This window comes from Peribacillus phoenicis (assembly GCF_047238085.1).
In the GTDB taxonomy this organism is placed as follows: Bacteria; Bacillota; Bacilli; order Bacillales; family DSM-1321; genus Peribacillus.
The window spans coordinates 1,511,057-1,568,727 of record NZ_JBDFMF010000001.1; the positions used below are offsets into that span (position 1 = coordinate 1,511,057).

The 57,671-nt window shown below is 38.1% G+C and carries 53 protein-coding genes and 2 pseudogenes; 41 read left to right on the plus strand and 14 right to left on the minus strand.

Annotation, left to right across the window (positions count from 1 at the left end; all coding sequences use genetic code 11):
* Positions 1-306: 306 nt before the first annotated feature.
* A complete protein-coding gene (locus tag ABC374_RS07325; RefSeq protein WP_350302057.1) occupies positions 307-1,191 on the minus strand; it encodes a LysR family transcriptional regulator in 885 nt (294 codons plus the stop codon).
* A 164-nt stretch (positions 1,192-1,355) separates the two neighbouring features.
* Here ABC374_RS07325 and ABC374_RS07330 point away from each other — a divergent pair, with 164 nt between their 5' ends.
* Genes ABC374_RS07330 through ABC374_RS07340 form a run of 3 tightly spaced genes read left to right on the plus strand, consistent with a single transcriptional unit; the run spans position 1,356 to position 4,083 of the window.
* Positions 1,356-1,745 (plus strand): tautomerase family protein, encoded by a 390-nt coding sequence (locus ABC374_RS07330; protein ID WP_413016698.1) that lies wholly within the window; start codon positions 1,356-1,358, stop codon positions 1,743-1,745.
* An 18-nt stretch (positions 1,746-1,763) separates the two neighbouring features.
* Positions 1,764-2,972 (plus strand): YbfB/YjiJ family MFS transporter, encoded by a 1,209-nt coding sequence (locus ABC374_RS07335; RefSeq protein WP_413016700.1) that lies wholly within the window; start codon positions 1,764-1,766, stop codon positions 2,970-2,972.
* Between the two features lie 34 nt (positions 2,973-3,006).
* Positions 3,007-4,083: an NAD(P)H-dependent flavin oxidoreductase gene (locus tag ABC374_RS07340; protein ID WP_413016702.1), complete on the plus strand. Its 1,077-nt coding sequence runs from the start codon at positions 3,007-3,009 to the stop codon at positions 4,081-4,083.
* 517 nt (positions 4,084-4,600) lie between these two features.
* On the opposite strand, the gene ABC374_RS07345 is transcribed toward ABC374_RS07340, so the two are convergent.
* Positions 4,601-5,062: an SMI1/KNR4 family protein gene (locus ABC374_RS07345; RefSeq protein ID WP_413016704.1), complete on the minus strand. Its 462-nt coding sequence runs from the start codon at positions 5,060-5,062 to the stop codon at positions 4,601-4,603.
* Positions 5,063-5,383: 321 nt separating this feature from the next.
* Here ABC374_RS07345 and ABC374_RS07350 point away from each other — a divergent pair, with 321 nt between their 5' ends.
* Together ABC374_RS07350 and ABC374_RS07355 are read left to right on the plus strand one after the other, a co-directional pair.
* A complete protein-coding gene (locus tag ABC374_RS07350; protein ID WP_350302832.1) occupies positions 5,384-5,455 on the plus strand; it encodes an HNH endonuclease in 72 nt (23 codons plus the stop codon).
* Between the two features lie 320 nt (positions 5,456-5,775).
* Complete coding sequence (locus tag ABC374_RS07355; RefSeq protein WP_413016706.1) at positions 5,776-7,464, plus strand: hypothetical protein; 1,689 nt, start codon at positions 5,776-5,778, stop codon at positions 7,462-7,464.
* A 570-nt stretch (positions 7,465-8,034) separates the two neighbouring features.
* Here ABC374_RS07355 and ABC374_RS07360 read toward each other — a convergent pair.
* The gene (locus tag ABC374_RS07360; protein ID WP_350302062.1) at positions 8,035-8,685 is read right to left on the minus strand and encodes a cupin domain-containing protein; all 651 of its coding nucleotides are present in this window, start codon (positions 8,683-8,685) and stop codon (positions 8,035-8,037) included.
* A 342-nt stretch (positions 8,686-9,027) separates the two neighbouring features.
* Between ABC374_RS07360 and ABC374_RS07365 the strand changes: the two genes are divergently transcribed.
* The 4 genes from ABC374_RS07365 (at position 9,028) to ABC374_RS07380 (ending at position 13,026) form a co-directional block, all read left to right on the plus strand.
* Entirely contained in the window at positions 9,028-10,920 is a 1,893-nt protein-coding gene (locus ABC374_RS07365; RefSeq protein WP_230177458.1) for an OPT family oligopeptide transporter, read from the plus strand.
* Positions 10,910-11,275, plus strand: a complete 366-nt coding sequence (locus ABC374_RS07370) for a hypothetical protein (RefSeq protein ID WP_350302063.1) — start codon at positions 10,910-10,912, stop codon at positions 11,273-11,275. The genes ABC374_RS07365 and ABC374_RS07370 overlap by 11 nt, the downstream gene beginning before the upstream one ends.
* A 223-nt stretch (positions 11,276-11,498) precedes the next feature.
* A complete protein-coding gene (locus ABC374_RS07375; protein WP_413016709.1) occupies positions 11,499-12,308 on the plus strand; it encodes an SDR family NAD(P)-dependent oxidoreductase in 810 nt (269 codons plus the stop codon).
* A 109-nt stretch (positions 12,309-12,417) separates the two neighbouring features.
* On the plus strand, positions 12,418-13,026 hold the full coding sequence (locus ABC374_RS07380) for an SAM-dependent methyltransferase (RefSeq protein WP_413020288.1): 609 nt from the start codon (positions 12,418-12,420) through the stop codon (positions 13,024-13,026).
* 205 nt (positions 13,027-13,231) lie between these two features.
* On the opposite strand, the gene ABC374_RS07385 is transcribed toward ABC374_RS07380, so the two are convergent.
* Positions 13,232-13,897, minus strand: a complete 666-nt coding sequence (locus tag ABC374_RS07385; protein WP_413016711.1) for a hypothetical protein — start codon at positions 13,895-13,897, stop codon at positions 13,232-13,234.
* A 650-nt stretch (positions 13,898-14,547) separates the two neighbouring features.
* Here ABC374_RS07385 and ABC374_RS07390 point away from each other — a divergent pair.
* Positions 14,548-15,282: an alpha/beta fold hydrolase gene (locus ABC374_RS07390; protein ID WP_413016713.1), complete on the plus strand. Its 735-nt coding sequence runs from the start codon at positions 14,548-14,550 to the stop codon at positions 15,280-15,282.
* A 594-nt stretch (positions 15,283-15,876) separates the two neighbouring features.
* On the opposite strand, the gene ABC374_RS07395 is transcribed toward ABC374_RS07390, so the two are convergent.
* Complete coding sequence (locus ABC374_RS07395; RefSeq protein WP_350302834.1) at positions 15,877-16,593, minus strand: GntR family transcriptional regulator; 717 nt, start codon at positions 16,591-16,593, stop codon at positions 15,877-15,879.
* Positions 16,594-16,873: 280 nt separating this feature from the next.
* Here ABC374_RS07395 and ABC374_RS07400 point away from each other — a divergent pair, with 280 nt between their 5' ends.
* Genes ABC374_RS07400 through chbG form a run of 5 tightly spaced genes read left to right on the plus strand, consistent with a single transcriptional unit; the run spans position 16,874 to position 20,968 of the window.
* Positions 16,874-17,182, plus strand: coding sequence for a PTS sugar transporter subunit IIB (locus ABC374_RS07400; protein ID WP_048684685.1), 309 nt, complete (start codon positions 16,874-16,876; stop codon positions 17,180-17,182).
* Positions 17,183-17,186: 4 nt separating this feature from the next.
* Positions 17,187-18,536 carry a PTS sugar transporter subunit IIC gene (locus tag ABC374_RS07405; RefSeq protein WP_413016715.1) on the plus strand — a complete coding sequence of 450 codons (1,350 nt, stop codon included), beginning with the start codon at positions 17,187-17,189 and terminating at the stop codon, positions 18,534-18,536.
* 16 nt (positions 18,537-18,552) lie between these two features.
* The gene (locus ABC374_RS07410) at positions 18,553-18,900 is read left to right on the plus strand and encodes a PTS sugar transporter subunit IIA (protein WP_289317078.1); all 348 of its coding nucleotides are present in this window, start codon (positions 18,553-18,555) and stop codon (positions 18,898-18,900) included.
* The gene (locus ABC374_RS07415) at positions 18,897-20,240 is read left to right on the plus strand and encodes a 6-phospho-beta-glucosidase (RefSeq protein ID WP_413016717.1); all 1,344 of its coding nucleotides are present in this window, start codon (positions 18,897-18,899) and stop codon (positions 20,238-20,240) included. Before ABC374_RS07410 ends, ABC374_RS07415 begins: the two co-directional genes overlap by 4 nt.
* On the plus strand, positions 20,237-20,968 hold the full coding sequence (gene chbG, locus ABC374_RS07420; protein ID WP_413016719.1) for a chitin disaccharide deacetylase: 732 nt from the start codon (positions 20,237-20,239) through the stop codon (positions 20,966-20,968). The genes ABC374_RS07415 and chbG overlap by 4 nt, the downstream gene beginning before the upstream one ends.
* A 94-nt stretch (positions 20,969-21,062) precedes the next feature.
* On the opposite strand, the gene ABC374_RS07425 is transcribed toward chbG, so the two are convergent.
* Positions 21,063-22,244: an NAD(P)/FAD-dependent oxidoreductase gene (locus tag ABC374_RS07425; RefSeq protein WP_413016721.1), complete on the minus strand. Its 1,182-nt coding sequence runs from the start codon at positions 22,242-22,244 to the stop codon at positions 21,063-21,065.
* A gap of 39 nt (positions 22,245-22,283) precedes the next feature.
* A complete protein-coding gene (locus ABC374_RS07430; RefSeq protein ID WP_413016723.1) occupies positions 22,284-22,721 on the minus strand; it encodes a helical membrane plugin domain-containing protein in 438 nt (145 codons plus the stop codon).
* 953 nt (positions 22,722-23,674) lie between these two features.
* Between ABC374_RS07430 and ABC374_RS07435 the strand changes: the two genes are divergently transcribed.
* From ABC374_RS07435 to spoVK, 8 genes and pseudogenes are all read left to right on the plus strand, one after another.
* A complete protein-coding gene (locus ABC374_RS07435; protein ID WP_350302070.1) occupies positions 23,675-24,130 on the plus strand; it encodes an SMI1/KNR4 family protein in 456 nt (151 codons plus the stop codon).
* A 72-nt stretch (positions 24,131-24,202) separates the two neighbouring features.
* Positions 24,203-24,577: pseudogene (locus ABC374_RS07440) on the plus strand (response regulator); the annotation flags it as partial.
* Between the two features lie 41 nt (positions 24,578-24,618).
* Positions 24,619-24,924 carry a hypothetical protein gene (locus tag ABC374_RS07445; protein ID WP_413016725.1) on the plus strand — a complete coding sequence of 102 codons (306 nt, stop codon included), beginning with the start codon at positions 24,619-24,621 and terminating at the stop codon, positions 24,922-24,924.
* Complete coding sequence (locus tag ABC374_RS07450; protein WP_413016727.1) at positions 24,888-25,343, plus strand: hypothetical protein; 456 nt, start codon at positions 24,888-24,890, stop codon at positions 25,341-25,343. Before ABC374_RS07445 ends, ABC374_RS07450 begins: the two co-directional genes overlap by 37 nt.
* 560 nt (positions 25,344-25,903) lie before the next feature.
* On the plus strand, positions 25,904-27,226 hold the full coding sequence (locus ABC374_RS07455) for a sensor histidine kinase (RefSeq protein WP_413016729.1): 1,323 nt from the start codon (positions 25,904-25,906) through the stop codon (positions 27,224-27,226).
* A gap of 365 nt (positions 27,227-27,591) precedes the next feature.
* Positions 27,592-28,512 (plus strand): tRNA (adenosine(37)-N6)-dimethylallyltransferase MiaA, encoded by a 921-nt coding sequence (miaA, locus tag ABC374_RS07460; protein ID WP_413020289.1) that lies wholly within the window; start codon positions 27,592-27,594, stop codon positions 28,510-28,512.
* A 3-nt stretch (positions 28,513-28,515) separates the two neighbouring features.
* Positions 28,516-28,749: an RNA chaperone Hfq gene (gene hfq / locus ABC374_RS07465; protein ID WP_034313436.1), complete on the plus strand. Its 234-nt coding sequence runs from the start codon at positions 28,516-28,518 to the stop codon at positions 28,747-28,749.
* A 362-nt stretch (positions 28,750-29,111) separates the two neighbouring features.
* Positions 29,112-30,068, plus strand: a complete 957-nt coding sequence (gene spoVK, locus ABC374_RS07470; RefSeq protein ID WP_241592858.1) for a stage V sporulation protein K — start codon at positions 29,112-29,114, stop codon at positions 30,066-30,068.
* A 37-nt stretch (positions 30,069-30,105) separates the two neighbouring features.
* Here spoVK and ABC374_RS07475 read toward each other — a convergent pair whose 3' ends face one another.
* Complete coding sequence (locus ABC374_RS07475) at positions 30,106-30,714, minus strand: trimeric intracellular cation channel family protein (RefSeq protein WP_350302074.1); 609 nt, start codon at positions 30,712-30,714, stop codon at positions 30,106-30,108.
* A 168-nt stretch (positions 30,715-30,882) separates the two neighbouring features.
* Here ABC374_RS07475 and hflX point away from each other — a divergent pair, with 168 nt between their 5' ends.
* The 6 genes from hflX (at position 30,883) to ABC374_RS07505 (ending at position 38,201) form a co-directional block, all read left to right on the plus strand.
* On the plus strand, positions 30,883-32,136 hold the full coding sequence (gene hflX, locus ABC374_RS07480) for a GTPase HflX (RefSeq protein WP_413016732.1): 1,254 nt from the start codon (positions 30,883-30,885) through the stop codon (positions 32,134-32,136).
* A 12-nt stretch (positions 32,137-32,148) separates the two neighbouring features.
* Entirely contained in the window at positions 32,149-33,417 is a 1,269-nt protein-coding gene (locus ABC374_RS07485) for a methionine gamma-lyase family protein (RefSeq protein WP_413016734.1), read from the plus strand.
* 195 nt (positions 33,418-33,612) lie between these two features.
* Positions 33,613-34,017, plus strand: coding sequence for a MerR family transcriptional regulator (locus ABC374_RS07490; protein WP_048680941.1), 405 nt, complete (start codon positions 33,613-33,615; stop codon positions 34,015-34,017).
* Positions 34,018-34,053: 36 nt separating this feature from the next.
* On the plus strand, positions 34,054-35,388 hold the full coding sequence (gene glnA, locus ABC374_RS07495; protein ID WP_053534438.1) for a type I glutamate--ammonia ligase: 1,335 nt from the start codon (positions 34,054-34,056) through the stop codon (positions 35,386-35,388).
* Positions 35,389-35,832: 444 nt separating this feature from the next.
* A complete protein-coding gene (locus ABC374_RS07500; protein WP_413016736.1) occupies positions 35,833-37,617 on the plus strand; it encodes a hypothetical protein in 1,785 nt (594 codons plus the stop codon).
* A 239-nt stretch (positions 37,618-37,856) separates the two neighbouring features.
* Complete coding sequence (locus ABC374_RS07505) at positions 37,857-38,201, plus strand: YolD-like family protein (protein ID WP_413016738.1); 345 nt, start codon at positions 37,857-37,859, stop codon at positions 38,199-38,201.
* A 211-nt stretch (positions 38,202-38,412) separates the two neighbouring features.
* On the opposite strand, the gene ABC374_RS07510 is transcribed toward ABC374_RS07505, so the two are convergent.
* Positions 38,413-39,942 carry a multicopper oxidase family protein gene (locus tag ABC374_RS07510; RefSeq protein ID WP_413016740.1) on the minus strand — a complete coding sequence of 510 codons (1,530 nt, stop codon included), beginning with the start codon at positions 39,940-39,942 and terminating at the stop codon, positions 38,413-38,415.
* A gap of 211 nt (positions 39,943-40,153) precedes the next feature.
* Between ABC374_RS07510 and ABC374_RS07515 the strand changes: the two genes are divergently transcribed.
* On the plus strand, positions 40,154-40,312 hold the full coding sequence (locus tag ABC374_RS07515) for a hypothetical protein (protein ID WP_413016742.1): 159 nt from the start codon (positions 40,154-40,156) through the stop codon (positions 40,310-40,312).
* A 66-nt stretch (positions 40,313-40,378) separates the two neighbouring features.
* Here ABC374_RS07515 and ABC374_RS07520 read toward each other — a convergent pair whose 3' ends face one another.
* The gene (locus ABC374_RS07520) at positions 40,379-40,627 is read right to left on the minus strand and encodes a hypothetical protein (protein ID WP_413016744.1); all 249 of its coding nucleotides are present in this window, start codon (positions 40,625-40,627) and stop codon (positions 40,379-40,381) included.
* A gap of 1,556 nt (positions 40,628-42,183) precedes the next feature.
* Between ABC374_RS07520 and ppsA the strand changes: the two genes are divergently transcribed.
* The 5 genes from ppsA to ABC374_RS07545 all read left to right on the plus strand — a co-directional run bounded on the left by ppsA (position 42,184) and on the right by ABC374_RS07545 (position 47,576).
* On the plus strand, positions 42,184-44,799 hold the full coding sequence (gene ppsA, locus ABC374_RS07525; RefSeq protein ID WP_413016746.1) for a phosphoenolpyruvate synthase: 2,616 nt from the start codon (positions 42,184-42,186) through the stop codon (positions 44,797-44,799).
* A gap of 444 nt (positions 44,800-45,243) precedes the next feature.
* The gene (locus tag ABC374_RS07530; RefSeq protein WP_413020290.1) at positions 45,244-45,522 is read left to right on the plus strand and encodes an ArsR/SmtB family transcription factor; all 279 of its coding nucleotides are present in this window, start codon (positions 45,244-45,246) and stop codon (positions 45,520-45,522) included.
* Between the two features lie 102 nt (positions 45,523-45,624).
* Positions 45,625-46,008 carry a VOC family protein gene (locus tag ABC374_RS07535; protein WP_413016748.1) on the plus strand — a complete coding sequence of 128 codons (384 nt, stop codon included), beginning with the start codon at positions 45,625-45,627 and terminating at the stop codon, positions 46,006-46,008.
* Positions 46,009-46,407: 399 nt separating this feature from the next.
* On the plus strand, positions 46,408-47,034 hold the full coding sequence (locus ABC374_RS07540) for a GyrI-like domain-containing protein (RefSeq protein ID WP_413016750.1): 627 nt from the start codon (positions 46,408-46,410) through the stop codon (positions 47,032-47,034).
* Between the two features lie 311 nt (positions 47,035-47,345).
* Positions 47,346-47,576 (plus strand): hypothetical protein, encoded by a 231-nt coding sequence (locus ABC374_RS07545; protein ID WP_413016752.1) that lies wholly within the window; start codon positions 47,346-47,348, stop codon positions 47,574-47,576.
* 222 nt (positions 47,577-47,798) lie between these two features.
* On the opposite strand, the pseudogene ABC374_RS07550 reads toward ABC374_RS07545, so the two are convergent.
* Together ABC374_RS07550 and ABC374_RS07555 are read right to left on the minus strand one after the other, a co-directional pair.
* A pseudogene (locus tag ABC374_RS07550) lies at positions 47,799-48,405 on the minus strand (FMN-binding negative transcriptional regulator).
* Between the two features lie 40 nt (positions 48,406-48,445).
* Positions 48,446-49,348 (minus strand): DMT family transporter, encoded by a 903-nt coding sequence (locus tag ABC374_RS07555; RefSeq protein ID WP_413016754.1) that lies wholly within the window; start codon positions 49,346-49,348, stop codon positions 48,446-48,448.
* A 161-nt stretch (positions 49,349-49,509) separates the two neighbouring features.
* On the opposite strand from ABC374_RS07555, the gene ABC374_RS07560 reads away from it, so the two are divergent.
* The 6 genes from ABC374_RS07560 to ABC374_RS07585 all read left to right on the plus strand — a co-directional run bounded on the left by ABC374_RS07560 (position 49,510) and on the right by ABC374_RS07585 (position 55,314).
* Positions 49,510-50,886 (plus strand): aminotransferase-like domain-containing protein, encoded by a 1,377-nt coding sequence (locus tag ABC374_RS07560; protein WP_413016756.1) that lies wholly within the window; start codon positions 49,510-49,512, stop codon positions 50,884-50,886.
* Between the two features lie 321 nt (positions 50,887-51,207).
* The gene (locus ABC374_RS07565) at positions 51,208-51,783 is read left to right on the plus strand and encodes a LysE family translocator (protein WP_413016758.1); all 576 of its coding nucleotides are present in this window, start codon (positions 51,208-51,210) and stop codon (positions 51,781-51,783) included.
* Positions 51,784-51,799: 16 nt separating this feature from the next.
* A complete protein-coding gene (locus ABC374_RS07570; RefSeq protein WP_413016760.1) occupies positions 51,800-52,576 on the plus strand; it encodes an AraC family transcriptional regulator in 777 nt (258 codons plus the stop codon).
* 187 nt (positions 52,577-52,763) lie between these two features.
* Positions 52,764-53,141, plus strand: coding sequence for a hotdog family protein (locus ABC374_RS07575; RefSeq protein ID WP_413016762.1), 378 nt, complete (start codon positions 52,764-52,766; stop codon positions 53,139-53,141).
* 368 nt (positions 53,142-53,509) lie between these two features.
* The gene (locus ABC374_RS07580) at positions 53,510-54,679 is read left to right on the plus strand and encodes an MFS transporter (protein ID WP_413016764.1); all 1,170 of its coding nucleotides are present in this window, start codon (positions 53,510-53,512) and stop codon (positions 54,677-54,679) included.
* Positions 54,680-54,999: 320 nt separating this feature from the next.
* On the plus strand, positions 55,000-55,314 hold the full coding sequence (locus ABC374_RS07585; RefSeq protein WP_207440008.1) for an MTH1187 family thiamine-binding protein: 315 nt from the start codon (positions 55,000-55,002) through the stop codon (positions 55,312-55,314).
* A gap of 652 nt (positions 55,315-55,966) precedes the next feature.
* On the opposite strand, the gene ABC374_RS07590 is transcribed toward ABC374_RS07585, so the two are convergent.
* Positions 55,967-56,419, minus strand: a complete 453-nt coding sequence (locus ABC374_RS07590) for a hypothetical protein (protein WP_413016767.1) — start codon at positions 56,417-56,419, stop codon at positions 55,967-55,969.
* Positions 56,420-57,072: 653 nt separating this feature from the next.
* Complete coding sequence (locus tag ABC374_RS07595; RefSeq protein WP_350302093.1) at positions 57,073-57,471, minus strand: winged helix-turn-helix transcriptional regulator; 399 nt, start codon at positions 57,469-57,471, stop codon at positions 57,073-57,075.
* Positions 57,472-57,671: the final 200 nt, after the last annotated feature.

Below are 57,671 nucleotides of genomic sequence, written 5' to 3' on the forward strand. Positions count from 1 at the left end.
GCGTGGGGCTTGATCCCGTGAACTAAACTGTCCGCCCCCTACTTGTAGAAACAAGTTTGAGGCTGGTTGGGATGCAGATCTCACGTAGTGGTTTTTAATCTCTGAAACAACTCGTATGCCGCAATGGCAGCTGACAATCTGAATCCTTTTTAAAATCTGAATTAGGAACAGGGAAGCTGCCACTTTGTATGAACTTTGTTTCCTTCGAATGTAAGTAAGCTTTGATAATAATGTTCAACTTCCAACACCTCAATGACACATTAAACGAAATTATTTTATTCTTCCTTATCGAAAATATAATCTAGGTTACCCCTCTATTTTATTAATTAGTTCCTCCTCTTCACTCAACAAATTTATAAATTTTTCTAAGGATGCAGGTACATACTTATCTTTTCGATAAATGAAAACTGTCCTAACTTTTCCATTCGGAATTGAGTGTTGTCGAATGATTCCTTCTTGTACCTGTTTTGAAACAACACTTTGCGGAAGCATACTTATACCTAGACCAGCTGCTACACAACCGATGATCCCATCTATAGTGCCAAATTCCATTATCTTATTGGGTATCATCTTCTCTTGTTGTAGCCATAGTTCAAACTTTTCCCGATAAGCACATCCTGCATGAAATACAAGCAGCGTCCTTGTTTGAATATCTTTGATAGAAGATATAGGAGGATGAACTGTATCTGTAATGAGCATTAGTTCTTCTTCGAATACTTCTTTCTGAATGAGATCTGGATGATTAATGGGTCCAGCCACAAATGCTCCATCAAGTTCATTCTGAAGGACTGCTTGAATATTTTGTTCAGTGGAGCCTGTTTTTAAAGTTAAATCAACCTCTGGAAAATCTTTGTGATACTTTGAAAACAAGACTGGTAAGCGAACTGCTGCGGTTGTTTCCATTGAACCAATAATTAACGGACCTCTGGGTGTTTGATCATCATTCATCATATTTTTGGTCTCTTCTATAAGATCGAATATTTTTTCTGTATATGTTAGCAACATGCTTCCTTTGTCAGTTAATGCAGTGCCACGATTATGTCTATAAAAAAGAGTTGTTTGAAGATCCGATTCCAACTGCTGTATTTTCATCGTGATATTTGACTGTGCATATTGAAGTTCTCTTGCTGCTTGAGAAATGCTTCCCATCTTAGCAACACTGTGGAAAATTTTTAATGAGTGCAAATCCAAAATAATCTCTCCTTAGTTGATATATCTTTTAGCCATCATTATGAGTGATACCAAATATCGATTTTAAGTATTATACCATATAGCAAAAAGAAGATATGCTTATAATATCCTACATTTCAGTTGGACACTCTAAAATCATTATTTATTTTGAGGGGAGATACAAGATGCCATTATTACGTTTTGATTTAGTAGAAGGAAGAAACGAAGAAACTTTAAAGAAATTATTGGATTCGGCTCACCATGCGATGGTGGAAGCTTTCCAAGTGCCTGAAAGTGATCGTTATCAAATAGTTCATCAACACCCGCCGCATGAGCTAATAATCGAGGATACCGGACTGGGGTTTAAAAGAAGCAGAGACCTAGTAATCATTAGTATTGTAAGTAAAAAAAGAACTGTAAAACAGAAAGAAACCTTATACTCACTTCTTGCTCATAAACTTGAATCGGACTGTGGGATTTCTCCACAGGACTTGATGGTTTCTATAGCAGAAAACAGCGATGCTGACTGGAGTTTTGGACGAGGGGAAGCACAGTTTCTAACAGGTTCATTATAGTTAATTGGAGGAGAATCTTTGAAGAATCAAACTTATCATTTTTTAATAGGGGGAATATTTTCTTTAATCATTGCTATGGGGATTGGAAGATTTGCATATACTCCCATTCTTCCCCTTATGCAAAAAGAACTTTCTTTATCAAATACAGCTGCTGGTTATATAGCAACCAGTAATTACGCAGGATATTTGCTTGGAGCAATTTTAGCAAGTGCCATTCCTTTTAAGAAGTATAGAACCATTTTGTTAAGAATAAGTCTAATCATCAGTATCTTAACCACGGCCCTAATGGGTCTCACATACTCTAATTCACTTTGGAATGGAATTCGCTTCCTATCAGGATTTGCCAGTGCTTTTGTATTGGTCTTAGCCTCCGGTATCGTGTTAGATAAACTTGCAACTATAAGAAAAACCAGTTGGTCGGGGATGTTTTATGGGGGAGTAGGTTTGGGAATCTTTTTATCAAGTCTAATGATTCCGAGTTTAAACCATTTATTTCGGTGGGAAGGAACATGGATAGGACTAGCTATTGTGAGTGGAATTCTTGCTATCTTTGTATGGATCTGGCTCGATGAAACCCCCAACGTCGTCGAGAAGAAAAATAAACGAGATATGATTGGAAAAGTACCCCCCGCTAAATGGCTTATATGGTTGATTATTGCGTATGGTTTAGAAGGATTGGGTTACATTGTTACAGGAACGTTTATCGTAGCTATCGCTGAAAAGACCTCATCCTTTCATAATGGTGCCACCTTAGTTTGGATGATGGTGGGATTGGCTGCGATTCCGTCCTGTCTCATCTGGTCTTTACTAGCTAAAAAATGGGGATTCATTAAATCTTTAGTGCTTGCAATGGCTCTGCAATCCTTCGGTATTGCGATGCCAGCCTTTTGGATGTCAAAAACTAGTTTTGTCATTAGTGCTTTATTATTTGGAGCCACCTTTATGGGTATCACCACCCTGGCTACAACATTGGGACGAGAAATGAATCCATCTGATAGCAGTCGGACTATTGGCATTCTCTCTGCTATTTATGCTATTGGACAGTTGATAGGACCAGCCCTTGCTGGAGTCTTATCATCATTCACACATGATTTTAATGCTGCTTTTATTGGCGCAGCGTGTGTTGTCTTCTTTGGGGCAATTTTGCTTTCAAGTGGGATTCATTTCGAGAACAACCCTAACATAATAAATTCAATTATCCAATACAAAAAAACAGAAGAGAAATAATAGGGATTAAAATACAAAATCGGGGGAGTAATTGATGTTAAATAATGAAATGATGAAGCATTTGAAGATTAAGAATCCTATTATACAAGCTCCTATGGCTGGCGGGATCACCACTTCGAATTTAGTGGCCGAGGTATCCAATGCTGGGGGACTTGGAATGATCGGAGCAGGCTATCAGACACCAATACAATCAAGAGAGCAGATTAGAGAAATCAAGCAGTTAACGTCAAACCCTTTTGGCATCAATCTATTCGTGCCAAACGAGTTTAACGTAACGTCAGACGCAGTCCAATCAGCTAACCAGCTTTTACACACTGTTCGTAAGCAATTAAATTTAGAACAAACAGACAGCTTTGACATTCCTGAGTATAAAAAAATTTTTGAAAGCTTTATTGAACAGGTTAAGGTTGTCATTGAAGAGAATGTATCTATTTGTTCCTTTACATTTGGTATTCCTCCCAAGGAAGTGATGGATGAATTAAAACAGCATAAAATCACTCTTATAGGAACAGCTACAACGGTTAGGGAAGCCGTTGAAAATGAAAAAGCAGGAATGGATATGGTTGTTATTCAGGGCAGTGAAGCTGGCGGGCACCGCGGGAACTTTATTGGTGGTCATAAGGAGAGCCTGGTAGGTTTAATGTCACTTATTCCGCAGGTTGTTGACAATGTAAGCATACCTGTTATTGCTGCGGGCGGAATTATGGATGGAAGAGGATTAATGGCTTCACTCTGCTTAGGAGCACAAGGTGTACAAATGGGTACAGCTTTCTTGACATGTATCGAAAGTGGAGCACATAAGGTACATAAAGAAGCCATTTTGAATGCTGATGAAGACCAGACAACCTTTACCCGCGCCTTTTCTGGTAAATGGGCAAGAGGTATTAAAAACAAATTTATTGCAGATATGTCGGAACATGAATTGCTTGTACCCGATTTTCCTGTTCAAAACCTATTAACTCAAGAAATTAGAAAAACGTGCAGTGGACAGAATAATCAAGACTTCATGTCACTCTGGTCTGGCCAGAGCCCAAGATTAGCTAAAAATCAATCTGTTGTATCATTAATGAAAAATATTATTACAGAAGCAAAAAAAATAAATCTATTATGAGATGTTACGAGGTTAAAAGAATTCAGCTTTTCAAGCGGATCATGTAATTAAAAGCAATGGAGAACCCTTATGTAATGGGGTTCTCCATTGCTTTTTTAGTTAAATGACAACATTTATTGGTCCATACTCTTTTTTTCTAGAGCTCTTGAAAAGTTTTCTGCAGTGGAGTCCTGTATATCATGAGTAACTGAGTTAGTTCCTGTTTATAAAGTCAAGTAATAACTTGTGTGAATACTTTATATCACTATTTATTTCACTATCTTCTACAGAGCCTAAAATACGCAACGCTTTTCTTATTATGATTTCATCAGTTACAAACTCATCGGTAATTAATTCAACTAAATTTTGAGATGCGCTTTCTTGAATATATATATCTGAGTTAGTTTAAAGGAACATAATCAGTGTAGATGCGAGTTCTGTCAAATCTTTATAACTACTTACCCATATGCTTATACCATCTAAAATGTCCTCAGTATCTATACTTTTACACAACTCTTTTGCACGTTCAACGGATAACTCATATCCACCAATGTATTTGGACAAATTCTTTAAAAGTCTTAAAGATAACGGAAATTTTGTTCTCTTCAGTGTCAATAAATGTTATTTCTGGTTCATCTTTATTTTTTCTATAATCTAATACAAGCCACGTATGTTCATCTCCGGAAATTGTTACAAAATCTTTTTTTTTAATTCCCCATTCATTAAGAAGGTATTTTGATTTATAAATTCCTTCATTCTCTTTAATTCCAAACAGAAAGTCTACAGCAATATGATCATCAGCGTAGGAATTTTTAAAACTCACTGGTAATGCCTTGTATTTTAAATATCGCCCATTTTGAATTTTTAATAGTTCAATATATTCTTTTGGGAGATTAATGTTTAAATTTATTTCAGCATCAAGGATATCTCCTGCTGTTAATTCATTTAGTTTATATTCATCAAAATCCATATCTTCGAATTCTTCAAAAATAGATTCCAAGTATCGCACTCTCCTTTATTGTTTTCACTTAAACATAATATAAATAATACTAGCAGCGACGTTGCGAGATATGTTTAACATACACTAGTCAAGACTTTTAAAAGGATCTATATGGGCATTTAGCTAGTAAATCTCAATCTATTACAAAAGTCCCGTTTGATAAATATGGTTTTCCGGAATTTAAGGAATATGCACAGGTAAGGTATAAGAGGAATATTGGAAATTTACTAGTTAAACCCAAGATAGGCATTGTAATATTAATTTAGCATTGGCAGCGGAAGTAAATCCATCATTAAAGTATCTTATGAAAAATAGGAAATAATCCTTAAGGGCTTTGTTTGGCACCATCATCAACAAAGAGGGCTAATGCAATTATTCGATAAGTCAATTTGAGCTATTAATAGCAAAATTTCTTATCCTAAGCTTTTTTAGTGAAATAAGTATCATCGATTAATAGCGAGAATAATTTATAAACTTGCTATTGAGATTTATAAAAACGAGAGTAATAAACTTTAAAAAGGGGTCTATAAACAATCTGTTAAGTGAATTCCTAATAATAGTGAAGAACATTTTTCCCGCGTTAGTAATAGGCAACGTAAGTACAAAAAGTATCCAATCTAAATAATTCCATTAGATAAAAAAGATGGGAAATAAGTTGTGAAACATGGTAGAATTATAAAATGTGAGTAGAATGTCATAGGAGGAATGTATCAATGAAAAAATACTTAATGGTAGCAAGTGCATTATTTACCGTTCTAAGTCTAATCCTGATTAACGGAGGCATGAACGTTTCTGCAAACGTTGGACTTGATTCAATGCAAGCAGCAAAGCCAATCAATGTAAATGCTGTTAACCATGCCATCCTTAATGGAAATGGAGATTATGAAGATTATTGGAAATTCACGTTGACTAAACCGGGACAAGTCACCTTTAACATGAATAACTATCCGGGATATGCATGGGAATTTGAAATCTTAGATGGTAGTGGAAATGAGTTTACAGGTGGAACAACTGATTACAGCAATAAAGCGATGGGTGTGTCGGCAAGGAAAGTAGGATTGCCTGCTGGTACTTATTACATACATATTGAAGATTATACTGATTCTATTAATAAAACATATTATTTTACTGTTAATTTTTCAGAAAATGCAAATGTGGAATACGAATTCAACAACAGTTCGAGTGTAGCAAACCGAATTAATTTGAATACTCCTTATGTTGGTGAGATACAAAATTATAGCGATGAGGATTATTTTAGATTCACCCTCCCTGAAGATGGGGCAGTTACTCTCAATATGAGTCAAAAAGCTGATGTCGGATGGGAAGCGAGCATATTAAATAAAGAAGGGGAAGTGCTTAGTGAGCTGACGACTGAATATTCTTCAAACGTCACAAAACCGACGGAACGGACGGTCGGGCTACCTAAAGGAGAGTATTTAATTCATATTGAAGATTATTTCGATTCAATTCACCAGCCCTATGCCTTTACCGTGAAGTTTGCAAAGTCAACTACCTATGAAAAAGAATTCAATAACAACGCCCAGCAGGCAAACAGTATTGGGTTGGGCAAAAACTATTACGGGCACCTCCAAAGTTACGGTGACGCCGATTATTTTACTTTTTTCCTATCAAAACCATCAAGTGTATCTCTAGAGATGGGAAGGAAGCCATCTGTCAGTTGGAATATGAGCCTTTATAATTCAAACGGTGATGAAGTGGGATCGTTTCATACGAAGTATGACCAGTTTGCAAACGGTATAGAATCGAAGAGGTACTCTCTTCCGGCAGGGCGGTATTATATATCGGTGGACGATTATTCAGACGCTCTTAATTATAGATACCAACTGGCTGTAAAAGTCCCAACGCCGTCAATCAGCAGTAAGTCGGTACAAATAACAAATTATGTAGGCAAATCAGATAGCGTGAAAGTGAGTACCCTGGCTAAAGGCGATGTAGTGAAGTTGTTCGATTCGAAAGGAAAGCTATTTGCTACATCTAAACCTGTTTCAGGTTCCACTACAACTTTTAACATCAAACAATTAGGAAAAAATGCCGGTTTTATTTATGTGTCAAACATCCGGAGTGGTATGCTTGAGAGTTCAAGAGTAAAGGTATCGTTTAAAGCTGAACCGAAGACACCTAAGCCAAGCGTTTCCAACATTACGGTTAAGAATAATAAAGGAAAGTCAGATTCAGTAATAGTCAAAGGATTGAAAAAAAGCGATGTTGTAAAACTATATTCATCCTCCGGGAAGTATCTATCAAAAAAAACATCAACTTCTTCCTCTGCAACCATTACGGTTAAGCAGTTAGGTAAGGGCTCAGGATCAGTTTATGTAACCGTGACACGCCCTGGAATGAATGAAAGCGACAAAGTGAAAAAAACATTTAAAGCAGAATAGCATATTAGAAGAGTAGAGTGTATTATCAAAAAGGATTAGCGGCTTACAAAGCAAGGGGAGAAAATTTGGTATTAAAAATTTATATCATGGGGAATAAAGAAAAAGGGAGACACTCAAATAGGGAGTGTCTCTTTTTAGGCGATGAAGAAGATTGTTCAGAGCTGTATTCTTCATGAAATGTTAATGATATAAGGATATCGACTGAAAGCCTCTTAGGATACAAAGGGAATGGAGACAACCGCAAAAATGAAGTGAATAATCTGTTGCTGTATTAGGGAGAGCAATTTAGAATTTCTTATATTATAAGAAGAAACTCGATAGAATATATATAAAATGTATAATGACCAATTGTATCTAAGTGTGTATAGGAGTGATAATGCTCATAAACCATGCACCAAGATGTAAGTTATTGGAGTAAATGAATTCGGCTTTTTAAGCGGATTATGAAAAAAGCAATGGAGAACCCTAATGTAATAGGTTTCTCCATTGCTTTTTTCGATTTATAGACGTCATCCATGACATGAAGGGGGAAAGGCCTTGATCAGGGTAAACGGCTTCCCCACGTTATCTTCAATAATAATATGGGGGATTTGGCTGGTAATGATAATTGTATGCCGGGGCAGTATACATTTGATTACCATAGGAATTATTATATTGCGGATATTGCTGCATGTCTTCTTCGGCCGCTCGATGGCAGTTGGCTGGCGGACCGATGAATGTTGATGGCTGAACCGGTGCAATTGCTTTTTTCCATTGGTTTTCATCCATGCAATAAGTATGTGCCATAATATTTGCAGGCGTCAATTTCAAGATATCGGAACCGAGGATCACCTCAGGTGTTGGTGCATTAAAAATGGCGAGCAAATGAGTATTATCCGTATTAGCCACTTCATAATGCCACCAACCTTGTGGGACGTTGGCTACTTGACCGGGTTTAATGGGATAATTTTGTATTTGCTTTGTAAAAGGATTCAGTAATGAAACGGTTGCCGCTCCAGAAATGCAATACACGAGCTCTGCTGCATTTTGGTGATAATGCGGTTCTACGACATTGTCTGTACTAAGGTAAATATCTAATAATGAAACATTTTCGAGTGTGTTCAATTGTTTGATACCTAATACATTTATATAGTTTTGATTGTCTTTTTTCATTAAATTGCTTTTATTAATATCGAAAAAGTATTGTGTGGATGGTGAAGTATAGTCCATATAGGAGACCATGAATTTATCATTCCTTTTTTTAAGACTTGATTTTTCAGGATATGTTAGATCTCATTTTAATGTGCAATAACCCAGTGGGTTATTTGCCTATGGAGCTAATAAGGAGTATTGAAGATACTGTCATTGAATGAATGATAGGCAGTGACTTCGTGTAACGAATAGCCAAAAACCGATGGTTATTAGAATAATATTATTTTTATATATTTTAAAACCGAATCTACTAAACTGAATTTTTGATATAATCAAACTTTTGCTAAGCGTAATTTTCCCATTGCATGACTTTAAATTACAGTGATATAATGTTCTCTGTGATTTTAAAGTTTAACATAGGAAGTGGCTAAATTGTCGAACAATTCAAAAGAGAGTAAATTCGTCCCGTACGTCTCTGCATCTAAATCTCTACCGGAATTGACTGCAACTGCAATCATTCTAGGGATCATTCTTGCAATCGTATTCGGGGCGGCAAATGCATACTTAGGCCTACTTATTGGTTTAACTGTCTCTGCTTCAATACCCGCGGCGGTAATTTCAATGGCTATTTTAAGAGGGGTTTTTCGCAGGGATTCAATATTAGAAAACAATATTGTGCAAACGATGACCACGGCAGGTGAGGCTATTGGTGCCGGTGCTGTATTTACCATTCCAGCATTATTTATGTGGGACATGGACGTCAGTCAAGCATTCATCATTTTCGTTGTTTTAACTGGGGGATTTTTAGGGGTCTTCATGATGGTTCCCCTTCGCCAGCTTTTAATTGTAAGGGAACATGAAACATTACCTTATCCTGAAGGTACAGCATGTGCCGAGGTCCTGAAGTCAGGAGAAAAGGGTGGTACAAGCGCGAAACTAATCGGAGCCGGTTTGGTTATCGGCGGTGTGGTTAAAGGGCTTGGTGATGGGTTTAAGCTTTTCAAGACAGAGGTTGAAACAGGAATCACGAATTTTAAAAATGCGGTGGTTGGTCTTGATGCCTTTCCTTCCCTTTTGGGTGTAGGTTATATTATTGGACCTCGTGTTGCAGGACAAATGCTAGGTGGGGGTTTATTAGCCTGGGTTGTTCTAATACCGGCCATCAGCTTTTTTGGCGGAAGCAATGGAACAGCCATTTTCCCTTCTGAAGTACCGATCGGTGAATTGGATGCATGGGGAATTTGGGATAATTATATACGCTACATTGGTGCTGGTGCCGTTGCAACTGGCGGATTGATCACATTGATCAAAACATTACCAATACTTTTCAGTTCAGTTTTCGATACTCTTAAAGGTGTAAAAGCCAATAAAGGGCAACTAAAATCAGGTTCGATCCGTACAGAACAAGACATACCGGCTAAATACGTTTGGCTGGGAACGATCATCGTTATTTTAATCATTGCTTTCACACCTATCACGGATGTAGGAATCATCGGTGCGATTGCAATTGCGATTTTTGGGTTTTTATTCGTGACAGTAGCTTCAAGGGTTGTTGGGATCGTCGGAAGTTCTTCTTCCCCAGTCTCAGGAATGACGATAGCCACACTATTGATTGTAGCGATTGTCTATAAAGCTACTGGTTTTACTGGTACGACGGGGATGGTAGCCGCTTTAACCGTCGCTGCGATCATTTGTACGGCACTTGCGGTTTCAGGTGATGTTTCTCAAGATCTAAAAACAGGATATATCGTCGGCGGAACACCATGGAAACAACAAGTTGCCATGATGATCGGTGTTGTTGCATCAGCTTCTGTCATTGGTTTTATCCTGGTTCTGATGGATAACGCATATACGATGGGATCTGCAGAACTGCCTGCACCTAAAGCGGCACTAATGAAAATACTTGCTGAAGGTGTTCTTGGAGGAGACTTACCTTGGACACTCATCTTTATCGGTGCGGCTATTTCGATCACATTAGAATTTTTCGGTCTAAATTCACTTGTTGTTGCTGTCGGCATATACTTGCCGGTTCATACTAGTGCCCCAATCATGATCGGTGGATTTATTCGTTTCTTCGTTGAGTTCTTCTCGAAAACAAAAGAAGCGCTTAAAGCACGGGTTGATAGAGGAGTATTATTTGCATCTGGTTTAATAGCGGGTGAATCATTGATTGGTGTACTTATTGCCATATTGATAGCAGCAGGTGTCCAAGTTCCGGCTGCGGCTAAATTAGCCAGCAATTTGCTACCTTTCCTACTATTCCTTGCTCTAGCTGGATTGCTATGGTTCGTATCCAGCAAAGGGAAAAAAGAAGATGCTTCGTAAACGCCAATCAAAAAAGAGGAACCTGTTAACCATGGTTCCCCTTTTGGAAAAACGCGTCACTATGGTACAAGAATCTTCGGAAGCAACTTTTTTAGTCATTCAAAGGACCAATTTTGTGGAACGAATTACAATTCGTTTCTTTAAACAACCATCAGTCCGTAAAATCAAGCTTGATAAGTTTGGGGCATATGCCATTAAACAGATGGAGTTCCAAAGAAATGTAAATCAGATTTCTGAAGCGATGAGTGAACATTTTGGAGAGGAAGCAGAACCAACCTTACCGAGGTTGATGAAATTCCTGGAAATTCTTGAGGTTCATGATTGGATCATATGGGATGATGAAGAAGAAAAATGAAAAAAAGCTGAAGCTCTTTTGGATGCTTCAGCTTTTTTCTGTTTTAAATTTGATAAAAATCAAAAATTTTCATAGTTTACGACATTCTAATAATCTGTATTTTTACGAAAATGAACTCTGAGTATAATTATTTGTAATAACTTTATATACGTTGTATTCTTGTACTATTAGTCATGATTAATAGTACAAGAATATTCATATTATGAAGAGCAGGTGGGTTATTATGGGAAGAGTACAAGGTAAAGTAGCATTAGTGACAGGTGGAGCTTCAGGTATAGGGTTATCCATATCCACACTAATGGCTAAAGAAGGCGCAAAAGTCGTGATTGCTGATTTTAACGAAGCAGGAGCGAAAGAAGCGGCTGAAAACATTAAAAAACAAGGTGGGGAAGCGGCTGGAGTATTCTTGGATGCTGGACAAGCAGCTTCCATCCAGGCAGCAGTCGACTTTACAATTGAACAATATGGAACGGTTACGGTACTTGTTAATAATGTGGGTTTAACTAACTTGCATAAAGATCTGGATGTCGTGAATTTAGATTTGGAAGAATGGGACCGACTCATGGATGTGAATTTAAAAAGTGTGCTATTAGGAAGCAGGTTTGCGATTCCTTATATGATTAAAGCGGGAGGAGGGTCGATAATCAATACGGCCTCCATGGCTGGATTTACAGGTGACTCCGTACGATCTGCATATGGTGCGTCCAAAGCGGGGGTAGTGAATTTGACCCGTTATATCGCTGCACAGTATGGTAAAGATCATATTCGTTGTAATGGAGTGGCACCGGGCCTTATTTTAACTCCTGCAGCGAAAAATAATATGCCTCCTGCCGTACTCGATATTTTTGCCAAATTTAATGCATTGCCATATCATGGTGAAGCGGATGATATCGGTTATACCGTTCTATTCCTTGCATCTAATGAGTCCAAATTCATTACAGGTCAGACGATCCAAGTGGAAGGCGGTCATTATATGGCCAACCCAAGCATCTCTGATTTTAATGATTATGTAACTAAAGCAAAATCCAATTAATTGTCTGGACATACCTACAACAAAACCTTACCCTGGATAAGATCAACCTTTCCGGGGTTTTTAGTTAGGAAGCCCTTTATTGAAAAACCATAAAGCAGGTGCATTAACAATGGAAGAAACGAATTATGACGAAATGCTGAACATCAAAACAGAAGGTGAACAAAAAAAATTCAATGATTCCTTGCATTATCACCGATACGAACCTACGCCTTACAGCGCATTAGAACATTTATTCAAAAAATATGCACTGAAAAGAAATGATCGCATTGTGGATTTTGGATGCGGTAAAGGCCGCTTGAATTTTTTCATCCATCATTTATATCAATCATCTGTGGTTGGCGTGGAGATGAATGAAAATTTCTATAAAGAAGCGATCGAGAATCTGAATGACTACGTGAAGAAAAGGAAAAACATCGATGGCAATATAGAATTCCACTGTTGCTTGGCAGAAGAATATGATATTGATACGAAAGACAATCGTTTTTATTTCTTTAATCCGTTCTCGGTACAGATTTTCATGAAAATCACCAATAACATTTTGCTTTCCTTTGAAAAAGAACCGCGCCAAATCGAACTGATATTATATTATGCTTCACAGGATTATATTTTTTTCCTCGAAAATCAAACCGCCTTCGAGCTGAAAAACGAAGTGATGTTACCTGGCTTGACAGAATCTAATCCATTTGAGAAATTCGTCATATACCAATTGTTAATTTGAATGGATACTCGTTTTTTGGTGATAATCAAGCAAATATTAGAAGCACCCAAGCGATATTTATTGATGCTTGGGTGCAAAGAGTGAAGTCAATAAAGGTGCTTAATTTAAAGCATATTGTAAAATCCTTATTACTTTTTTTCTTTTTGCATGCTCCTATTCCATTTTCTATCTTTTAGTTTTATGCTCTTCTATTTCTAAGGATGAATCACTTTGTTTGTGGGGAGCGAGGTTCTAGTTTATAGTTTGTAAGCCATAGTAAACATAAAAAAATTAATTCAAATGCATTGGTAACAGCCGAACTTTCTATGGGAATAGGGATGGCACTTCCAACTATCATGACTATAACTCCTAAAAGCATCCAAATCCAACGTGTTCTTATAAATATGTAGATGCTAATCACCAATAATATAAAGGTTACAATAAGCACCATTAAAGGCGGGCCTGAAGATTCCTCACTAACATATCTTAAAACACCATACTCGTAGATTGGTACAAATATCTTATGCATATTTTCAATAAATTCATAGAGGATAAGCCCAGCTGTAAGGAAAAGGAAAAAGTAGGGTGCTATCATTTTTTTTGTAAAAGGAATATGTATCCTTTTCGCCATTCCCCATCCAAACAAGATCAATGTGGGAGTGATAAATCCATGACTCCAGAAACGTAATGCATTTAATGACTCTAACAAAGGGCCATCACCAATGAACTTTCCAGAGGCAATAATTAAGTTATCCACGATAAGCCCGAAAGTAACTAGAAGAAGAAAGCTTGAATACGAAAAGAGTTTACGGTCCTGTCGAAGTAACATCATTCCCATGATAAAAAGAATAATATAAATGATTGAATAACAAAAATATAAAATAGTATCCAACTAATTCACCCCCTATTTTGTTTTTTTCATACTATAAAAGAACAAAACATATCACAAGAAATTACTTTAAATAAAAGTGCCCTTTAAATATAATTTTAGTTTAATGTGAAATTCATATTCAGGTAAGATTGTAAATACCTATATCGGAGAATATAATGGGTTGGCTTTATATGTGGTTTTTATAAGTATTAAAGGTCTACATAAGAAACTTTATATTTAAACAAGGATGGGAGCATTGCATGAAAAATGCACATAAATAGTGATATTACTGATAAGCAGCCATTGAAATACGTGCACAGATTGTGTAATAACTCCCAATGTGGACTTGACGAACTACGTGTCCGAAAAACTTGTGGCAATGATCGATAGCTGGCATCCAAACAAAGAAAGAGAAGATTCGTACAGCGTGGTTACACCCAATAAGGTGAGACATAGCACAGCAAGTAAATATGTGATAATCCAAACGAGACCAGCCTAAATATCCGTCTACATGAGGAAGATGTCATTAAATATTCAAAAGAGAAGGAAGTTAGATGTAAAGTTCGTTTTATATAGCCCATAAGGACAGGGTGAATGAAAAGCAACACTAGTAGCTGTGTGTGTTCGTAACATCACCTAGAAATAAATATTAGGAACAGTGAGGTATAAAAATGAAAAAAGTTATTAAATATATTCTCGTTAGTATAATTGCATTAATGATTATCGCTTTTGGCGGCTTTTACATATGGTCAGAACAAACATACAAGCCATCAGATGAATTGTATGCGTTAGTTGGAAAGGGGAATATAACAAAGGAAAATGGGTTTGTCACATTCGAACCAACAAAAACTAAGAAAGTGGGCATTGTCCTGTATCCAGGTGCCAAGGTTGAGCCGGAAGCATACGGATATTATGCAAAAGAATTATCGAAAGATGGATATACAGTCGTTATCCCAGATGTGAGGTTCAATTTCGCTTTGTTTGATAAAAATAAAGCGGTGGAAGCTAAAGATGCATATCCAGCTGTGGAGAAATGGTACGTTGCTGGACACTCGTTAGGAGGAGTAGCCGCCTCCGCATATGCTTATGAAAATCCAAAAGAGGTGGAAGGGATTATCCTCCTCGGTTCATATCCCAGTAACTCAAATGACTTTTCAAAAATGAAAGTTCCTATGCTATCGTTATATGCAGAACATGATGGGCTATCTACATTAGAGAAGATTGAGGAGACAAAGCACTTACTATCTAAAGAGGCAAACATGCATAAGATAGCAGGGGGAAACCACGGTCAATTTGGAGTATACGGAAAGCAAAAGGGAGATAATGAAGCGACTATCTCAGCTAAGAAACAACAAGAAGAAATGATAGTTGTCACAAAAAAATGGCTTAATCAGAATGGGGAGTAAGTAAAATTCAGCTTGAGCCATGAGAAAAAGGACCCGTTATTCTAAGATGATGTAGAAATGCCCTCAATGAATTAATTGGGGGCATTTTCATACTGAAGTTTATTTGGACTTGGAAACAATGAGCCAAAGGGATCCGGTATGCAGAAAAAGGGTGGGGATGTAGACTTAACGACAAGCACCACACCTCAAAATTCCTTGAGGAAGGTGAAGTGAAATGCAGTAGCGGATTCCGATTTTCTCTTTTAATCTTGGTTTTGCCTCGATTTCATTCACGAACTTCAACTTATGCGATAGAAAAAGGCTTACTATTACTTAATTTACCGTGCCCTGTCCGCCGACTGTCTGCAAGGCCTCATCAATGCAAGCGGCTGTGGGGTGTCGGCTAGCCAGTTATTCGGCAGGAGTGTCGCAAATTTCTTCAATCCAATGAGGGCTTTATCCATAAAAAGGTAAAGCGTAAAGGATAAAAAAGTCTCTTTTAAAATCATGGTTCGGTGTGAGAGCATACTGAATTAGAATCAAAGTGCCGTAGTACACAAAAAAAATGGCTGCCTTAATCAATAAGGCAGCCGTCTTATTTTTATATAATAATATTCAATAGTTTCGCTCGATGACAAAGTGCGCACGATCGGCTCTAAAGAGAGTTTTTGAGAATTCAATGACCGATCCGTCATTCTCATATGTGTAAGTTTCCAATGAAAAACAAGGTGAGCCGTTCGGTACGTCCAATTTGTCAGAAATGGAATCGTCGGCAAGTGAAAACTCCAAGTGTTCGACCGTTTTTTTTACTTTTAAATTGAATTGTGTCTCAAGTACTTTAAAGAGTGATTTTTCGCAGGCTTCGATATTAAGCCCGGGTGTTTTATACCAAGGGAGAAAAGCAATTTCATATTGAAGGGGGATGTCGTTTACGTAACGTATCCGTTCCAGTTTATTTACGGGGTCTCCAATATTTTGTTTGAAAAGCTTGGCAAGGGTAGCATTTGCTTCAATCACCTTTAAGCTAATGACCTTTGTAGAAGGGTTTTTTCCTTGCATCGTGACTTGCTCAGAAAACTTTTCAACCGTGCTTGAAAGAAATTGCTTCACTTTATTTTCCGAAACGAAAGTCCCTTTGCCCTGAACACGGTAGATGTAGCCTTCGACGTTCAATTGCTGTAAGGCCGTGCGAACTGTTGTCCTGCTTACTCCGTATATTTTACAAAATTCGGCCTCAGTCGGTAATTTTGTATTTGTTTGATATTCGCCATTTTTTATGAGATCGATAATCGATTCCTTAACTATGGAATGCAATGCCGCTTCTTTATTCATGGTCTCCACAGTGATTCCTCCTATGTTCATTCCCAATATATACATATAGATTATCTCGGATAAGTTCAATAATCAACTTTAATTCACAAATTTGTAGTAACAAATTAAAAATTGTGTTGATATTTTTTCAATTTGTAACTACAATGTATGTATGGAGGCAATAATACCCATTTCATTCCAAGGGAAGTGATAAAAAAGTAACATCGATTATTATAAAAATGCGATTTAGTCTTACTTAAAAATACTGAATAATCAATTATTAAAAAGGGGGGTAATTTCAATGAATATCTTATTATGTTGTTCTGCAGGGATGTCTACTAGTTTATTAGTTACCAAGATGGAGGAAAGTGCTAAAAAACAAGGGGTAGAGTGTCATATATGGGCGGTTGGTTCTACAGAAGTGAACAATGAAATAGATAAGGCCGATGTGATTTTATTAGGTCCGCAGGTTAGATATCTTCTTTCCAAGCTACAGGAAGCGGGGAAAGAAAAGGGTATTCCAGTCGCAACCATCAATCCAATGTTCTATGGACTATGTAATGGTGAAGAAGTGCTAAAACAAGCCACTACTTTAATAAAAGGAGAATAAGGATATGATGACTTTTATTGATAAGTATATTATGCCTGGGGCGGTAAAGGTAGGAAATAACCGGCATTTGCTTGCAATTCGTGATGCATTGATTGGAATGATAGCGATTACAATGATCGGGTCATTCGCCGTCCTGTTTAATAATCTAGGGCAAGTCATCAAGCCTTATGGAAGAATGATGGAGGCCATCTTCGGTCCTGCATGGAATACACTTGGCGGTGATATTTGGTTTGGAACCTTTGCATTCATGACGGTATTCGCTGTATTCGGCATTTCTTATAAATTGGCACGATCATACGGTGACGATGGTTTTGAAGCGATGCTGGTATCTGCAGCCTGTTTCTTCTTACTATTGCCTCAAATCGGAAATGTCACTTTAACCATCGATGATAAGGATGTTACTGGAGGGGCCTGGGGTTTTGTAAGCGTGAACTATTTTAATGCTACAGCCCTCTTTACAGGAATTGTCGTTGCCTTGATAGCCACTGAAATATTTGTGAGACTTTCCCGAGTGAAGTTTTTAGTCATCAAGCTTCCTGATGGGGTACCTCCTGCGGTTGCCCGTTCATTTGCAAAGTTAGTGCCGGGTATGGCAACGATCTTTATCGCTGGTATATTCGGACTGCTATTCCGTAAAGCTACGGATGGGCAGGTATTGAATGACTGGTTGAGTAAAGTGATTGTATCTCCATTACAAAGTGCAGTAGATTCATTGCCATTCGCTATTTTACTAGTATTTCTTGTTCATTTATTATGGATGATCGGTTTGCATGGACCCAATATCCTTGGTGGGATAACGACACCGCTTTTTGAAAGTTCGGGAGTGAAAAATATCGATTTATATGCAAAAGGCGTCAAAGACATGGACCAATATGGGGTATTGGCTGGTTCTTTCCTAGATGCATTTGTTTATTTAGGCGGATCTGGTGCAACATTGGGCCTCATCATTGCAATGATCATTGCCGGCCGGAAACGGTATAAACAGATGATTGCACTCGGAGGGGCACCAGGAGTGTTCCAGATTAACGAACCCATTCTTTTCGGATTGCCTATCGTTCTGAATCCAATGTGGTTCATCCCATTTGTTCTCGGCCCGGTAATTACAACGGTGATCTCTTATATCGCGGTAAGCAGCGGAATGGTTTTCCCGATCGTCGCTAAGATTCCATGGGTTACCCCACCGATTGTGGGTGGATTTCTGGCCACGGGCGGACATGTATCTGGAGCGGTTTTGGCTGCAATCAATCTAGTAATTTCAACCGCTATTTATTTACCATTCGTTTATGCTCAAGTGAAGATAGACACCAAAAATGAAACAAAGCTTACAAAAGATTCAGAAACGCTAAGCGTTTAAGAAAGTAGTGATGAAAATGGAAAAAGAAGAATTATACCAACTATCCTTTCAATTGATTTTATATAGTGGGAATGCGAGAAGCTTTGCAATGGAAGCATTGCAGGAAGCAAAGAAAAAGAATTTTGATTCTGCCCGTTTGAAAATCGCCGAGGCGGAAACGGAATTACTGCAGGCCCATAAATACCAAACCCAATTAATCCATGCTGAAGCGGGCGGGGACCATTTTGATCTTCCCATCATCCTAGTGCATGCACAAGATCATTTAATGACGGCGATGACAGTAAAGGATCTTGCAATGGAAATGATCGATCTACGCGAAGAATTCTTACATGCAAATGTTGTGAAGGAGAGGACTGCCGAATGAGCAAGGGGCTGAAGGTTGTCACGATTGGCGGAGGATCGAGCTATACGCCAGAACTGATCGAAGGTTTCATCAAATATCATGAAGAACTTCCCGTGAGTGAAATTTGGCTTGTGGACATCGAAGCGGGAAAGGAAAAGCTTGAAATTGTCGGGAATTTGGCAAGAAGGATGATTGAAAAGGCTGGTGTGAATATTGATATCCACCTCACACTAGATAGAAAGAAAGCGCTTAAAGGCGCTGATTATGTAACAACCCAGCTGCGGGTTGGCCAGCTCGCTGCAAGGGCACTTGATGAAAAGATTCCATTGAAACATGGAGTGATCGGACAGGAGACGAATGGACCAGGCGGGCTTTTCAAGGCTTTTAGAACGATTCCCGTCATTCTGGATATTGCTCATGAAATGGAGGAATTATGTCCGGAAGCATGGCTGATTAACTTCACGAATCCTGCTGGAATGGTAACGGAAGCAGTTCTGCGTCACAGTAATATTTCCCAAATCATCGGACTTTGCAATGTGCCGATTGGTATGGAACGAGGTGTTGCGGATTTGATGGATGTAGAGCCATCAAGAGTCCGGATCGACTTTGCCGGCTTGAACCATATGGTTTACGGATTGGATGTATTCGTTGATGGCGAGAGTGTCAAAGATCAAATCATCAATTTAATTACGGATCCAGCTAAAGCTGTCACGATGAAGAATATCCATGCAATGGGCTGGGAGCCGGAATTCCTTAGGGCGTTAAACCTGTTTCCGTGTCCATACCACAACTACTATTACAAAACGGGAGATGTGCTGGCCCAAGAATTGAAGGATGCAGAAAAAGGGGAAACACGTGCAGAGGTCGTTCAAAGACTTGAAGCAGGTTTATTCGAGCTATACAAAGACCAGGATCTGGCTATCAAGCCGCCGCAGCTTGAAGAGCGCGGAGGTGCGTACTACAGCGATGCGGCTGTCCGGTTGATTTGCTCGATGCATACGGATAAGCGAGATATTCAAGCGGTAAATACGGTCAACCATGGTGCGATTGAAGGAATTCCTTACGGCTCGGCGATCGAAACCAGTTGCGTGATAACTAAGGATGGTCCTAAGCCGATCAATGTAGGAGAGCTTCCTGTCGCTGTCCGCGGATTAATCCAGCAAATCAAATCCTTTGAAAGGGTAGCCATCGAAGCTGCAATTTCGGGGGACTATGATACTGCGTTGCTTGCCATGACGATCAATCCACTCGTTCCAAGTGACCGGGTTGCAAAACTTATCTTAGACGAAATGCTGGAGGCACATAAAGATTATCTGCCGCAGTTTTTTGAAAAAAAGGAGTTGCAGGATAATTTATCATGATTGAAGTCCTTGTAAATGCAGATGATTTCGGGTTAACTAAAGCGGTGAATTATGGGATTTTGGATAGCCACAAATATGGAATTGTCAATTCAGCAACGATCATGATGAATGCCAAAGCAACGGAGCATGCGATTGAAATCGCCAAGAAGACACCATCGTTGAAGGTAGGTATACACTTAGTGCTGACATGGGGGAAACCTTTGTTGAGTGATGTTCCGAGTTTGGTTGATGAATCTGGTTTCTTTAAGAAGCAAGGGTTGGTATATGGGGATCCTGCCGGTATTTCCTTGAGCGAATTGGAGAGGGAGTGGTCAGCACAAATCGAAAGATTCTTGGAATTTGGTCTATTCCCGACTCATTTTGACAGCCATCATCATGTACATGGGATCACAGCATTTCTACCGGTTATTAAAAAGCTGTCAGATAAATATGGATTGCCAGTGCGAAATGCCGGAAAGCACCTTGCTGGGATTCAAACCGTTACAGATGTATTCCTGGATGATTTTTATGGAGAAATGGTGGTTGAAGATTACTTTCAAAACTTGAAGGGGAGGGTAATGGATGGGGCGAGCGTGGAGATAATGACTCATCCTGCTTATATGGATGAAGAATTGATGGAAGTCTCCTCATATAATCATAAACGCTTAAAAGAAACCCGGATCTTGACAAATGCAAAATTACCTGAGGGATTTTTCCTTAGATTCAGCATCAACCAGGTTAACATTTGATTTCGATAAATATAGCCCTTTAATTGCAAAAGAGGACCATTCATCCAAATGATGAATGGTCCTTTTAAATTCAATGAGTGCTATATCTTAAAAATTAATAAGCCAAGCTGAATAGGGCTTTGATGTGTGATAGATAACGAACATTACTTGCTTCTTTCATCAATGTAGCCGGAAGACCTTTAAGTGATGTGTTATTGGCCCCAACCGTTGCCACCGCATCCTTACGGCCAAGGCTCGCAAGTGTACCTGAGTTTACAGGTGAAAATGCTTCAAGTTTCTTGCCTTCAAAGGCTGCAAATAGGTTGTAACCAACAAGCTCACCCATTTGCCAAGCATTTTGAGCAGTAGGAGCGTATGGACGGCCGCCTTCTGGAGGGAAAGCAACGGCACTGTCCCCGACGACGAATACGTCTTTATGGGATTTGGATTGCAAGAACTCATTAACGGTTGCTTTGCCGCGGTCCACTTCAAGGCCTGATTCGCCTACGATAGGAAGGGCCGCAACTCCGCCTGTCCAAACAAGCGTATTGGCCGTTATCGTTTGTCCATCTTTCAATTCGATTTGATTGCCTTTAACACCCGTTACAGGCAGACCTGTCAAGAACTCAACGCCGCGTGCTTCCAAGCTTGTCATCGCACGTTCGATTAAGTGGTCAGGCAGGACCGGAAGGATTTTTGGACCAGCTTCCACAAGCTTGATTTTCAAGTCCTTGAAGTCCACTCCGAACTTTTTGGCGATTTTAGGGAAGTGATCCACGATTTCACCGATTAGCTCGACGCCCGTCAATCCGCCGCCGCCGATCACGATGGTTGCGTCCGCTTCATTATTTGTTTGTGCATATTCGCGAATGCGATCTTCGATATGTTTGTAGATCTTGTTTGCATCATTTACGGATTTCAAGACCATGCTGTTTTCCTCAAGTCCCGGAATGCCGAAGAATCCTGTTTGGCTTCCCAAAGCAACGACCAGGGCATCATAAGATAAAGTGGAACCATTGGCAAGTTTCACTTCTTTGTTATCGACTGAGAATGACTCCACTTTGGAAATGACAAGGTCGATATCTTTTCCTTTGAAAAGCTTTTCCAACGGAATGGAAACGGCTTGTTCAGAAATGGATCCGCCTGCAAGACGGTGCAATTCGGTGATGATTTGGTGCGTTGGAAATTGGTTCACCACGGTAACCTGCACTTCATCTCTTTTGTAATATTCACGTACTGATAATGCAGATAGCAATCCAGCGTAACCCGCACCTAAGATGACGATTTGTTTTGACATAGTTAATCCCCCGTCCTTACTGATTGAAAGTTTATCAAATTATTTTTGGTTTTTACGTTCTGAAGAGACTTCAAGAAAAGCTTGGGCAAAACGGAAAAGCTTTTGTGCTTGCGGGTCTTTCATCATTTTTAACAGACCAAAAAGACCGATCACATCAGTATTCTCTTCAGCACGATCCTTAGCTTCGATGGCATTAGCCGCAAGCCCTTTCACTGAATGGACTACAGGTGTAGCGATCTCCGAAATGGCGCTGACCGTATCATTTTTCAAAACATCATCAGTCGCAACCGATTGAGCGAAATCATAAGACTTTGTTAAAATATTCACTAACTCAGTCAGTTTTGGTAACTGCTCAACTAAAGTGTTCAATGATTCCTGAACCTCAGGCTTTAAAAGCTGATCTAGGATATCCAATTGTTCTTGGTTTGCAGAAATATTAAGTGTTTCATGTTCAGGTTTTGTGACTACATCTACCATATCTAATTCCCCTTTAAACTCAATTATTTTGATTTATGTGTTTTCCGCCGATACTACTAATCATACGACTCTAATCTCTTAATTTCAAATATTTCTTTTGTGATACGAATATAATTTTTATAGTTTTAAATAAGAGTTATTAGGTGGGTTTGGAGATTTATCTTAATATTCCGAGAAAACATTAAGATTATTCTGATGTTAATACCTTTTTTCTCATTTCCTATAAATAATAGAACACTACAATGTCCATAATCTTTGAATATGCCATGCTTGAATGAGACCCAAGAATATTTTATCTGATTTAGGGTAAATAATATTATCGGAATTGGAGATGATGCCCTTGGTAGAACGCAGGATGTTAAAGGTCCGTGGTGAGAATATCGAAATATCCTCTAGGTACAATGAAAAATATAGTAAATGGAATTGTACAGCTAAAATTCCCAATAGTTCCATTATTGCTTATTGTCGTGATAAGAATAAGCTACGTGCTGAGACAGTTTCTATGAGCAGGTTATTAATTACTTATGATGACTATCAAATTATCTGAGTTGTAAAAGGCGCCCAACATGCGCCTTTTTTTATAGAATAATATTTTTATCTGCGATATCGGGAATATATCTTCGAAAATGGAGATATATCATCGAAAACTCCTGATTTATCTACGAATTATTCGATTTATCGATTTTTCGACAAAAACTTCTTTTAAATAAGCTATTTTTTTATGAAAAGAAACGAAATTGTCAAAAAATATATCAGAAAATACTGAAAAGGATAGTAAAATTATGTTAATATATTTAAAAAAAGTATTATTTTCTAAATAATAATGAATAATTTATTTTTAAAGGATCTCCATAAATGGAGTGTAGGACCTGGCCATTTTATATGCAGCGAATAGCAAGTGAAATAGCCTAATAGAATAAGATTATCAATTAAATGGAAATGGAGTCGATACAATGGTTAATATTACTGGATATGGCAAAGCGACACAAGAAGCAGTGAATAATTTTCAGAAATTTGTGGGTTTTGAAATCCCTGCAGATTATCAACAATTTCTCCTTAAGCATAATGGCGGCACAACGGCGGTCCAAAACTGTAAGTTTTATGTAGATGGATTAGACACACTCGTTTGCTTAAATGTACTTTATGGATTAGAGCTTCAAGATAAAGAACTGGATTTACGGAAATGGCATGAAGAAAACAGAGATGACTTACATAAGAATTGCATTATAATAGGTAATGCTACATGTGCAGGTAAAATCTTGCTGATAAATAATGAAGAGGAAAAGGGAGTTTACTTCTGGGATCAGGGTTGGTATTCGGATCCATCAAGCCAGGATGAAAATATTTATAAAGTTGCATCGAGTTTTCAGTCCTTCATTGAGGGATTGAAAATCCCGGAGGAAATCTAATTTTATTGTAATCCCCTTGATTGGCTCATACCATTCAAGGTTTTTTATTGTCATGTTAATGAGGAGAAAAAGATGTATAAAATATTATTGGTTGAAGACGATTCCAAAATAGCTGGAATCTTGGTCAATTACTTAAAAAGGTATGGGTATGAGGTTTTTGAAGTGAAGCAACTGGACCAAGTCTTTGCGGAGTTCCAAGAGATAAAGCCAGATTTGGTTTTATTGGATATTAATCTGCACTATTTTGATGGTTTCCATTGGTGCCGGCTAATAAGGACGGTTTCAAAGGTTCACATCATATTCATCTCTGCTAGGACAGATGAAATGAACCAAGTCATGGCCATTGAATATGGGGGAGATGATTATTTAACGAAACCGTTTCATTTGGAAATGGTACTGGCGAAAATAAAGAGTGTCCTACGTAGGGGAAAGAAAGAGCTTCCACCAAAGGATTTTAGATACGTTAAGCGTTTTGGGAGGAGTCTATCATGAACATCCGACTTCTCGCTAAGAGAAATATCCAAGGAAATGCACAACGTTATCTAGCTTATTTTTTCAGTATTGTCCTTTCGGTCTCAATCTTTTTTATTTATGCATCATTTATCTTTCATCCAGATGTGGTCCATGCGAATATCCCTGGGGGACAGTTAATTGGTAAGGGACTCATTGCAGCTGAAATAGTGATCATCATATTTTCAGTTTTCTTTATCGCTTATTCGAATGCTGCATTTATACAGCCGCGAAAAAAGAGTTTGGGGTGCAGACACTGCTTGGAATGTCCAAATCCCAATTAAGAAAACTGATTTACTTGGAGCAAACGATGGTTTCCCTCATACCTATCATTTTGATACTTTTTATCGGCTTGTTTGTCAGTTTATTATTCTTTATCGTCCAAGGAAGCATGATGTATTTGCGAGTTTTTACGAATTTAGAAGATAAAAAAATTCAAATTCACGCCCTTCATCGATTGGGCCTGACAAAAAAAGAAATACGGCAAATTTTAAGTGCGGAAATACGGATTCTCTTTTTCGCTCCTTTTCTGATAGGAATGATTCATGCCATAGTCGCCTACGTGGCATTAAGCAATTTATTGGGATCCAATTTGTTTGTCTATTCGGCCATCGTCATAGCAACTTATTTTCTTTTTCAACTACTCTATTATCAAGTAACTAAAAAGATGTATGAGCGGGCAGTCATCAATTCGATTAAATAAAAGCTATCATATGTAAATGGAATCAGGGGGATCAGGCTCTGATTCCATTTTTTTATTCAGGAGATCTTCTCATGGAAATGGCGTTTTCATTAATGAGAAATTAGTTAATATGTACTATTGAAAGGGGATTGATCCACTATTTCGCACAACTTAATAAAAAAAATATGAATTATGGTGTGATTTTACAGGTGAATCCTCTAGAATCTTGTAATATTTTCATATAAAGGGTAAAATTATTCATTTGAAGCGAAAATATCGAACTCCGAATCATTAATTTTTTCCATTTTCACATATGTAATTATACTGATATAATTTTTTATATGGAAATAAAATGATTTATTAGAAATGATTAATAGTTAAAGTGGTTTAGATTAAAATATAAAAAGTTAGATGATTAAAAAATAGTGGGTGAACTGTTAATTACTTGATTAATTATAGTATTATATGCCTGGGATTATAGAGAATATTAGATTTTTCTCTATTTCTTTGACACTTTATATAGTAAACTCAGAATAGGTTCGTTAACTTTTAGCTGCTAGAGATGAGGTAAGTTTAATCCTATGAAAAATAAAAAGTTAAGGGCATTTCTTTATTTGACCATTCTTTTATTGATTGTTTTCATTCTTCTTAATATGTTTTCAACATATTTAAGCATTAAAAATTCTGTACAAAAATCCGTTGCAAATCAAAACTTGGTAGCTGCTAGATCTATCGCCGACTCGATGGATAAGGAGGCCTATCAGCGTTTTCTTAATAACCAAGTAAATAGCCGGGATTATAGGGATATAAAAGCTTACTTAGAGGATGCCCGTGAAAAAATAGGAGCATTATATGTTTATACCATCATGATTGATAATCCGCGAGTATCTAAAGCTATGATCACTGGATTTTCTAAAGATCATAAAGGGGATTTTCCTATTGGTGGTGTATGTACTGTTCCCCCGGAGCAGGTCAAACAGGCGTATGAAGGGAAAAGCTTTATTACCGGGATTCTAGAAGATCCGGAATATGGTGAGTATTTGACTGTGGGAGTGCCAATGAAAAATCAAGATGGCGACATTATTGGTTTTTTGGGCATTGATATGAGCGCAGAAGATATTAATGCAATTAACGGCGAGGTATTGAAAAGCAGCATTGCCATTCTTGTTTATAATGGTGGATTTGTTATCATGCTGCTGGTTACCTTTTTTGTCATTCAAAAATGGTATCAAAAGGAACTGACACGTGAAGTGGGGGATACGGAAGATACGTATCAATCGGAATTTCAATCGCTCATTGCTTCAGTCCGCTCATTAAGGCATGATTTTTCCAATCATATTCAGGTGATACATGGACTGCTTAAATTAGAGGAGAACGCAAAAGCACTCGAATACTTAACAGGTCTTTCAAAAGAAGTGCATTCGATTGAATCGAAGAAATTGGATGTGAGTCATCCGGGCTTATCCGTCCTGTTAGAGACGAAAAGGCTCTCGGCCCAGAATTATAACATCGATATTGAAATCGATGTATCACCCGAATCCTTCAATCGGGTCAAAACAACCGATTTGATAAAATTATTATCAAATGTTATCGACAATGCTATTGAGGCAACAATTGAATTGCCAGAGCAAGAACGCCGAATGAATATTGCCTGCAAAGCTGATGATGAAAAGTATACGTTTATGGTTACCAACACCGGACCAATGATTTCGGAATTAGATCTGGAGAATATATTCGCCAGTGGTTTTTCAACCAAAAAGGAACAAAAGGGCAAAGTTCGCGGACAAGGATTGTTCATCGTCAAAGACTTAGTGACCAGATATGATGGAGAGATTCATGTACAATCCTCTGAAAAAGAAACGGCCGTTACGATGATCATACCCGTAAATGGAAAAATGGGCTAAATTGAAAATTGATAAAAAGGCATGATTCCTCAAATACAGGAGGAATCATGCCTTTTTTATGATTCAATTATCGGGATTAGAATCCAATGCTATCAGGAGAAGGGGATTCATTTTTCCCCAGTCCGCAAATGGAGCTATGAGCTTCAAATTCATTTTCGGTATTTTACACTCTGACTATCTAAGAGTTATAAAGATGAAAAGTTGAATAAAAGTACCTTAATTGGACATAATGGGTAGATGTTTAGCTGCTTTCTTCGAGATTATGATAAGATAGGGAAAAAATCAATTAAGGCAGTGAGATTGTGAAACAACAAAAAGGAAAACTTCTCGTGATCATTGGACCGACTGCTGTTGGGAAGACAAAGATGAGCATTGAGATGGCAAAGTTATTTAATGGTGAAATTATTAGCGGAGACTCCATGCAGGTTTATAAAGGGATGGATATTGGGACTGCAAAAATCAAGAAGGAAGAAACAGAAGGAATTCCTCATTATTTACTTGATATTAAAGACCCGGATGAACCATTTAGTGCGGCGGAGTTCCAGGAGCGAGCTAATGCTTGTATTGAGGATATCCAAAGCAGAGGTAAACTCCCCATTATCGTCGGTGGAACAGGATTATACATACAATCGGTCATTTATGATTATCAATTTTCGGAGGCGCCATCCGACCCTGTTTATAGGGAGGGACTCGAAAAACAGGTAAGGGAGTCAGGAATCGATCCAGTTTTTGAACAATTACGCAGCGTTGACCCGGAAAGCGCGAATCGAATTCATCCTAATAATGTAAGAAGGGTGATCAGGGCACTTGAGATTTTTCATTGTACCGGTAAAACGATGAGTGAACAGCTGAATGAGCAGCCTACAGAATTGAAATATGATACGTGCATCATTGGGTTGACAATGGAACGTGAAAAGTTATATCAACGCATCGATCAACGTGTTGATGTCATGGTAGAAGAAGGGCTGATTTCTGAAGTGGAGTCATTTCATGAAAAAGGTTTGAGGGATTGCCAATCGATCCAGGCAATAGGCTATAAAGAAATCTATGATTATTTTGATGGAATGGCTTCATTGGATGAAGCGGTTGATACATTAAAGCAAAACTCCCGTCGTTATGCAAAAAGGCAATTGACCTGGTTTCGGAATAAAATGGATGTAAATTGGTTTGATATGACCGATCTCGATGGTTTTCCAAAAAAAATACATGAAATATCTGGATTTATAGCAGGAAAGCTTTTCAGTGAAGGCGAATACATAAATTTAGAGAGAAAAGAGGAGGACTAGTTCATGAAACAATCAGTAAATATTCAAGATCAGTTTCTTAATCAATTACGGAAAGATGGTACGTATGTGACGGTATTTTTATTAAACGGGTTCCAGATTAGAGGACAAGTGAAAGGGTTCGATAATTTTACCGTTTTATTTGAGTCGGAGGGCAAACAGCAATTAGTCTATAAACATGCGATCTCTACATTTGCTCCACAACGTAATGTTCAGATTGATTACGAAGTGAAGGAATAATCATATATATGTATGTAAAAAACAGGTTTAGCTTATAGCGACCTGTTTTTTTTTGCATGCAATTCGCTGTTCTTTTTCAAAGAATCGATAATTTTACGTACCTGTTTTGAATATATATCAAGGGACGGATTATTTTCCGGGAAACCGCAGGAAATGACATTCCCCCATATAAATTGGTGAAAGGGAACGGAGATTGTCGTAACACATCCTCCAAGGAAAGAATTCTGTCAGAATAAGTCGCTTTTCAGGAAGGGAATACGGCTCAAATAATCGAATTTTCCGATGGTTTAGTTGTAACCATCATAAATCGAATGAAAATTTGTGGAATTAGAGTAAGGGTCCAAGATGGAGAGGTGAATGCATTGGAACAACCGATCCGTATGAAAAATAACGGGCAAATCAATATTGTGTTTAATGCGGAAAACAGAAAAGCGCTACAAAAGGAACTGCCGATAAAAGAAATTTTGGTGCAGGAAATCCCCCACCAGCATGTGGCATTGAAAGAGATTGAAGATGAGCTGAAATCGCTGGTCGGGATGGAAGAAATGAAAAAGATGATAAAAGAGATATATGCCTGGATCTACATCAATAAACAACGTGAGGCAAAAGGGCTGAAGACTGGCAGGCAAGCACTGCATATGATGTTTAAAGGAAATCCCGGAACGGGGAAAACAACGGTTGCACGTTTAATCGGTAAGTTGTTTCAAAAAATGAATGTACTATCGAAAGGGCATTTAATTGAAGCGGAGAGGGCAGATTTGGTCGGGGAATACATTGGTCATACTGCCCAAAAAACAAGGGATTTAATTAAAAAGGCCATTGGCGGGATCTTATTTATTGATGAAGCCTATTCCTTGGGAAGAGGAGGGGAAAAGGATTTTGGCAAAGAAGCCATAGATACCCTTGTCAAGCATATGGAGGATCGGCAGCACGAATTCATTTTGATCCTTGCTGGATATTCGAGGGAAATGGATTATTTCCTCAGCCTTAATCCCGGACTTCATTCCAGATTCCCGCTTGTTATTGATTTTCCGGATTATACTATTGAACAGTTAATGGAAATAGCCGATCGGATGCTGCAGGAAAAGGAATATCTAATGAATCGGGATGCCGAGAGGAAATTAAAAGAACATTTAATCATATTGCGTTCATTTCGGGGACCTATTTCATTTTCTAACGGACGTTATATCCGTAATGTACTTGAAAAGTCAATTAGGGCTCAGGCAATGCGGCTTTTATTGGAGGATTCATTTGAAAAATCCGATTTACTGACGCTTACCAGCCAAGATTTGGTTTTCGAGGATGATGAAAAAGAATGACATGGAAAAGCCCACCAAGATGGCGGGCTTTTCAAATTTATGTTTTAGGCACCCATTTTTTATTAGGAAGATGCCAATTGTTGGTGTAGGAAAGGACTCGCAATATCGTGATGACGGCAAAGAGCGAATATAGCTGCCATGACTGGGATAATACACCACTGCCTAAAGCCAAGCCAGCAATGATGGCCCATACTACGTAGATTTCTTTTCTGAAGACCAATGGCTTTCTTCCGGCCAGTACGTCACGGAGTATTCCGCCGCCGCACCCGGTTAATGCAGCTGATACAATGATGGCGCTTATTGGATGATTAAGTTCCACGGCATACATCGCCCCTTGGATGGCAAAGGCTGAAAGGCCAATGGCATCACTGAAGTTTCCCCATCTATCCCAGTGCTTTGAAAGGTTAGTAGGAAAAACAAAAACGATGGTGATGGATACTAAAGCGATGACAAAATAGAAACTTTGATCCCATAACGCTGAAACGGGGACACCGATCAGCAGATTGCGGATTGCCCCTCCGCCAAAGGCTGTAATTATTCCTAAAATATAAACTCCCAAAATATCATACTCTTCTTCCATGGCGATGATGGTCCCGCTAATAGCGAATGCAATCGTACCTATGAAGCTTAATACTTCCCATGTCATATGAATGTCCCTCTATGTCTTTTTGATTTTGATGGTAAAGCCAAATTTGATTTTAGCATGTTATCGGAATTTTTAAAACGGTTAAAAGCTACGTTTTCAGGAAATTTTTATATATTCAATTTTTTTGTTATGATTAACTGAAATCTATCCGAAGGTGGTGCATGTGATTTGGAAGAAGCAATAAAGGAAACGGCCGTTTTGATTGGGTGTCAAACAACTGAGACTAATGAACGTTTTGAATATTCACTTGATGAACTGGCTTCATTGGCGAAGACGGCGAATGGTGAGGTTTTAATGACCATCACCCAGAAAAGGGAAAGCGTCGATCCAGCTACATATATAGGAAAAGGAAAAGTGGAGGAACTTCGGAATCTGGAAGAGGAGCTTGAGCCGGATTTATTTATCTTTAATGATGAACTTTCCCCGAGCCAGATTCGGAACCTTTCGAAGCAATTGGAGGCAAGGATCATAGACCGGACACAGCTAATATTGGATATATTCGCTCAGCGGGCGCGATCCAGGGAAGGGAAGCTGCAGGTCGAACTTGCTCAGCTCCAATATTTATTACCGCGTTTGGTCGGACAGGGGATGGCAATGTCCAGGCTGGGCGGCGGAATCGGCACCAGGGGACCAGGTGAGACGAAGCTGGAAAGCGACCGCCGCCACATTCGCGGGAAAATAGATGAAATCAAGCAACAATTAAGTGGCATAGTGAAGCATCGTGAACGTTATCGTGACAGAAGGAAACGTAATAAGACATTTCAAATAGCCCTTGTGGGATACACGAATGCAGGTAAATCAACACTGTTCAACCGTTTGACGGAGGCGGATTCTTACGAAGAGAACCAGTTATTCGCTACACTTGATCCCATGACACGAAAGGCGATTCTTCCTAGCGGATTTACCGTGCTGCTGACGGATACGGTTGGCTTCATTCAAGATTTGCCGACATCTTTAATTGCCGCATTCCGCTCGACCCTTGAAGAAGTGAAAGAAGCGGATCTATTGCTCCATGTGGTGGATTCGTCAAGTACAGATTACTTTAATCATCAGAAAACAGTGCAGGATTTGCTAAATGACTTAGATGTCCCTTCCATTCCACAGCTAACGTTGTATAATAAGAAAGATAAGGTTCACTCTGATTTTGTCAGGTCAGGCAGTCGTGCTTCATTAATGATCAGTGCCTATGAACAATCGGATCTGAATGAAATCATGGAAGAAATTGAAAAGTACGTGATTGAAGAAATGGTCCCGTATCATGTTTTCCTGCCATCGAGTGAGGGTAAACTATTATCACAGCTGAAAAATGAAACCATATTGCGCACTCTCTCCTTTAATGAAGAATCGGAAAGATATGAATGCAAAGGTTTTTGTCTAGCTGATCATCCAATAACCGGGCAGCTAGAGAAATATTCATTATAAAGGGGAATTTTGATGTATCAGCAGTTAACAAATGGAGAAGTGTTGAAAAACATTGCGCAGGAAGTGGAAGCAATGATTTCTCCATTACATAAGCAAGTGGACGAACGAATCGAAGAAAATCAATTTCGTGTATTACAAAGTTATCAAGCACATAAAGTGAGTGATTCCCATTTCATCCCGACTACAGGGTATGGATACGATGATATGGGCCGCGATACGCTGGAATTGATATACGCAGAGGTTTTTGGAGCGGAAGCTGGATTGGTGCGCCCCCAAATTATATCAGGCACACACGCCATCTCCACCGCTCTTTTTGGCATATTGCGCCCAGGGGATGAATTGTTATACATAACTGGAAAGCCTTATGATACTTTGGAAGAAATTGTCGGTATCCGGGGGTCGGGTATCGGATCTTTGCGTGATTTTCAGATCAGCTATAAGGCCGTTCCGTTAGCGGAAGCTGGAACCGTTGATTTTGAAGCCGTCAAACAAGCCATACAACCAAATACGAAAATGATCGGTATACAACGGTCAAAAGGGTATGCTACACGTCCTTCCTTTACGATCGATGAAATAAAGGAAATGATTTCCTTTGTTAAAGGCATTAACCCGGAAATCGTCGTGTTCGTGGACAATTGTTATGGAGAGTTTGTTGAGACACAAGAACCATGTCATGTCGGAGCGGATTTAATGGCTGGTTCACTCATTAAAAATCCTGGTGGCGGGATAGTGAAAACCGGTGGATACATTGTTGGTAAAAAGGACCTGGTTGAAGCTTGCTCATTTCGGTTAACATCACCAGGAATAGGGGCTGAAGCAGGTGCGTCGCTTTATAGTCTGCAGGAAATGTACCAGGGATTCTTCCTTGCACCGCATGTCGTGGGCCAAGCTGTTAAAGGAGCCATGTTCACAGCTGCCTTTTTAGAAAAACTTGGTATGAATACATCTCCTAAATGGGATGCGAAGCGAACTGACTTGATTCAATCCGTCCAATTTGATGACCGGGATAAGATGGTTGCCTTCTGTCAGGCCATCCAATATGCATCACCAATAAATTCACATGTGACACCATATCCTGCCTATATGCCGGGGTATGAGGATGATGTAATCATGGCTGCGGGCACCTTTATTCAGGGGGCCAGCATTGAACTGACGGCAGATGGGCCGACAAGGGCTCCATATGTTGCCTACGTTCAAGGCGGATTGACATACGCCCATGTTAAAATAGCTGTATTGACTGCTGTTAATGCGCTAATGGACAAAAAGCTGATTCAATTGTAAATGAAAATAATTAGGTAAGTCATGGGAATCCATTTACAATTGGATTCCAGCATAAAAAGTAGTCAAAATATTTGAGTAGTAACAAATCATTTAATTTTTCTGAAAAAAACACGTCATAAAATGTAACATCATATTGACAAGTTTAATAACATGAGATAAGATTACTTTAAGATAAACAAAAGGAGGATGCTAAGAATGAGCGGCAACAACATTCGGCGTTCGATGCCTCTTTTTTCCATCGGAATCGTCATGCAGTTAACTGAGTTGTCTGCACGCCAAATTCGGTATTACGAAGAGCATCAACTTATTACTCCTATGAGAACAGATGGAAATCGTCGGGTTTTTTCATTAAACGATATCGATCGACTGCTTGAGATTAAAGATTTAATCGAACAAGGAGTCAATCTGGCCGGCATTAAAAAGATTTTCACTGTAAAGGAACAGAATTTACCTAAAACTCAAGAATTAGAACAAGCGGAAAAAATAAGGCATGACCTTAGTGACGAGGAGCTTCGCAAGCTTCTGCGTGCCGAGCTTTTACAAGGAAGCAAGCATCGAACATCTCTTAGACAAGGGGATATGTCCCGTTTTTTCCAATAAAAAATATGATTTATGAATTATTAGGGGGAATAGAAATTGGCAAAGTTCACACGTGAAGACATCACTCGTTTAGCGAAAGAAGAAAATGTTAAGTACATTCGTTTACAGTTTACTGACATTTTAGGGACAATTAAAAACGTTGAAATCCCAGTCAGTCAATTAGAAAAAGCACTTGATAATAAAATGATGTTTGACGGATCTTCCATTGAAGGCTTCGTTCGTATCGAAGAGTCTGATATGTACCTATATCCTGATTTAAACACATGGGTTATCTTCCCTTGGACTTCCGAAAAAGGTAAAGTGGCACGTTTGATCTGTGATATTTACAATACGGATGGAACACCTTTTGATGGAGATCCACGTGCTAACCTAAAACGTGTTCTTGCAGAAGCAAGAGAAATGGGCTTCACAGATTTCAATCTTGGACCTGAACCTGAATTCTTCCTATTCAAACTGGACGCAGCAGGCGAGCCGACGCTGGAATTGAACGATAAAGGCGGATACTTTGACCTTGCACCTACTGACCTAGGAGAAAACTGCCGTCGTGATATCGTTCTTGAGCTTGAAGAAATGGGATTTGAAATCGAAGCATCCCACCATGAAGTAGCTCCAGGACAACATGAAATTGACTTTAAATATGCAGATGCCATCTCAGCTTGTGATAACATCCAAACATTTAAATTGGTTGTTAAAACGATTGCCCGCAAACATGGTTTACACGCGACATTCATGCCAAAACCATTGTTCGGTGTTAACGGATCTGGTATGCACTGTAACGTTTCTCTATTCAAAGGCAACGAAAACGCATTTTATGATAAAGAAGGTAAATTGGAATTAAGCAAAACAGCTGAGCAATTTATCGCAGGTATCATTAAGCATGCTCCAAGCTTCACTGCGGTAACAAACCCAACTGTTAACTCATACAAACGTCTAGTTCCTGGTTACGAAGCTCCTTGTTATGTTGCATGGTCCGCTAAAAACCGTAGCCCATTAATCCGTATCCCAGCTTCACGCGGAGTAAGTACTCGCGTTGAGGTACGTAGTGTCGATCCAGCAGCAAACCCATACTTGGCACTTGCAGTTCTACTAAAAGCTGGTCTTGACGGTATCAAGAACGACTTGACTCCTCCAGCTCCAGTTGACCGCAACATCTATGTTATGAATAAAGAAGAACGTGAAGAAGTAGGTATCGTTGATCTACCAGCTACTTTATATGCTGCATTGGAAACATTAAAATCTGATGAAGTAATCAAAGAAGCATTAGGCGAACACTTACTTGAACACTTCATCGAAGCAAAAGAAATCGAGTGGGATATGTTCCGTACACAAGTTCACCCATGGGAACGCGAACAATATATGTCAATGTATTAATATCTCAAACCCTTGGCACCTCTGGTGTCAGGGGTTTTTTATTTGTGGGGTAATAATTAATATGAATTAGAGATAGAAGGTTTACCCCTTTTTTACCCCACTGACTCAATTTAAAATGTTTTTAGTATAATCCTTGCTTTGATTGTTGATGCTTATATTTGTGCTTCTCCTAGGAAGCACACACCATTTAAAGGCCCTTACTCACTGAGTAGGGGCTAATTTCTGTTTTAGAATTTGTTAAACGATATGAATCTCTTAGGGAAATAACGTGGAAATTTAAATTCAAAAGCTAATTTATAAATTTATATGCCTTGGTAATTTTTCTCGATAATTACAAATTCGAAAAATACCTAAATATACTCCTTTTGTTTTTACCATGTAGCCGTTCCGCTCTTTAATCTAGTGCAATATACATGTTAAAAAAGAAAGGAGGCATGGAATTGTATGAAGATAAATAATGAAGAAGGGGATCTCAAAAAGCTAAAATTAAATGTCAGAATTAAAAGGCGCTGCCAGCTATGTGGAAAGAGGCATTGTAAGTGCGAAAAAAATCATGAATCTTCCTGTGACGACAAGAGTATAGAAATTTGCCAGGGTTGTGGAAAGAGGCATTGTAAGTGCGAAAAAAATCATGAATCTTCCTGTGACGACAAAAGTATAGAAATTTGCCTACGATGTGAAAAGAGACATTGTAAGTGCGAGCAAAAAGAAGGACCCCCTGGACCTAGAGGGCCAAGAGGTAAAAAAGGAAAACAGGGACCAGCAGGAGCAACAGGAGCAGCGGGACCAGCAGGAGCAACAGGAGCAAGGGGACCAGCGGGACCAGCAGGAGCAACAGGAGCAAGGGGACCAGCGGGATCAGCAGGAGCAACAGGAGCAAGGGGACCAGCGGGACCAGCGGGACCAGCAGGAGCAACCGGAGCAAGGGGACCAGCAGGGGCAACAGGAGCAACAGGAGCAAGGGGGCCAGCAGGGGCAACAGGAGCAACAGGAGCAACAGGAGCAACCGGAGCAACCGGAGCAAGGGGACCAGCAGGAGCAACGGGGCCAGCAGGAGCAACGGGGCCAGCGGGACCAGCAGGAGCAACAGGACCAGCAGGAGCAACAGGACCAGCGGGACCAGCAGGGGCAACAGGAGCAAACGGAGCAACAGGACCAGCGGGACCAGCAGGAGCAACAGGACCAGGAGGAGCAATCGGACCAGCGGGACCAGCGGGACCAGCAGGATCAACAGGAGCATCGGGAGCAATCGGACCAGCGGGACCAGCAGGGGCAACCGGAGCAACCGGAGCAACAGGACCAGCGGGACCAGCAGGAGCAACAGGACCAGGGGGAGCAATCGGACCAGCGGGACCAGCAGGAGCAACAGGAGCATCGGGAGCAATCGGACCAGCGGGACCAGCAGGGGCAACCGGAGCAACCGGAGCAACAGGACCAGCGGGACCAGCAGGAGCAACAGGACCAGCAGGAGCAATCGGACCAGCGGGACCAGCAGGAGCAACAGGACCAGCAGGAGCAATCGGACCAGCGGGACCAGCAGGAGCAATCGGACCAGCGGGACCAGCAGGAGCAACAGGACCAGCGGGACCAGCAGGACCAGCAGGAGCAATCGGACCAGCGGGACCAGCAGGGGCAACCGGAGCGACAGGAGCAACAGGAGCAACGGGACCAGCGGGACCAGCAGGACCAGCAGGAGCAACGGGACCAGCAGGACCAGCAGGACCAGCAGGAGCAACGGGACCAGCAGGACCAGCAGGGGCAACCGGAGCGACAGGAGCAACAGGGCCACAAGGACCAGCAGGGTCAGTATTAGATTTTGCGGACTTTTATGCGTTGATGCCTGGTGATAATGCAACAACAGTTGGAGGCGGTCAAGATGTAGATTTTCCGCAAAATGGACCTACTAGCGCGGGTGGTATTGTACGGGCTACTGTCGATTCATTTACTTTGTCTGCAATTGGCATTTATCAGGTCTTTTTTCAGGTGAGTGTGAGCGAAGCGGGCCAACTGATTTTAACTCTCAATGGCATTGACCTACCCTATACGGTGGTCGGGCGAGCCACCGGTACTTCTCAGATAGTAGGAATGGCTCTTGTGCAAACGTCAGTCATCAATTCAATACTGACTGTACGAAATCCTGCTGGCAATTCCCCGGCACTAACCATCACTCCTTCTGCTGGGGGAACAAGGGCTGTTTCAGCACACCTTGTTATCACGCGACTCAGCTAGATGGGGAAAGGTGTGTTTCTTTCTCACTAACAACTCGTTATTAAACTGTGTTAGTTCCATAGGATGCAAAAAAGAAGACCCAATAAGTGGTCTTTTTTTTGTACAAATATCAATATTAATGTTTAATAAAGCATTTTATTTATTTATATAAAAATTCTCTAGCCTGAACTTAATGGATATTCTGACTTTTATAAGAACGATCGTTCGTATGTAATGGATGTAAGGGAGGGATCTTTCTGATGGGCACAATTCGTGATAGAGGGCTTGTTAAATGGCAAGCAGCATTGATTATGCCAGAACATAAAGCTTTAAATAAAAAACTGGGAGAGGTTGATTATTTCCTAAATAAAAGGCCTGTCTTTGATGAATACGAGGTTGAAGAATTTGAAAACAACATTCATTATGCGGTGGAATATCATTTACCAATTAGTTTTAGATTGCATAACGAGGGAAATCCACATGAATTGCAGGGTTACTGTGTGTACATACATCCTGTCACGAAAGAGTTACGTATTCAGAAGAAAGATAGTTCCTTTGAGTATATTCAGTTTAGTGATATCATTAGTGTAATCGTTGAGGATTAATAAAAGCCCTTACTCGCTTTGAGTAGGGGCTTATTTTGTTTTGGCCCTGTTAAAGGGTGTTGTTGATTTTTAGAAGTAAGAGAATCTATTCATGAATAGAACAGGGATAATCTAAAGATTTTTTTATTATTTCCAATAACATTATTTTAACTGAGAAAGAAGTACTCTCGATAAGACAAGCGAGCATAGAGGGTTGTAAGGATACAGTCTATTATCGGATAACAATATATGGTCTCATCATCTCATAATCCTCGTGCTCCAATATATGACAGTGCCAAACATATAATCCTGTATAGGGACCAAACTTCATGATAATTCGAGTTACTTGTTTAGGATTAGCTCTTACTGTATCCTTCCTTCCTCGTTCTTGTGGTTCGGGTGGCAACGCGGGACCCGTATAATGGATAATTCTCTCCTTGTTATACTTTTCTACATCGAAATCTCTCCGGTCTAATATTTGAAAATCAATTAAGTGGAGATGAATAGGGTGTGTATCCGTAGTTAAGTTAATTAGATACCATATTTCGATTGATCCCAATTTTGGATTTTCTGTAATAGGAGCATCCCAAGTTTTATTATCTAATAACATGAATTCCCGTCCGTACTGATCCATATTATCATTTAAAGTTAAGTATCTTTCCTTTGAAGCCGACTGTTCAATTATCTTTGAAAAAGGCTCCATATACGATGGAATAACACTGGTATCAATACTTGTAAGAGGAAGAGAGACTCTAAATTCCATCACTATACCTACTGCACTTGCGGGATCTCCATCTGGAAAAGGGGCGGGGGCGTCATTTGTCACAATAATGTTCTTTCCCACAAGATTGGTAAAATCAATGATGACATCTGCTCTTTCTGCTGGAGCAAGTATGATTTCTTTGATCCCTATCGGATATTCCATTAATCCGCTATCCGTCCCGATTTGATAAATTAGTTGTCCTGAATCCAGCTTGATCCTATAAAAACGGGAGTTAGAACCATTTAACAGCCGAAATCGGTATTTTCGTGGTTCCACTTCTAAATAAGGCCATACTTTGCCATTAACCAGGATTGTGTCCCCAAAAAATTCAGGAACGATTGATGTTTCTAATCCCTTAATCGGTTTATCTTGCTGGTTTGGATAATAAAGAGCACCGTTTTTATGAAATGATCTGTCTTGGATAATAAGAGGGATTTCATAGTCACCGAAGGGTAAATTTAATAAACGTTCACGATTATCTCTTATGAGATAAAAACCTGCCAGTCCCGCATATACATTGAGTCTCGTAATCCCAAGTGCATGGTCATGATACCATTGAGTAACAGATTTCTGGTTATTATCATATTGATATACTTCCTTTTTAAAATAAGGTCCTACTCGTTCGAATCCTTTTGTAAACCAAGCCTCCGGGTAGCCATCGCTTTCCGGTTCAACACTAGCTCCATGAACATGTACTACCGTTCGTACTTCCGGTACATCCACATTAGCACCATGCACCGTATAGTCTACCGGAAAAAGATGTTTTTCTGGAAGATTGTTGATCCATTTAATAAAAACTTTTTCTCCGCTCTCTACTTCAATTGTAGGTCCTGGGTAGCTGCCTTCATAGCCCCATACAGTTGTATCATTTTGCTCACTATGGAGTGATTGTTTAAATTCTGTCATATTAACTTCATAATAAGTTTGAAGTTGATCTTTCCATCGAGGTTTTAAAATAGGCGGGATAGGAAGTTCATCTACAAATTTAGGGAGAAGCATATTTCCGCTCCATTCTGATCATAATTAACTTCTTTCTAAGTTTATAAAAAATACAAGCTTTGTATGACAAATTCAAATTGAACTAACGGGGCAGGTAGTTGAATAAGGAAAATGGTTTTTGTGGTAAAAAAATAATAAAAGGTAACTTTTACCTTTTTAGATTGTATTAAAAGAGTAGCAGGAAATAAAATTGTCCTTTGGGGGTGAAAAGGTGGATTATGGATTATTGGTTATTGGTATAGCTCTTTTACTTGTATCGTACTTAGTAGCGAAGAAAACAACATCACTGGCAAACACGAGAATAGTATCCTTTTCAAGACTTTCATTCCTTACATCCCCAATCAATTGTATTTGTGATTATCAAAATTGATAACACAAAACAACAGTAGCACAAAACAACAAATAAATGTTAAAATACACTAAATGTTGTAAGTATTTACATTTTATGATCTTTATCCATTCGCTTTTCTATAATGCCCCAAGAGAAATAAAACAATAGAGTGATGCCTAAAATTATGAAACCAGCTTGTGTGATATACATAAAGTCCCACTCTTTAACTTCTTTCTCTTCCTGGCCATTAAAATCTTGAATTACATAGTTCGAAGTTTCATAGTCCATGAAAATGTAACAAATGATTCCTCCTATAATTACTCCACCTAATAAAGATAATATGAACTTTTTCAAAGTTGTGTCCTCCTGCCCTTTATCAAATATGAATTTAAGGATGAGATTTACAATCCCAAAAGCAAGTGCTTCTCAACCAATTCTTTAAAAACTTCCAATTCGGCTTGCTTAAGTGAATTCCCTATTTGTACAATCTCATCCCTAATTTCCATATCATATAGAGTTCTCTTAAGAGGGCGTTAATACCTTCAAAGTTAGGACAGTTATTAGATACATTCCTGCAACTTTGAATATTCGATTAGCTGTTTAGGTGCTTTTTTTATACTGTCCGTAAAAGGGGCACAATTCATTAATCGAGAGGGGCTTTTTTATTTATGCTATATTCATCAAATTGAACTGAGTATACCCGGCTAGTTCTTTAAAATCAATCAAAAACTGAATCCTATGAATCCACCAGATGGTTGGTACGGGGAAACAAAGATAATTTACAAAACGATATTGCCGTCCATGCCACAACTAAAAATTACAACACCTATAGGTAAGAAGGTTGGCAAAAAGAATTGTGGCAAAGAATGCTTAGATCACATTTAAAGTGGATAAGGAACACAAACTGCGACATAAGGGTTTGCGTTTTGGAATGATAATTATCTCTTCGTTACACTCGTTTTACATCTTAGACATGTTACTTCTTCGTAATGCATGAATCTAATCTTTCTTAGGTCCCTTCTTGTTAACATAGGGAATACTTGGTATCTGGCTCCGCACTCAAAAGTATTTTTATCTTTAACTATGTGTCTATCTTCTGTACTAGGTAAATAAATAGTAGGAAAAATCATTTAAAACCCTCTTTTAATTATTATAAGCAAAATCAAAAAATATAAATGTGCAGCCTTGCACCTTAACAAATGAATCATTGGTTTAGGCGATTTATACTTTGTCTAACCAGAATTTTATCATGCATAAAGAATTAAATAGGATTTTTATAAAAACTTAACAAATCATTTACGAAACGAAGATAAAACAGTAGAGGAATTATGAAAAGAATGTGGGTGAGAATCCTAAAAAACTAATTAATAGGCAGAGAGAAGGGGAGTGATACTGCCTATGTTTAAAAATGGACCTTCTCTCTAGATACATTATTTCATTTTACTAGAACTATATAAAAAACGTCTGGCGAAGCCTAAGAAAAAAGAAGAATTAAACCAGTTGGTAGATCTATGAGGAGGAAATAAAAAAGCACCAAAAAGGTGCAGGTGCTCAGTTAAATATCTTTTTAAAGTAATGAATATTTATTATGTTAATAGCAATTCCGATTATCGTAAACATAATTATAATGATGATTATGGCATGAAATTACTGTCATTTCTTTTAAAGTACTAAATTAAATCATGATGATACAGTTCTGCCAGGGCCAATTTATTTTGATTCTGGTATTTTTTATGGAACTGCTTTCAAGGGGATGAACCGGGGCATTTGGTTACTGTATGGCAGTTGAACTCTTCCTCTTCCTAATTTAATTATAGCATATAAAAAATGGTAAAAATAGACTATTTATTCTTATTTGCTACTGCTAAAATACAATAGACCTTTATTGAGATTTGTGGGAGGGGTATAGAATGGGTTCATTGATTCTCGGTTTTCAGGAAATGGAAAAAACACAGCTATTGCTCGTTGGCGGAAAAGGATTAAATTTAGGGGAATTATCAAAAATTGAAGGAATACAAGTACCAGAAGGATTTTGTGTTACAACAGTGGGATATCAAAAAGCCATCGAACAAAACGAAACGTACCAAGCTTTGTTGGATCGACTGACAATGCTAAAAGTAGAAGATCGTGAACAAATTGGTGAAATCAGCAGGATGATTCGACATATCATTATGGAAATAGATATTCCTTCCGATGTTGTGAAAGCAGTTACTCACCATCTCTCCCAGTTTGGTGATGAGCATGCATATGCAGTGCGTTCCAGTGCGACTGCAGAAGATTTACCACATGCCTCTTTTGCTGGTCAACAAGACACCTATATAAATATCATCGGCGTCGATGCCATCTTGCAGCATATCAGCAAATGCTGGGCTTCCCTATTTACGGATCGCGCTGTAATCTACCGTATGCAAAATGGATTTGACCACAGTCAAGTTTATTTATCCGTTATCGTTCAAAGGATGGTTTTCCCACAGGCTTCAGGGGTTCTATTTACCGCTGATCCGATTACTTCAAACCGAAAACTGCTATCAATCGATGCCAGTTTTGGACTTGGCGAAGCACTGGTCTCTGGCTTGGTATCAGCCGATTGTTATAAAGTAGAGGAAGAGGAAATCGTCGATAAGATGATAGCAACGAAGAAATTGGCTATCTATGGACGAAAAGAAGGCGGAACAGTGAAACAACAAATCGATCCGGATCAGCAAAAGAAACAAACACTTACTGATCAACAGATTTTACAGCTGGCACGCATAGGAAGACAGATCGAAACTTATTTTGGTTACCCACAAGATATCGAATGGTGTTTGGTTGATGATACATTTTATATTGTCCAGAGCCGGCCAATCACTACTTTATACCCGATCCCTGAGGCGAATGATCAAGAAAATCACGTTTACGTATCTGTCGGTCATCAACAAATGATGACCGACCCCATGAAACCATTGGGATTGTCTTTTTTCCTGTTAACGACTCCTGCACCTATGCGTAAAGCTGGTGGAAGGCTATTTGTTGATGTCACACATATGCTGGCTTCACCTGACAGCAGAAAAATGTTATTAGATGCCATGGGACAACACGATCTGCTCATGAAAGACGCACTCTTTACCATAATAGAGCGAGGAGATTTCATAAAATCTTTACCAAATGTTAAGCAAGAACAGAGTTCCGGTAAAAGCAATAAAGGTGTGATGTCTGCGGATTCTAGGGCACAAATCGAAAACGACCCAACAATCGTTTCTGATTTGATTAAGAACAGTCAAACATCGATAGAAGAGTTAAAACAAAACATCCAAACGAAATCAGGGTCGGATTTATTTGATTTTATTCTGGAAGATATCCAGATATTAAAGAAGATTTTATTTGACCCACAAAGTTCAGCTGTGTTTATGGCTGCTATGGATGCTTCATCATGGATCAATGAAAATATGAATGAGTGGTTAGGTGAAAAAAACGCAGCAGATACGCTTTCTCAATCTGTACCAAACAATATTACTTCGGAAATGGGTCTGGCGCTATTGGATGTCGCAGATGTGATTCGTCCTTATCCGGAAGTCATTGATTATTTACAACATGTAAAAGATGATAACTTTTTGGATGAACTGGTTAAGTTTGATGGTGGACAAATAACGCAAGAAGCTATCTATGATTATCTCGGCAAATACGGCATGCGATGTGCCGGAGAAATCGATATTACTAGAACTCGTTGGAGTGAAAAACCAATTACACTTGTCCCGTTGATTCTGGGTAACATCAAAAACTTTGAGCCTAACGCCAGCAATCGGAAATTTGAGCAAGGGCGACAGGAAGCTTTGATAAAAGAACAAGAGTTATTAGATCGATTGAAGCAATTACCGGATGGTGATCAAAAAGCCAAAGAAACAAAACGAATGATCGACCTGATACGGAATTTCATCGGTTATCGTGAATATCCAAAATACGGCATGGTTAATCGCTACTTCGTTTATAAGCAGGCTTTACTGAAAGAAGCCGATCAACTCGTACAAATAGGCGTCATTCATGAAAAAGAAGATATATACTATCTCACTTTTGAAGAACTTTACGAAGTTGTGCGCACAAAAAAACTGGATTACCAGATCATCAGCAAACGGAAAGACGAGTTCAAATTATATGAAAAACTAACTCCACCGCGTGTGATCACGTCTGATGGTGAAATCATTGTAGGTGAGTACAAACGAGAAAATCTCCCAGCCGAAGCTATTGTAGGTCTGCCTGTTTCTTCCGGTGTTATTGAGGGAAGAGCACGTGTCATCTTAAACATGGAAGAAGCTAATCTAGAAGATGGAGATATATTAGTCACTTCCTTTACTGACCCTAGCTGGACACCATTGTTTGTATCCATAAAAGGCTTAGTCACCGAAGTTGGTGGACTGATGACCCATGGAGCAGTTATCGCACGTGAATATGGCTTACCAGCAGTTGTTGGGGTGGAACATGCGACCGAACTGATAAAAGATGGGCAACGAATTCGAGTGCATGGGACAGAGGGGTATATCGAAATATTGTAATTGCTGAATACCTTACAGTATAAAGGATGTTATATTGAAATTCTTATCTTTGTTATAGAATAATAATTTTAATGTTCTCTAAGATCATTAAAATGCCAAAAATCCCTGCTTTTTGATCAGGGATTTTTTTCTATGTTAAATGATTGTAATTGATTTAAAAACACTACAATGGAGAAACACTTCATATGAGATGGATATCCTAAATTGTATGGAATTAGACTAACTGGAGTTGAATAAGAAACGTATTAAAAAAACATACAAGGTGCTTATAATTTTAACTAGTGTGTTACTTTTTTGTTGAAAAACAGTTTAAATTTCTATAATGGTTCAAACTACTATTATGTGACTTTAACTTGTTAGGATTGCAAGATACGGTTCCTTGTCACGCAACCATACAGTTGTTTATGATTGACAAGCAACCGTATAGTTGCTTATAATCGATATATGAATTGGGACAAAGACGCTATATTCAAAGCACTAGGCGATTCGACTCGTCGACTTATATTAGATGAACTATCCGAACGCAACGAGTTGACGTTGTATGAACTTACGGTACGTCTCATTATGAAGCACGACCTTTCCATTTCGAGACAGGCGATAGCTAAACATCTTACTGCATTGGAAGATGCAGGTCTCGTAAAATCTAAACGAAAGGGAAAATATCGAGTACTTATGTTCAACAACGAACCACTTAAAAACTTGTTGAAAGGATGGATAGAGTAATCTTTTCGGAACAGGACTTCTGGCGAATGTAGGTTGTTTTGCTTGCAGCCAGATTGTTAGCAGAGCACCATACGTTGCAAATATCCAAGGAGGCAAAACATTATGAAAATCATTGTTACCAGTATATTCGTACAAGACCAAGACAAGGCACTGGAATTTTATTCAGAAAAGCTGGGATTTGAAAAAAAGCATGACGTTCCCATGGGGAAATTCAGGTGGATTACGCTTGTTTCTCCCGATGATCATGACGGTACCGAGCTTTTACTCGAACCGAATGAGCATCCTGCCGCAAAGGAGTATCAAAAGAAGATATTTTCCGAAGGCATCCCAGCAACAATGTTTGGCGTTGCAGATATTCGTAAAGAGTACGAACGATTAATGGAAAACGGCGTGAAGTTTACTATGGAGCCGACAAAAATGGGCGAAGTCACAATAGCTGTCTTCGACGATACATGCGGCAACCTTATTCAGATAATGCAGCAGTAACTTTATGATGAAATACAAGTAATTCGTATATGAGTTTAAAGCTTTTCTTGTTCAATAAAATTAAAGGGCACGATTGTGGAAAGAGAAGTAGAAGGGTGGTACAAATATGTACCACTCTTTCTTGGCATGACAAACCTACAAAGTAAGCCTGGTTTTGAAGAAAAATGGAAAGAGCTCAATCTAAGAATTCATAGAATACTATACAATATTGTGTATTTGACGTAATCTATCATATTGGTCAAAAGATACTCGATGGATGTACGGGAATATCCCAGCTTATTTTGATTTAGTGAAACAATAAGGGCTTGAAGGAATTGTCCAGATGAAGGTTCAATTAAAAGGACGTTGAAGTAGTATTCAAACATATTGAAGAGTTATAGAGAAGGGGAACAAAAACTAATGAAATACGAATGGAGAAAACAAGAGAAGAATTTATATATCCCAAAACAAAAATCTGAACTTGTAACAATTCCAGAACAGAAATTCTTTTCGATAAAGGGAAAAGGAAATCCAAATGAGCACGAATTCGCTGAAAAGATAGGTGTTCTTTATTCATTGGCTTATGCGGTCAGAATGATGCCGAAGCAAGGATACACTCCAGATGGATATTTTGAATATACCGTATATCCATTGGAAGGAATATGGGATTTAACAGAAGAGGGAAGAAAAAAAGATACTTTAAATAAAGATGAATTATTATATACGATCATGATTAGACAACCAGATTTTGTTACAAAAGAAGTAGTGGAGAGAGCATTTGAACATGTAGGAAACAAGAAACCACATCCATTCCTTAATGATGTAAAGTTCGGTACATTTCATGATGGATTATCTGTCCAAATGCTTCATGTAGGTCCATATGATGATGAACCTCAAAGTTTTAAATTAATGAATGAATTCATAAAAAATAATAATCTTGAAAGAACTTCATTACAACACAGAGAAATATATCTTTCAGATTTTAGAAAAGTCGAACCTGCTAAATTAAAAACTGTTTTGAGATATAAGGTTAAGCCAATAGAATAGCATAAACTCTTAGCTGTTAACATGCATTCATTATTTAATGTAGCAAAGATTGAAGGAGTGTACATAAAGTAAAAGGTGCATTATTTCCATAGGATGCAATAAAGTAGTCCTTAAAAAAATAAAGTGAACCTATAAAGTGTTCCATAATCGGGTGTGATAGTATGGCTCATTAAATGAGGCTATAAAAGAGGACCTAACAGCCCACCTTATTTTACCTATTGAAAAACATTAACATCTATTATTTTCGGGTGCTTTTCTTTGCAGGAAATTGGTCCCTTTTGTCAAATTAATTAAACAAAGGGGATGAAAAAATGAATGATGATGAGAAAATGAATGATGATGAGAAAATCGGTATTTTATTGTCCAATATGACAAACGAATTAGTGTCGAGTAGAGTAAGGGTTAGAGCTATAGTAGAATTACTGGAAGAAAAAGGTCTAATAACCCGCGGAGAGTACGAAAACAGGTTTAAAAAAGTTTTTGAACGTGATGCAATTTCGTATAGAAATGATCTATTGAAAGAAGTCAAAATTGATGAATAAAAGGAGGCATCCATTAATTTGGGTGTTTTTTTTTGAGGTGAGAACGATAAGAAAAATAACCGAAGCCAGTGAAACTAAGTCGTAGGATCTAAGAAGACCTAATAAATATGAAAGCTTTTACATATAAGGATTTTACAATACGAGATTTAAACCTAATGTGAAAAAAGAAAGAGCGTTAATCCTAATTTGATCAACACTCCCGATAGTTCAGTAACATTCATGTTATTTTTTTAGATTTGATTTCATTAATAATGAAATCTGTTGCTCATCAGTATTTGACATTTGTTCCAGTTGATCAACAATTAACTTTTGTCTTTGCAATGGATGATTTTGACTTAACTTAGCTTTCCCTTCTATTTTGTTGATTTTTATTTTGAATCCTTGAATTCCTTTGTTCATACCAGCGAGAAACTCAGCATCTACATTTTGCAAACTGTATGAGCTGTCAGGGGCTTCGTACTTCGATACCATATCATGTAGGGCGCTCATTAATTCATGTTCATCCTCTTGAAGTTCGACTTCTCCATAACATGGACGGTCACATAATTCCACGTTGGTACTGCATTTTTCGTCTCATACCAAGATGGAGAAATATAACAATGCGGTCCATGAAAAATAGCCATGACGGTTTGATTTTTGATGTCTTTCCACTGAGGATTAGGACGGGCAAAATGTCCATATAAGCATGAATTATCCTCGTTCAATATTAATGCTAAATGAGTCCCGTAAGACATTCCATTATGTTTAAAAAGGGTCGCAATACTATGTCCCTCATAATCTCGAAGGCCAGTGTTGGGTCTTTACTGATAAATTGTGCAGGAATATACATTTTTTATTTAATTATACAGAAATCTCAATTGAACATGCAGTTAGGTTTTCCCCGATACAGCTCCGTTTTTTGATACAGGAGCATTTTTGCCTAATATAACAGAAAAGACAACAATCACTGCTATGACAAGAGTGAAAATTGTGATGGATTCATCTAGAAATACTGTTGCAAATAGAATCATCAAAAATGGTTGTAAGTATTGAATCTGACTAACCCTTGATATTCCGCCCATAGCCATTCCGCTATACCAAGCAACATATGCTAGAAATTGACTAACCACTGCGAGATAAATTAAGCTAACCCAAGCTTGGATAGGGGCATGGATCATTTCAGTTGTAAGGTTTAGACCAACTGGAATAATGAAAAATGGAGCACCGATCATTATTGCCCAAGCAATCACTTGCCAGCTGCCTAATTCTTTCGCTAATTTCCCCCCTTCTGCGTAACTAAGTCCCAGTATGATCACTGCCGTTAGTAAAGCTAAATCGGCAAATTGCAATTGACCGAATCCAAGATGAAGTGCATACATAATGACAGCTAAAGAGCCGATTATACTTGAAACCCAGAATTTGATTGAAGGGATTTCACCTGCTCTAAACATAGCAAATCCAGCTGTCGCTAACGGTAACAGTGCTACTTCCACAGCTCCATGAGAAACAGGCAAGGATTCCATTGCCCAAGAAGTGAGGAGAGGAAATCCTAAAACTGCACCAACAGCAACAATAAGTAGACTTTTGAATTGGCCTGGAGAAGGCAGTTTTTCCTTTCGAACGATCAATACCACAGCTACTAAAATAGCAGCAAAAACCGTTCTTCCTAAACCGACGACCGTAGTCCCAAAATACTCTACAGCAATACTTGTAGCAGGGAGCGTTAAGCTAAAACAAATGACGCCTACTAATCCCAACAATAATCCTAATTTCTCCCTGGTTACTCCCTGCATCTTACCCAACCCCAATCTTTATATTTTGTATCACATCTGTATCATTGTTTATTTATCATAAAAAACAGTTTTGCTATAATTAACATACTATGAGTACATACAATAAAAATAAACCCATTTTTTACCCATCTGACCTGGTACAGTTTAAGGAGGATTAATTGATGAACTCAAAATATATTAAGATAATGGAAGAAATTAAGCTTCGACTAGCAGGTGGTTCGCTAAATGCAGGCAGTAAACTTCCTTCTGTTCGTCAGTTATCTGAGTATTTTTCATGCAGCAAGAATACGGTCATTAAAGCATACGACGGACTTGAAAAAGAGCATTTAATTTATTCTGTTCCTAAAAGCGGCTACTATGTTGTGAATGATTATAAAAAAGCGGCGGAAGAAAATGGGGTGATTGATTTTTTGTCTGCCGGTCCAGATAAAAATGTTATGCCTTATGTGGAATTTCAACATTGTATGAATCAAGCAATTGACCATTATAAGGAAGAGCTTTTTACATACTCTGATCAACAAGGGCTTTACCAACTGCGAGTGCAGTTGGTGAAATATTTGCAAAATTTACAGGTGTTCACTCAACCGGAGAGATTAGTGGTTGTTTCTGGCTCGCAGCAAGCCCTCCATTTATTAGTTTCTATGCCATTTCCAAATGGGAAAAACAATATTCTAATTGAACAGCCTACTTATTTTGGATTCATTGAGTCGATCAATCTGCATCAAGCTACTACTTTTGGGATTGAATTATCAATGGAAGGGATTGATCTGGATCGACTGGAATACATTTTTCGAAATAATGATATAAAATTTTTCTATATTATCCCGAGATTTCACAATCCACTTGGACATAGTTACACGAATGGCGAAAAGAAAAAAATCGTTGAGTTAGCTGAAAAATACGATGTATATATAGTGGAGGATGATATTTTAGGAGACCTTGATCCAAATCCAAAATCAGATCCTTTATTTTCTTTTGATCCTTCTGGGAGAGTGATTTATATTAAAAGCCTTTCGAAAATTTTTCTCCCCGGGTTAAGGATTGGGACTGTCGTTCTTCCTGCATTAATGATTAACAATTTCTTGCGATATAAATTCAGTTCGGATTTTAACAGTTCAGCACTTTCTCAAGGTGCGCTAGAAATCTACTTAAAAAGCGGTATGTTTAATAGTCATCTCAAAAAAGTAAAAGAGGTATACCGAACTAAAATGCAAATCCTTCAAGAAGCATGTGAATTATTGCTGCCGGCTAATACTTCTTTTTCTAAACCGAATTCAGGATTCTATCTTTCCATCAGTTTGCCCGAGAATGTGAAAGCAAAACAGGTGGTTCATATGCTAAACGAGCAGCATATATATGTTGATGATGCCTCAAGGATGTTTTTAGCAGAATATAAAAAGGAAAATCTCGTTCGATTATGCATCTCTCAAGTGAACGAGAGTCAAATTAAACTAGGGGTAGAACGATTGGCTCACTGTATTGCTTTAATTGACAGAAGAAAAAATCATATTACTCCAAATAACTTTTTACTCATATAGTAATGGTAAGTTTTTATAGAGGGCAGTATCAGAGGATTATACGGTTTTCCAAGCATAAATCAAAACGGTTGATTATGTAACTTAGAATTTGAGCAATCATTCGAGACATATTTACTTACTTTCAAAAACTGTAAACTATCCTTTGATGTTCTTTTTGAAATAAACCTTTATGTACTCCCATATTACAAAAGGCAAGATAAAGGGTTAAAGCTGTTTTCTGTGAGGTCTTTGAGGTACTACCCTAATAAACCTGCAATAATATACTATATACCAATTGATTTTAAGATGTAATATATGGGTTACTTGAAAGGAGTTTTCCTCATGAATATTACATCTTTTTTAATTTACTGTTTTATTGTAACTTTTACACCAGGACCTACTAATATCGTGATATTATCCACAGTGCATAATAAGGGGACAAAGAAGGCAATGGAATATACGTATGGAGCAACTATTGCTTTTGGTTTATTACTTGTTATTTCTGCTATGTTGAATACTATGCTAGTAACGATAATCCCAAAAATTTTGATCGTTATACAGTTAATCGGAAGCTTTTATATGTTCTATCTCGCTTATCAAATTTATAAAATGGATACATCAAAACCAACTGTAAACCAAACTGCCACTTTTATGTCAGGCTTCCTTATGCAGTTTTTAAATCCTAAGGTGGTTCTATTTACAATGACTGTAATTCCCAGCTTTATTATGCCCCACTATACCGCAATGCCTGCAGTGACAATAAGTGTTGTTTCTATTACCATTGTTGGATTTTTAGCATTTATTACATGGGTTCTTTTCGGTACGATCTTCAAGGAGTTTTTACAGAAGCATGAAAAAATTGTTAATGCCGTGATGGCATTATCTTTAGCTTATTCTGCTATAATGATTTGGTTGTAGATAAGGGGTGAATTAATTGGACAAATTTATCTATAAAAAATCTGCAGGTATTACGGCGTTGTCAGCCAGTATAACTGATTTTACGTATAAAAAGCACTCTCACAAGGAATATGCTATAGGTGTAACATTGCGTGGTATTCAACATTATAACTTGGATGGAAGTTTACAATTGTCATATCAAAATGGTGTTATGCTTTTTAATCCAGAACAGGCACATGACGGAATGGCACATGATGAGGCAGGTCTTGACTATGTTATGCTATATATTGAGCCACAATTGCTTTTAGAGGTTATTGAGAAAAAGGATTTAGTACGATTTTCAACTCCCATTGTGTATGATTATAGAATTGAACAAAGAATATTAAATCTTTCTAATGCTATTTTAAGTGATAAAGATGAGGCTTTGTGCAGTGAATTACTCTTATCCCTCGCAGATAGCCTTATTCAAACTAATCTTTCTACAGACTGTAAGAAAGATAACGCTTCAATTAGAAAAGCAAAGGATATGTTTCATACCAATTTAGACAATATACTTAAACTTGACGAGATATGTAAAGAGCTTAATTTATCTAAATTCCAGTTTATCAGATTATTCAAGGCCCATACTGGAATTTCACCATACCAATACTTTCTTAACTGCAAGATAGAACGTGCAAAGCAGCTAATAGAAAAAAACGGAGATATTTATTCAGCTGTTGCTGATTGTGGTTTTGTTGATTTAACCCATTTAAATAAACATTTTAAAAGCGTATATGGAATAACGGCATTTGAATATATGTCACATTTAAAATGAGAACGGATAGATTGAGACTGATTCTTTTACAATGTAAAACTAAACATTACAGCATTTTTAATGGGGAGAATTTGCACATTAGACGTTACCACGGCTATCTATCTTGAAAAACTTCAAGTAATATAATGGCGGCAATCGTATAAGTCTACACGATTAAATTAGGATAAAAATAAAAGGGGGTATATAGTTGTCTTTAAACGTAGGGGATATTATTAAATTTGAACGGACTTTCACTAAAGAGGATGTTGAATTGTTCACAAAAGTATCCTGGGATGAGGGGAATCACCATATTACTCCCGATGAACAGGGGAGACTTGTTATTCAAGGGTTGTTGACTGCTTGTTTACCAACAAAAGTTGGTGGAGAAAACAATGTACTGGCTCGTACTATGAATTTTGAGTTTGTTAAACCAGTTTTTACACGAGATACAATAATATGTGAAGTAACGATTGAAAAGTTTGAAAAGAAAGATAATGGTAGAATATCTATATTGGCAACTTTCCTATGCGCAAATCAGAATCAGGAACAAGTATTAAGAGGAAGCTTTGCGGGAGTCATATTATAAACGTATATACTTAGCAGCTTAATTTTATTCTGATTATTGTTTTTGAACTGATTCTATAGCCTAGTAATTTTAAAGCATCCTGTCGAGGATGTTTTTTTATTGGAATAAATATACAATAACAAAAACTGGCTATTAATTCCTGTAGGATGACAATAAAGTTGCTCCAATTACTATAAAGTCATTTAATTTTTAGCTGTTTAAAAATTAGCTTGTTTATAAGTGGAGGTTCTGATATGATTGTTTGATAATTTTTTAAAGGGTTTAGAGAGGGTGAGTCAATTGACTAAAAACCTTAGACAATTGAAAAACGTTTCGGTGTTCCAAACGCTTCTAACTTAGAAAATAATTTAGAAGCGAGGAATAATTATATGAAAAATCAAAGAATTTTTAATAAATCATTTCTTTTTTTATTTTTAAGCAACTTTTTAGTTTTTATTGGGTTTGAAATGTTGCTTCCTATTTTGCCTGCCTATTTGTTAAGCATGAATGCATCTTCCATTCAGGTTGGTCTAGTAACATCATTATTTACGATAGGTGCTGTTTTAATCAGGCCTTTTGTAGGTTACTATTTAATTGATAACCGGAGGAAAAGTCTAGCCATTTGTGCAAGTATAGCTTTAATGATCATTACGATACTATATCCGTTTCTAAATATTATTTGGCTTCTTCTATTGTTACGACTTTTCCATGGTGCAGCGTGGGGGGTATCAACCACAGCTAATAGTACAATAGTAGTGGATTTGATTCCTAAGACACGCTTAGGAGAAGGAATAGGGTATTTTTCTATATCCACAACAGTCGGGGCTATCGTTGCACCGAGTATAGGTATCCTTATCTATGACTCTTTTTCCTTCGCTATTTTGATATGGTCATCAGTAATTCTGAGCTTGTTGGCAGTAATTGCGCTTCAATTTGTATATTCACCTACTATTGTAAAGCGTGAGAAGAAGCCATTTCGCTTTTTGGATATGATTTTTGAAAAAGACGTATGGTTCCCAGCATTACTTACAGTTATTACAACACTTGGTTTTGGGGCTATCATTACATTTTTGGTTCTTTTTGGAAAACAAAGGGAAGTAGATCATATTTTTCTATTCTTCCTTATCAATGCAACTGTCTCAACTTTACTACGTCCGTTTACCGGAAAATGGTATGACAAAAAAGGACCTTGGTCTATTATCATTATGTCAGCTGTGTTAGGATTTTTTTCACTTGTTATCCTGTCGTATACGACAAATGATTCTCAACTTATCATTGCGGCGATTTTCTTTGGGGCAGGTTATGGAACTGTTATGCCATGTTTACAAACATGGACTGTTCAAAAGGTAAGTGAAGAAAAAAGAGGAGCAGCCAACGCAACCTTTTTTTCCAGTTTTGACGTAGGTGTTGGAGTTAGTGCATTTGTATTAGGTATTTTAGCTGAATGGATCAGTTTAGAGATGATCTTCAGGTTTGTTAGTCTAAGTTTTATTGTTGTTGCTGTTTTAGTCTATAAGGATTATTTAAATGAAAAGATAAGGAATAAGAAATCGATCTAAAACAAATCCACCTCTATTTTAATAGAGGTGGATTTGTTTACTGGAAATACCAATTCTACTCGTACGCATATAAGGGATGTATAAAAAAAGCAGCTGATGACCTAGTCAGCAGGTCAAGTGTCAAAAATCAATAATTCTTTTTTAATTGACCGAATTTTCTTGCCAGTAGAAGTGCTTTGATTTTCGAATTCCACGCTGCAAAGCTATATCAAATTTCCCAGGTGCGAAGTTTGAGTTATAATAGTAAAAAACATCCGTCTATGTAGGATGGATGTCAGTAATCTTCTTGATTAATACATAAAAAGGATTGGTGAATAAAAATGGCAATTGTTGATGTAACGGTTATACCTGTCGGTACACAAACTCCAAGTGTTAGCAGCTATGTGGCAGATATTCAAAGAGTATTAAAGCAGTATGAAAATAAGGGAGAAATCCGTTTTCAACTGACTCCCATGAATACAATCATTGAAGGCGACCTGCCTAAACTGTTTGAAGTTATTCAAGCGATGCACGAGGTACCTTTTGAAAAAGGTCTTGCTAGAGTCTGTACGAATATCCGAATCGATGACCGTCGTGATAAAGAACGCAGGATGGAAGACAAAGTAAAGCGAGTGAAGGGCATGCTTGAGGAATAACAGCTTCTGCAGTAATAGGGTCTCGCAGTGAAATTAGTTCATAACTGTTTGGAACCATGGGAATCCTTAAGGAGACTTCATGCGGAAACTTTTTCCGTGTATTAAGCAATTATACAAACCAGTCCATGCGGCAAATCCTGGTCGCATGGACTTTTCTTATGGCAAAAATTATCCGAATACAGATATACCTCGATTTTCGTCTTTCGTCGATAAATTGCTTTTTTTCGGAGATATATCCTGCTTTTCGATGATATATTGCTGTTTTCGGAGATATATCCTGCTTTTCGTCGATAAATTGCTTTTTTTCGGAGATATATCCTGCTTTTCGATGATATATTGCTGTTTTCGGAGATATATCCTGCTTTTCGTCGATATATTGTTGTTTTTCGGAGATATATCCCGATTTTAAATTAATGTCAATGTATTAATAGCTTTAAAGCCTTGGTAATACTGATTTCTCAGTTACTAAGGCTTTATTTATTAAATAATGAAAAGGAGCAGATTGGCTGACTGCATTTCATAGATTTCCATATTCTATCTTGCATAATCCATGTATCATTTTACTTTTTTCTTGTAATTAGCATACTACCGTGTCCTCTTTACCGACTTCTATCAGTTAACTGCATAAGTTGAGGTAGTGAGTGTATATAATTTATAAACGTTCGCCATAAAGTTCTTTTTCTTCAATTGGATGAAAAAGAGTGAATCCTTTTGAACAAAATACAAACCTTCTATCTATCTCGAATCCAGCCTTATTCAAAATTTCAACAGTTCCATGCGAACCTGTGCCAGCATACCCGCAACTACAACCTGATAGGTGCAGCTCATTTCCTTTTTTGTCTATAAGGATGAGATCGCTATCAAGCAAATTATTATCTTTATTAATTTCTTTAACAATTTTTGCGATTTTAAAACGATCAAAATGATCTTTAACTGCTTCGAATAACGCAATACTTTTATTGGTAACACCGCGGTTTTCACCGTAATCTTTTATGACGAATACTTCCCGCTCATATGACTTCTTATATAGTTTGTATTTATGGTAAGTGATGTCATTAATTTTACATATAAGTGGACTATTACTATCCAGTTTTTGATTAAACATTGCACCCCTCCTAAATAGTTAGTTTATTAAGTTTATTAGGAGAAAAAGAGATTAGTACCAAGAAGCTGTTAATAGGCAAATTTTTTTCATTTCTGATTCTCTTTTAATTGATAGGGATGAATCGTGATATCGAATGGAGCTGTTAGAGGGAAGTGGAAAAATGAAAAAAACACCTAAAGGGTACTTTCAGGTTGACAACAAAAGGAGGTTCGGAATCCTCCCACCCCGAACCAGGATTATAAAAGAAAAATTGATTATCGTTCATGTTCTTATAGTGGATTAAACGAATGAAACCCTCACTAGATTGAAGAAATTTGCGAAACTCCTGCCGAACAACTGGCTAGCCGATACCCCACATACGCTTGGCAGACAGTCGGCGGAAAGGGAGCGGATTGCTGAAATCAGCTGGAACTTATTAAAAAAGAAAATTGTTCCTTCATGTAAAGGCATGACGAGTTTGTTAAAATTCCAAATATAAATTTTTGTCTTTTTATGTAGTAGATTATCAGAATAATTATAGGGTAGGGTCCACTGAAAAGCATCTTAATTTAAAATCCCCTCATACTCATTACATCTTTTGAAGCATAAAAAATTCCGGAAAAGGGACACTTGTTCATGCGTGTCTCTTATCCGGGTATAATTCAAGCTAAATACTATAGCCCTTTTTTATTATCTTCAATGGAGTAGTTTTTTTGTTCACTTTGTATTTTTTTCATATATTTTTTACCCCAATCTCCCATAATGTCCAGTACTGGGATAAAGCTTTTCCCTTGTGGTGTTAGCGAGTATTCTACTTTAGGAGGAACTTCTTTATACACCTCTCTGTGAACCATTCCGTCTTCTTCCAATTCTCTCAGTTGTCTTGTCAATATTCCTTTTGAAATGCCCGGTAACAACCTTTGAAGTTCGTTAAATCTTCTTGTTTGTCGACTTATATACCATAAAATAACAATTTTCCATCTTCCAGAAATTACATTTTGAGTAAGTGTCAAAGAGCATACTTCTTCTTGTTCTTCAGGAGGCGGTTCTCCTTGGAAATTAAATCGAGCGATTGATTGTATTTTCCCCTCTCTCTCATAATGGTCCTATTTTTGTACTATGTCATAAAAAAATGCCTACTTTTATTATTGTGACCGTGGAAATAGTATATACCTGTACTTAATAATTCAACAAGTTCACGTATATCTCTGGAAAATGAAGGGGGCTATATAAATAAACCCATTAAAAATTATTTTACTAAGATATCAATACA

Excerpts from the sequence above, each read along its gene's own strand:
- ABC374_RS07330 (WP_413016698.1), top strand. The coding sequence starts at position 1,356 with ATGCCATTATTACGTTTTGATTTAGTAGAAGGAAGAAACGAAGAAACT.
- ABC374_RS07340 (WP_413016702.1), top strand. The coding sequence starts at position 3,007 with ATGTTAAATAATGAAATGATGAAGCATTTGAAGATTAAGAATCCTATT.
- ABC374_RS07355 (WP_413016706.1), top strand. The coding sequence starts at position 5,776 with ATGAAAAAATACTTAATGGTAGCAAGTGCATTATTTACCGTTCTAAGT.
- ABC374_RS07360 (WP_350302062.1), bottom strand. The coding sequence starts at position 8,685 with ATGGTCTCCTATATGGACTATACTTCACCATCCACACAATACTTTTTC.
- ABC374_RS07370 (WP_350302063.1), top strand. The coding sequence starts at position 10,910 with ATGCTTCGTAAACGCCAATCAAAAAAGAGGAACCTGTTAACCATGGTT.
- ABC374_RS07375 (WP_413016709.1), top strand. The coding sequence starts at position 11,499 with ATGGGAAGAGTACAAGGTAAAGTAGCATTAGTGACAGGTGGAGCTTCA.
- ABC374_RS07380 (WP_413020288.1), top strand. The coding sequence starts at position 12,418 with ATGGAAGAAACGAATTATGACGAAATGCTGAACATCAAAACAGAAGGT.
- ABC374_RS07390 (WP_413016713.1), top strand. The coding sequence starts at position 14,548 with ATGAAAAAAGTTATTAAATATATTCTCGTTAGTATAATTGCATTAATG.
- ABC374_RS07395 (WP_350302834.1), bottom strand. The coding sequence starts at position 16,593 with ATGAATAAAGAAGCGGCATTGCATTCCATAGTTAAGGAATCGATTATC.
- ABC374_RS07400 (WP_048684685.1), top strand. The coding sequence starts at position 16,874 with ATGAATATCTTATTATGTTGTTCTGCAGGGATGTCTACTAGTTTATTA.
- ABC374_RS07405 (WP_413016715.1), top strand. The coding sequence starts at position 17,187 with ATGATGACTTTTATTGATAAGTATATTATGCCTGGGGCGGTAAAGGTA.
- ABC374_RS07410 (WP_289317078.1), top strand. The coding sequence starts at position 18,553 with ATGGAAAAAGAAGAATTATACCAACTATCCTTTCAATTGATTTTATAT.
- ABC374_RS07415 (WP_413016717.1), top strand. The coding sequence starts at position 18,897 with ATGAGCAAGGGGCTGAAGGTTGTCACGATTGGCGGAGGATCGAGCTAT.
- chbG (WP_413016719.1), top strand. The coding sequence starts at position 20,237 with ATGATTGAAGTCCTTGTAAATGCAGATGATTTCGGGTTAACTAAAGCG.
- ABC374_RS07425 (WP_413016721.1), bottom strand. The coding sequence starts at position 22,244 with ATGTCAAAACAAATCGTCATCTTAGGTGCGGGTTACGCTGGATTGCTA.
- ABC374_RS07430 (WP_413016723.1), bottom strand. The coding sequence starts at position 22,721 with ATGGTAGATGTAGTCACAAAACCTGAACATGAAACACTTAATATTTCT.
- ABC374_RS07435 (WP_350302070.1), top strand. The coding sequence starts at position 23,675 with ATGGTTAATATTACTGGATATGGCAAAGCGACACAAGAAGCAGTGAAT.
- ABC374_RS07445 (WP_413016725.1), top strand. The coding sequence starts at position 24,619 with ATGAACATCCGACTTCTCGCTAAGAGAAATATCCAAGGAAATGCACAA.
- ABC374_RS07455 (WP_413016729.1), top strand. The coding sequence starts at position 25,904 with ATGAAAAATAAAAAGTTAAGGGCATTTCTTTATTTGACCATTCTTTTA.
- miaA (WP_413020289.1), top strand. The coding sequence starts at position 27,592 with ATGAGCATTGAGATGGCAAAGTTATTTAATGGTGAAATTATTAGCGGA.
- hfq (WP_034313436.1), top strand. The coding sequence starts at position 28,516 with ATGAAACAATCAGTAAATATTCAAGATCAGTTTCTTAATCAATTACGG.
- ABC374_RS07475 (WP_350302074.1), bottom strand. The coding sequence starts at position 30,714 with ATGACATGGGAAGTATTAAGCTTCATAGGTACGATTGCATTCGCTATT.
- ABC374_RS07485 (WP_413016734.1), top strand. The coding sequence starts at position 32,149 with ATGTATCAGCAGTTAACAAATGGAGAAGTGTTGAAAAACATTGCGCAG.
- ABC374_RS07490 (WP_048680941.1), top strand. The coding sequence starts at position 33,613 with ATGAGCGGCAACAACATTCGGCGTTCGATGCCTCTTTTTTCCATCGGA.
- ABC374_RS07500 (WP_413016736.1), top strand. The coding sequence starts at position 35,833 with ATGAAGATAAATAATGAAGAAGGGGATCTCAAAAAGCTAAAATTAAAT.
- ABC374_RS07505 (WP_413016738.1), top strand. The coding sequence starts at position 37,857 with ATGGGCACAATTCGTGATAGAGGGCTTGTTAAATGGCAAGCAGCATTG.
- ABC374_RS07510 (WP_413016740.1), bottom strand. The coding sequence starts at position 39,942 with ATGCTTCTCCCTAAATTTGTAGATGAACTTCCTATCCCGCCTATTTTA.
- ppsA (WP_413016746.1), top strand. The coding sequence starts at position 42,184 with ATGGGTTCATTGATTCTCGGTTTTCAGGAAATGGAAAAAACACAGCTA.
- ABC374_RS07530 (WP_413020290.1), top strand. The coding sequence starts at position 45,244 with ATGAATTGGGACAAAGACGCTATATTCAAAGCACTAGGCGATTCGACT.
- ABC374_RS07535 (WP_413016748.1), top strand. The coding sequence starts at position 45,625 with ATGAAAATCATTGTTACCAGTATATTCGTACAAGACCAAGACAAGGCA.
- ABC374_RS07540 (WP_413016750.1), top strand. The coding sequence starts at position 46,408 with ATGAAATACGAATGGAGAAAACAAGAGAAGAATTTATATATCCCAAAA.
- ABC374_RS07545 (WP_413016752.1), top strand. The coding sequence starts at position 47,346 with ATGAATGATGATGAGAAAATGAATGATGATGAGAAAATCGGTATTTTA.
- ABC374_RS07555 (WP_413016754.1), bottom strand. The coding sequence starts at position 49,348 with ATGCAGGGAGTAACCAGGGAGAAATTAGGATTATTGTTGGGATTAGTA.
- ABC374_RS07560 (WP_413016756.1), top strand. The coding sequence starts at position 49,510 with ATGAACTCAAAATATATTAAGATAATGGAAGAAATTAAGCTTCGACTA.
- ABC374_RS07565 (WP_413016758.1), top strand. The coding sequence starts at position 51,208 with ATGAATATTACATCTTTTTTAATTTACTGTTTTATTGTAACTTTTACA.
- ABC374_RS07580 (WP_413016764.1), top strand. The coding sequence starts at position 53,510 with ATGAAAAATCAAAGAATTTTTAATAAATCATTTCTTTTTTTATTTTTA.
- ABC374_RS07585 (WP_207440008.1), top strand. The coding sequence starts at position 55,000 with ATGGCAATTGTTGATGTAACGGTTATACCTGTCGGTACACAAACTCCA.
- ABC374_RS07590 (WP_413016767.1), bottom strand. The coding sequence starts at position 56,419 with ATGTTTAATCAAAAACTGGATAGTAATAGTCCACTTATATGTAAAATT.